Source organism: Actinomadura sp. NPDC049382, assembly GCF_040677125.1.
GTDB lineage: Bacteria > Actinomycetota > Actinomycetes > Streptosporangiales > Streptosporangiaceae > Spirillospora > Spirillospora geliboluensis.
This window is the reverse complement of the sequence record NZ_JBFARO010000049.1, coordinates 1-54,207: the sequence shown is the minus strand read 5'-3', so window position 1 is coordinate 54,207 and position 54,207 is coordinate 1. Positions and strand designations below refer to the sequence as shown.

Sequence of the window (54,207 nt, the reverse complement as noted above, 5' to 3'; positions counted from 1 at the left end):
GGGTTGAGCCGCCGCGCGTTCCCCAGGACGTCCTCGTCGGTCTGGTCGCCCTGGAGGATGTTCACGACCACCCGCTCGCGCTCGGCGCCCCGCCCGAACAGCCCCTCCTCGTCCAGCCGGCCGAGCGCGCGGAAGCACGCCTCGAACCGCCCGTCGACCTCCGCGTCGAAGGCGTCCCGGTCCTGGTCGTCAAGGCGCTGCCAGGGGTCGCCGCGCTCGTTCAGCAGGTCCAGGACGCCGGCGAAGTGCTCCTCGCCCAGCATGTGGTACGGCGAGTCGGCCGGGCTCCACCGCAGCCCGGCGGCCTGCTCCTCCACCGTCCCGCCGAACTCCGCGACATAGCGCTCCGCGACCCGCAGCAGCCCCTCCTCGGTGCCGCACGTCGGCAGGATGTAGGCCGCGAACACATCGGAGTACAGCGCGAAGCCGTAGAAGGTCTCCCCGCGGTTCCGCTCCCGCGCCTCCAGGAACGCGGCCCGCCCCGCCGTCACCAGCCGGTCCGCCAGCTCGTCGAAGGACATCCTGAGATCATCCGAGCCGGGCGCGCAGGAGGCAGAACTCGTTGCCCTCCGGGTCCTGGAGGACGACCCAGCTCTCCTCCCCGGTCTGCCCGACGTCCGCGTGCCGTGCCCCCGCGGCCAGGAGCCGCTCCAGCTCGGCGTCCTGGTCCCGGTCCGTCGCGTTCACGTCGATGTGCAACCGCAGCTTCCCAGGGGTCGGCGCCTCGCTGCGGCTGAGGACGAGCGTCGGCTGGAGGCCGCCGAACCCCTCCCGCGGACCGATCTCGACGTCGCCGTCCTCCCGGTGGAGCACCACGTACCCGAGGACCTCGCACCAGAACGCGGCGAGCGCCTCGGGGTCCCGGCAGTCGAGCACCAGCTCGCTGATTCGACAGGCCATGCCCACTCCCCTTCATCACGGACCCGTCCATGAAACAGGAGAATGATCAACACCGCACGCTGGGCCCGACGGCGGCTCCCGTCCGGCGGTCACCGCCCGGTCAGGCGGACGACCGGGTACTCGCGCTCGGACTTGCTCTGGTACTTGGCGATGCGCGGCTGCGCCTCGGCGATGCGCCGCCATGCGCGCTCCCGGTCGGCGCCGTCGAGGCGCTGCGGCGTCACCGGGACGGGCTCCCGGCCGGGCAGCTCGATCGTCGCCCGGTCGGGGTTCGCCATCAGGTTGTCGAACCAGTCCGGGTTCCGGCCGCCGCCGCCGGATGCGACGATCAGCCGGGCGTCGCCCTCGTCCGGGAACCACGCCACGGGCGTCTCGCGCGGCTGCCCGCTCCGGCAGCCGATCGTGTTCAGGATCAGTACGTCCATGCCCATGAACGTGCCGCGCCCCTTGCGGACCTTGCGGGCCATGCGCGCGTTCGCGCGGTGCTGCATCCACCGCGACAGCGCCCCCGGCGTCCCGGGCCGGCGCCCGCCGGCCGCCTGACTGCTCTCTGCCATTGGACTACCTCCAGCCCCTCCCTGCCCGGAGAGAGGTCGAGTAAGTGGTGATCTCTATGCCGGTTCACGCTAGGCGCGGCCCGACGGCCGGCGCTTCTCGATTCCTGACCACTCCTGGAGGTGCGGGGCTTGCCCGTGATCTCGGGGTGGGTCACTCTCCTGATATGAGCGTCGATCTCGCGTGAAGGCGGGCGATCCATGGCCAGAGGCGGCTCGCGGCGGTCCGATGAGCAGTCCGGGTACTCGCTGAACTACCAGTGCTCCCCGCCCGAAGGGATCTCCCTCCTCGTGCTGGTCCTGGTGGTGGGGGCGCTGTGCGCGCTCGTCACGCCGGCCATGGACGCGGGCGTGCCGACTTTCTGGCTGACCCTCGCCAGTGCCCTCGCCGGCGCCTTCATCTGGTCCGGACCGGCGCGCCGCGTCGTGCTGACGGACGGCGGCCACCTGCTCGTCACCGGGTTCGGGCAGCATGTCGACGTCGAGGCCCGCAGCATCACCTCGGTCAGCGTCTCCAGACGGGCGCGCCTCGGGTTCGGGTCCGCGGTCGTCCACTGGACCGGCGGGGAGTTCCGGATCTGGCGGAGCATGAGGTTCACACCTGAACCGCGGCACTCCCCATGGTCCTTGAAGCACGTCACCGGGCGCGGGGGCAAGGACTTCGGCGACCTGGTGTACCGCCTCCGCCTGTGCAATCCGGCGCTGGCCATCGAGGGCGTGCGGCCGCCGGCCTGGGCCCTGCCCCCACCGGTGCCCCTGCCCCCGCCGATGCCCATGCCCCCGCCGATGCCCCGGCCCCCGCAGGGGTGATCGTCGCGGCGGTGGGAACGCTCGGTGCCATGCGCATCGACCTCACCGGACGGACCGCCTTCGTGAGCGGCTCCACGCAGGGCATCGGCCGTGCCATCGCCGCCGGGCTGGCACGGTCCGGGGCCACCACAGTGATCAACGGCCGTTCCGAGCGAAGCGTCGAGGAGGCACTGCGGGCGCTCCGCGGCGACCTCCCGGACGCCCGGCTGCACGGCGTCGCCGCCGACGTCGCCACCGCCGAGGGCGCGCGGGCGGTCACCGAGGCGCACCCCGGCGTCGACATCCTGGTCAACAACCTCGGCATCTTCGAGGCGCGCCCCACACTGGAGATCGACGACGCGGAGTGGCGGCGGTACTTCGAGGTCAACGTGCTGTCCGGGATCCGCCTCGCCCGCCTCTACCTGCCCGGCATGGTCGACCGGGGCTGGGGCCGGGTGCAGTTCATCGCCAGCGACTCGGCCGTGGCGATCCCGGCGGAGATGGTGCACTACGGCATGTCGAAGACGGCGCTGCTCGCCGTGTCCCGCGGCTACGCGAAGGCCGTCGCCGGGACGGGCGTCACGGTGAACACAGTGCTGGCCGGCCCGACCCACACCGGCGGCGTCGAGGACTTCGTGGCCGACATGGTCGGCGACGAACTGCCGTGGGACGAGCGGCAGCGCCGCTTCATGGCCGAGCACCGCCCGAACTCGCTGCTGCGGCGGCTCATCGAGCCGGAGGAGATCGCGAACATGGTCGTCTACCTCGGCTCCGAGCACGCGTCCGCCACGACGGGCGGCGCGCTCCGGGTGGACGGCGGCTACGTCGACGCGATCCTGCCCTGACGCGCCGCCCGCCGACCTCCGCAAGGGGGCCGCCGTTGCCTGGTCACCGGTTGAGTAGCCAGAAGCGGGTGCTGGGCCCGCCGTCCGCCGTCCCGCAGGCTTGGGGCCGTATCCGAACCCCAGAGTATTGGAGGACGTGGTGGATCGGTTCCCGGAACTCTTCGAGCCGCTCACGCTCGGCAGCTGGAGGCGCCGAACCGGCTGGTGATGGCGCCGATGACGCGCAGCAGGGCGGCCGGCGGGCGGGTGGACGGCCTGACCGCGCGGTACTACGCCCAGCGGGCCTCCGCCGGGCTGATCGTGACCGAGGCGATCCAGGTCAGCGACATCGGGCAGGGCTACATCCAGACGCCCGGGCTGCACACCGCCGAGCAGGTCGCGGCGTGGCGGCGGGTCACCGAGGCCGTGCACGCCGAGGGCGGGACGATCGTCGCGCAGCTCGTGCACTGCGGCCGGATCGGGCATCCGGTCCTGTACCGCGACGGCGCCGTGCCCGTCGCGCCCTCGGCGGTCCCGTCCGGCGAGCAGCTGTTCACCCCGGACGGCATGCTGGACCATCCGACGCCGCGGGAGATGACCGCCGGCGACATCGCCGCCACCGTCGCCGACTTCGCCGCCGCGGCCCGCAACGCCATGGACGCGGGCTTCGACGAGGTGGAGGTGCACGGCGCGAACGGCTTCCTGCTGCACCAGTTCCTCTGCGACGGCACCAACCGGCGCACGGACGGCTACGGCGGCTCCATCCCGGGCCGGATCCGGTTCGCACGCCGCTGGCCTACCTGCACGTCTTCGAGCTGCTCACCCGCGACGTCACCCGGATCGTCCGGGAGGAGTGGCCGGGGCGGCTCGTCCTGTGCCCGCACCCGACCGCCGACTCCTTCCCCGCCACCCCGGAGACGGGGGCGGCGGCGCTGCGCGAGGGCGTGGCCGACGCCGTGGCGCTGGCGCGGCTCCGGGGTCAGTGGAACGAGATGTCCGGCGCGGCGCGGGCGGCGAGGCGGCGGAGCCGCTCCCAGGCCGGCGTGTCCGGCTCGGCCGAGTACAGCAGGATGCTCAGCCCCGGCTCGTCGGGCAGCAGGACGCGCTGGTAGTCGAGTTCCATGACGCCCACCTCCGGATGGTGCAGGACGAAGCTGCCGTCGCCGGCGGACCACTCCTCCACCCCGTGCTCCAGCCACATCTTCTCGAACTCCGGGCTGAGGTCAGAGGCGCAGCCGGAGGCGGCCGGAGGCGATGGCCTCCGCGACGCGGCGCTCGGTCCCGGCGGCGTCCTCGGCGGAGGTGTCGAGGACGTGGGGCTCCAGTTCGCCGAGGTCGGCGAACTGGTCCCACATCGTCAGGATCGGGTGCCGGTCCACCAGCGCGTCCGGCGCGGTCCGCGCCTGGGCGCGGGCGAGCGCGACGTCGCGCGCCGGGCGCAGGACCGCGTAGTGGACGGGCACCCGCGGGTGGAGCCGTGCCTGCTCGCGGAAGTGGCCGAGCATCCACGGGCCGACGACCCCGTCCACGACCGTGGTGAACCCTCCGGCCGCGTAGGTGAACGCGGCGCCGGCGATGACGTCCATGACGGTCTCGTTCTGCGCGCGGGACGCGGGCTCGTAGGGCGGGATCGCTCCGGCGGCGATGTAGTGCCAGAAGTCGTCGGTGTGCAGGTGGACGGCCTTGGGATGGCGGCGGGCGATCCGCGCCGCGACCGTCGACTTGCCGGCGCCCGGCGGGCCGGTCAGGAGGGTGACGCTGCTGGGCATGCGTCAACCCTAGGGCGGAGCGCGATGGGCTCAGGACCCCAGGACGGCGCACAGGGCGTCCAGGGCGGGCTTGTAGGCGGAGGCGAGGGGCGTGCTGTAGCCGATGATGAAGCCCTGCGGGCGGTCGGCCGGGTCGTGCCAGTGGGCGCGGAGGGGCATGAGGGCGAGGTCGCGGGACGCGGCGCGGTCCATGATCTCGTCTTCGTCGGGGCCGCCCGGCGGGAGCAGGACCAGGGCGTGCAGGCCGGCGGCGATGCCCTGGACGCGGACGTGCGGCACGCGGGCGAGCAGCGTCTCCACCAGCAGGTCGCGGCGGCGCCGGTAGCGGAGCCGGGACGCGCGGACGTGCCGGTCGTAGGCGTGGCCGCCGATGAGGTCGGCGAGGACGAGCTGGGCGAGCGACTGCGTGTGCGCGTCGGCGAGGAGCTTCGCCTCGGCGAAGGGCTCGACGAGGTGCGCGGGCAGCACGAGCCAGGCGAGGCGCAGTGCCGGGGCGAGGGTCTTGGACGCGGTGCCGCCGTAGACGACGTGGTCCGGGGCCATGCCCTGGAGGGCGCCGACGGGCTGCCGGTCGTAGCGGAACTCGCCGTCGTAGTCGTCCTCGACGATGAGCGCGCCGGTGTCGCGGGCCCAGGCGGCGAAGGCGCGGCGGCGGTCCGGGTGGAGGGTCGCGCCGGACGGGTACTGGTGCGCCGGGGTGAGGACGGCCGCGCCGGCCCGGTCGAGGCCCTCGGGGCGGGCGCCCTCGCCGTCCACGGGGAGCGGGACGACGCCGAGCCCGGCGCGGCCGACGATGGCGCGGTGGAAGAAGTGGCCCGGTTCCTCCATCGCGATCGCCGAGGTGCCCGCGTCCCGCAGGACGGCGGCGAGGAGGCCGAGGGCCTGGGCGTACCCGGAGGTGATCACGATCCGGGCGGGGTCGGCCCGGACGCCCCGCGTCCGGCCGAGGTAGCCGGCGAGGGCCGCGCGCAGTTCGGGGCGGCCGCGCGGGTCGCCGAGCGCGTGCGCGCCGGGCGGCGCGGACGCTAGGACCCGGCGCGTCGAGCGCAGCCACGCGGCGGTCGGGAACGCGCTCAGGTCGGGGCGGCCCGGCCGAAGGTCGTGCGCGGGTTCGCGGGGCGCGTCCGGGAGGGCGGGCGCGGAAGCGGGCGCGGCGGCGGTGGCGGCGACCCGGGTCCCCGAGCCGGGGACGGTGACGAGGTGGCCCTCGGCGGTCAGCTGGTCGTAGGCGGCGGTCACGGTGCCGCGCGAGTAGCCGAGCTCGGCGGCGAGGGCGCGGGTGGAGGGCAGCGCGCCGCCCGGCGCGAGGCGGCCCGCCGCGATCGCGGCGCGCAGGGCCCGCTCCAGGCCCGCGCGGCGGCCGCCCGCCGCGTCGACGGCGAGATGGAGATCGACCGAACTGGACCAGTCTTCCGGCATGGGACCGGATCTTAATCCTGGTCCGGTCGGCGCCTAGATTCGCGGGCATGATCCTTTTCGCCCAGCTCAGCGACGTCCATCTCGATCTCGGCGACCGCGCGGCCGCGCGCGCGGCGCGGGTCATGGAGCACCTGGACGGCCTCCCGCTGGACGCCGTCCTCGTCACCGGCGACATCGCCGACCACGGGGAGCCCGCCGAGTACGAGCAGGCCCGCAAGGTGCTGGCGTCCCGGCACCAGGTGCTGGCCTGCCCCGGCAACCACGACGCGCGCGGCCCCTTCCGGGAGGTGCTGCTAGACGAGCCGCCGGGCGACGGCCCCGTCAACCGCGCGCACGAGGTCGCGGGCGCCGTGTTCCTGATGTGCGACTCGACCGTGCCCGGTGAGGCCCACGGCTTCCTGGACGACGAGACGCTCGCCTGGCTCGATGAGAACCTCGCCGGGAACGGCGACGCGCCGGCGTTCGTCTGCTTCCACCACCCGCCCGTCCCGCTCGGCGCCCCGTACGTGGACGAGATCCGCCAGTTCGGCGCGGAGCGCCTGGCCCGGGTCGTCGAGCGCCACCCGCGGGTCGCGGCCGTGCTGTGCGGGCACGCCCACACGGCGGCGGCCACGACCTTCGCGGGGCGGCCCCTGCTCGTCGCGCCCGGGGCGGTGTCGACGCTCGTCGTCCCGCCGCGCGGCGGCGAGGTCGTGGACCTCGCCGCTCCCCCGGGCCTGGCGATCCACCTCCTGGACGACGAGGGGCGCCTGACCACGCACTACCGCACCGTCTAGCGGTGCGTCGTCCAGGTGCGGGTGATCTCCTCGGCGGCGTCGACGACGAGGGTCCGGTAGCGGTCGATGGCCTCGGGGGTGAAGCGGTGCCGGGGCCCGCACACGCTGATGGAGCCGTGCACCTCCCCGTCCGGGCCGAACAGCGGCGCGGCGACCGAGCCGGCGTCGGCCTGCCGCTCGCCGAGGGAGACGGCGACGCCCTCCCGGACCGTCTCGGCGAGTTCGGCGCGCAGCCGGTCCTCGTCGGTGACGGTCCGGTGGGTCATCGCCGCCAGCGGCCGGCCGAGGATCAGCTCCCGGCGCTCCGCGGGCAGGAACGCGAGGATCACCCGGCCCGAGGAGCCGGCGTGCAGCGGGAACCGGCGGCCGACCTCGACCGTCATCTTGACCTCGTGCGGGCTCTCGAACTGGTCGAGGTAGACCCGCTCGTCCCCGACGAGACCGGACAGCGTGGTGGTCTCGCCGGTCGCGTCCCGCAGCCGCCGCAGCACGGGCGCGGCGGCGTTGCGGACGTTGAACCGGCGCAGCGCGCTCACGCCGAGCGCGACGGCGGCGGGGCCGAGGCGGTAGCCCGCCGTGCCCGCCTCCAGCATCTCGCGGGACACCAGCGACTGCAGGATGCGGTACACGACGGCCTTGGAGATGCCCAGCTCGCGGCTGATGGCGGTGACGCCGAGGTACTCGGGGCCGCCGGCGAACAGCAGCAGCACGTCGGCGACCCGCCCGGCGACCTCGGTTCCCCCCGGCGGCGGCGCGGTGGCGGTCTGGTTGGTCACGCCAAGATCCTAGGCTTCAGCGGCCGCGGCGCAGGTAGCGTCCGACGGGGTCGCCGGTCACCGCGCCGTCCTTGTACACGTGGTTGCCGCGCACGAAGGTGTCGGTGACCCGCGCGGTCATCGCGAAGCCCTCGAACGGCGTGTACTCCTGCGTCGACTCGGAGTCGGCGGCGCGGACCGTCCAGTTCGCGTCGGGGTCGACCAGGGCGATGTCGGCGTCGTAGCCCTCGGCGATGGCGCCCTTGTTGACCAGCCCGTAGCGGCGGGCCGGGTTCCAGGACGTGAGCCGGGCGACCTGCTGGAGCGGCAGGCCGCGCTTGAGGCCCTCGCCGACCAGGCCGGGCAGCAGGTACTCGGCGCCGCCGAACCCGGACTTGGCGAGGAAGATGTCGTCGCGGTCGGCGCCGAACTTCATCTCGTCGCGGCAGCAGGCGTGGTCGCTGACGACCCAGTCGACCTCGCCGGCGAGGACGTGCCGCCACAGCGCCTCGACGTCGGCGCGGTCGCGCAGCGGCGGGTTGACCTTGCCGCCGAGGCCGTGCGCGGTGTCGACGTCGGCGAGCAGGTGCCCGATGGTGACCTCGCGGCGGAAGTCGATGTGCGGGAACGCGCCCGCCATGGTGAGGGCGGCCGACAGCGCCTTGTCCGACGACAGGTGCAGCAGGTTGATGTTGGGCAGGCCCGTCTCGTGCGCGAGGTAGGACGCGATGGTGACGGCGAGGCCCTCCGAGTGCGGCGGGCGGGACGCGCTGTAGGCGCGCAGGCCGGTCAGCTTCCCCTCCTGCTCGACCATCTTGGTGTAGGCCGTCATGATCTCGGCGGTCTCGCAGTGCAGCGACAGCGAGATGTGCGGGGCGTAGTCGGCGAGTTGCTCGCGGGCCCGCTGGACGCCGCGCATGACGAACTCGAAGTGCGCGATGTCGTAGCGCTCGTCCGGCGGGGTCATCAGGAAGTCGCTCTGGCTGGACGAGCGGCCGTGCAGCCCGTGGCTCCCGTAGAACATGAAGATCTTGAACGAGGTGACGCCGTGCTCCTCGACGAGGTACGGGATCTCGTCGATGTGCTCGGCCATCATCGGCGCCAGGTGGAAGGCGTAGTCGACGTAGGCGTTGCCCTCCGCGATGCTCAGCACCTCGGGGAAGAACTCCCGGTACGGCCCGCCCTTGTTCAGGTAGTACTGGCCGGTGCGCATGTAGGTCAGCGCCGTGGTGACGCCGCCCTGGGCGCTGGCGCGGCTCTCGGTGCGGGTGTCGGTGCCCAGCTCGTTGTAGATGCCCCAGTGCTGGTGGGCGTCCACGACGCCGGGGAACGCCAGGCGCCCGCCCCCGTCGACGACGGTGGCCGCGTCGTCGTCGGGCAGCCCCGGGGCGACCTGGACGATCGTGCCGTCGTTGACGGCGATGTCCGCGCGCTCCGGCTCGGTGCCGTCGGGGGCGTCGGGGCGGACCACCCGCACGTTCTTCAGCAGCAGTTCGGTCGTGGCCATCGTGTACTCCTCAATTCTCGCGGGTGGTCGTGCGGCGGGCGGTCCGGTCGCGGGCGACGGCGCCGGCCGCCAGGTAGGCGAGCCCGAAGGCGGGCAGCAGGCCGTTGCCGGGCAGGTAGCCGTCGGCGCCGTGGCCGGAGATCCCGGCGGCGGCGCCGCCCGCCGCGTACAGGCCGGGGATCGGCCGGTCGTCGGGGTCGACGACGGCGGCGTCCTCGTTGACGATCAGGCCGCCCTGGGTGTGGAACAGGGCGGGGACGACGCGGACGGCGGCGTAGGGCGCGGCGAGGGGCCGCTCCCAGTGGGTGCGGCCGTGCTCGTCGGGGCGCTCGCCGCGGGCCGCGGCGGCGCTGGCGGCCAGCTCGTCGGCGAGGGCGTCCGGCGGCAGGCCGGTCGCCTTGGCGAGGGCCTCGGCGTCGGCGGCCCGGACGAGGACGCCCGATTCGACGGTGTCGCGGTAGTCCTTGAACCCCTGGCACTGCTCGTGGACCGTCTCGTCCAGCACGATCCAGCCGGTGGCGCCGGGCCGGGCGGCGAGCTCGGCGGCGTACTCGGAGTAGCCGCGGGTCTCGTCGCCGAAGCGGCGCCCGCCGAGGTCCACCATGACCGCGCCGTGGATGATCGTGGCCCAGCCGACGAGGGTGCCGGCGCCGGCGGCGATGGCGCCGTGCCCCTGGTAGGCGTCCAGGAACCCGGTGGCGGCGCCGAGGCCGCCGCCGATGCGCAGCGCGTCGCCGAGCGACTGGTCGCTGCCCTGGTAGAGGGCGCCGGCGATCTCGGGGAGGTGCCGTTCGACGAGGCCGCGGTCGGCGCCGAAGCCGTTGGTGGCGAGCAGCACCGCGCCGGTGGGGATCTCCTCGGTCGTGCCGTCCGGGTACTGGACGACGGCGGCGCGGACCGCCCCGTCCGGGCCGGTCGCCACGCCGGCGAGCTTGGCCGGGACGAGCAGGTCGATGTCCGGGTGCTCGCGGACGCGGCGGGCGAGGTGGTCGATCACGCTCGACCCGTGCCGCCCCGGGACGGAGTGGCAGCGCGTCACGGAGTGCCCGGGGTAGTTGAAGTCGGTGACCAGGGACAGCGGCAGCTCCACCGAGTCGGCGAGCCACTCCACGAGCGGGCCGCTGACCTCGGCCAGGGTGCGGGCGAGCCGGGCGTCGGCGCCGCCCTTGGTCTTGGCCATGATGTCGGCGACGAACTGGTCCGGGGAGTCGTGGACGCCCTCGGCCGCCTGCCAGCGGGAGCCGGCGCCGGGGAACATCGCGGTCGACATCGAGGTGTTGTTGCCGCGCCGGAAGTGCTCGCTCGCCTCCACGACGACCACGCTGAGGCCGAGTTCGGCGGCGCGCAGCGCGCCGGCGAGGCCGCCGCCGGCGCCCGCGATGACGAGGTCGGGTCCGTCGGTCATGCGGCTCCCCCCGCGGTCATGAGCGTCAGGGCGAGGGCCGTCGGGTCGACGACGCGGGCCGCGAACCGGTCCTCGTCGACGTCGACGGCCGAGCAGCCGTTGAGCACCGCGGCGGCGCCGGCGGCGGCGAGCGCGTCCACGGCCTCGCCGAGGGCGGCGTTCCAGGCGGCGGCGTCGGCGACGGCGTCGAAGGGCAGCTCCAGCACCGCGATCCCGGCGACGTACTCGTCCAGGCCGTAGCCCTTGAGGCGGCGGCCCAGCTCCGCGCCGATCGCCTCGTTCCGCACCACCGCACCAAACCGAACATTCATCGCAGAAAGGTGCATACTACTCAGCTTCAGCAGGCCGATCGGCCGTACGCCCCGGTCAGGGCCGGCGCCCGGGCCGGACGGGCCGTCCGGGACGGCCGGGTCGAGCACGCAGTCGGGGAAGGCGAGGTCCCAGCCGTCCCCGGCCCGCGCCAGCGCGGCGGCGACCTCCCGCTCGGAGGCGCGGATCGCCGCCTCGTCGTCCAGCGCGCCGGGCGCCGCCGGGCCGACGTCGCGCAGCTCGACGGTCAGGCCCGGCGGGGCCAGCCGGTCGTAGCGGGCCTGCCGCCGCCGGATCTCCTCCGGCGGCAGATGGATCGGCGTCACGGCCAGGGCGCGCGTCACTTCGGCTCCTTCGTCTCGTCGCCGGCGAGGCCGCGCAGGCGCTCCCCGGCATGGTCCAGGCCCGGCAGCTCGCGGGAGAGCGCCGCCGCCCGGTCGATCAGTTCCTCGCGTCCCGGCAGCCACCGGCGCAGCATGGCCAGGACGTCCCCCTCGTCCAGGGGGCGGTGGTCGGCGTCGCCGACCGGGTTCGGGACCTCGCGGGTCCGGACGGTCCCGTCGTCCAGCTCGACGGTGACGCGGGCGGCGCGCTCGTCCGGCAGCCGCGCGGTCAGGTCGCCCGCCTCGGCCAGCCGGACCCGGCGCGCCAGCGCCCGCAGCTCCGGATCGTCGAGGTCGGCGCCGGGCGCGACCTCGCCGTGCAGCAGCGCGGCGGCGACGGCGAACGGCGTGGAGAACATCGCCGACAGCCGGTTGTCCCACTCCGGCGACGCCAGCCCGGCGCCGAGCGCGTGCGTCTCGACCAGCACGCCGCCGATCCGGGACGGGTCGAGCCCGCCGCGCAGTCCGAGGACCGCGTCGGCGGCCGGATGGGTGAACGAGCAGGACGCGTGCCGCTTGAAGTAGCCGCGCGTGATGTCCCAGCGCTCGCCGAGCCCGCCGGTCAGTTCCGCCGCGTCGAACTCCCCGAGCAGGGTGCCGAGCGACAGCGCGGCGGTGCCGGTGTTGCGGGCGAGCCCGGCCGCCGCCATCCGCGCCGCGGCCAGCCCCGACATGTTGGACGCGCCCATCCAGGCGTCCCGCACCGGGTTCCCGTCCGTCGCCGAGGCGAAGTGCCCGGCGACCGGCAGGCCCGCCCCGGTGTCGATCGCCGCCGCGACGGCGTCCGGGCCGAGGCCGAGCAGCCGCGCGCAGCCGGCGGCGGCGCCCGCGACGCCCCAGCTCCCGTGCGGGTGCGCGCCCGGCCGCAGCCGGGCCGCCCGCCCGAACCGGGACGCCGTCTCATAGGCGGCGAGCAGCGCCGCCGCCGTGTCGGGGCCGGAGGCGTCCCGCTCGGCCGCCAGCGCCAGCACGGCCGGGAAGCCGTGCGCCGCCGGGTGGCCCTTGGCGTACTTGTTGCCCTCGTCCAGCTCCAGGCAGACCAGCGCCACGGCGTTCAGCCAGGCGGCGGCGTCCACCGAGGCGCACCGCCCCGCGCCGATCAGCGGCGCGGGCCCGCCGGGGGCGCCCCACGCCGCCCGCAGCGCCCGCGTCTCCGCCAGCCCGGCGCCGAGCGCGGTCACGCCGATCGCGTCGAGCAGGACCAGGGAGAGCCGGTCGAGCACCTGCACCGGCACGTCCGCGACGTCCAGTCCGGCGACCCACTCCCCCAGCCGGGCCGTCGCGGCCTCCGTGTTCACGTCCATCAAAGCCCCAGGTACGCCTTCCTGACCTCGGCCGACCCGGCCAGCTCCTCGCCCGTCCCGTGCAGCACGGTCGAGCCGCTCTCCAGCACGTAGGCGCGGTCGGCGATGCCGAGGGCCTGCTTGGCGTTCTGCTCCACCAGCAGCACCGCGACGCCGGTGTCGCGGATCCGCTTGACCGCGTCGAGCATCGCCCACGTCAGCTTGGGCGACAGGCCGGTGGACGGCTCGTCCAGCATGAGCAGCTTCGGGCGGGCCATCAGCGCGCGGCCGATCGCGAGCATCTGCTGCTGCCCGCCGCTGAAGGTCTGCGCGACCTGCGTGCGCCGCTCGGCGAGGACGGGGAACAGCTCGAACACCTCGCGCATGGCCGCGTCGACCTCGCCGTGCGGGCGGGTCCAGGCGCCCATCCGCAGGTTCTCCTCGACGGTGAGCGTGCCGAACAGGGCGCGGTCCTCGGGGACGTGCACGAGCCCGTCGCGGACGAGCTGGTCGGGGCGGCGCCCGGCGGTGGGCTCGCCCGCGAACGTGATCGTCCCGGACGTCGGCCGCAGCTGCCCGCACACCGCGCGCAGCGTCGTGGTCTTCCCGGCGCCGTTCGCGCCGACGAGCGCGACGATCTCGCCCTCGCCGAGCGTCAGGTCGATGTCGTGCAGGATCTGCATGCGCCCGTAGCCGGCGCAGAGCCGGTCAAGCCTCAGCATCGCCGGGCTCCTCTCCGAGGTAGGCCTCGATCACGCGGGGGTCGGAGGTGACCTCCTCCGCCGAGCCGGTCGCGAGCACCCGGCCCTGGTCCATGACGAGGACCCGGTCCGACAGCCGCATCACGGCCGCCATGATGTGCTCGATGAACAGCAGCGTCGTGCCGTCCTCCGCGCGCAGCGCGGACAGCAGGTCCAGGACCGGCTCGCGCTCCGACGGGACGAGCCCGGCGAGGACCTCGTCCAGCAGCAGGACCTTCGGCCGCATCGCGAGCGCGCGGGCGAGTTCGAGCCGCTTCAGCCCGGCCGTCGGCAGCTCGGTGGCGTTGCGGTGCGCCCACTGGCCGAGGCCGACGCGCTCCACCACGTCCAGCGACCGCTTCCGCAGCCGGTGCGGCGACGCCCGCCGGTGCTGGGCGGCCAGGCTCACGTTCTCCAGCACGGTCATGCTCCCGAACGGGCGCATGAGCTGGAAGGTGCGGACCATGCCGGCGCGGGCGATGCGGTCCGGCGAGGAGCCGGTGACGTCCCGGTCGCCGAACACGACCTGCCCGGTGTCGGGGGCGAGCGCGCCGCAGATGACGTTGAACAGCGTCGTCTTCCCGGCGCCGTTCGGGCCGATGATGCCGAGGATCTCCCCCTGCTCGACCTGGAACTCCACGTCCGACAGGGCGCGCAGGCCGCGGAAGTCCTTGCCCACTCCGGTCACGTTCAGGATGCTCATCGGCGCCACCTCGCGGCGATCGTGCCGACGATGCCCTTGGGCAGCAGCCGGACGATGAGGATCAGCAGGACCGCGTAGACCGCGACGTCGAGGCCGCTGCGGCCCTGCAGGAAGCTCAGGAAGTCGGGCGGGGTGCGCAGCAGCGTCGCGGTGACGTCCGACAGCGCCCCGAGGATGACCGCGCCGACGATCGGGCCCCAGATGGTGCCGATGCCGCCGATGACCACGGTCGCGATCGCCTGGACCGACACCGACGACCCGAACGCCAGGTCGGGGTTCACGAACAGGTAGTACTGCGTGTAGAAGGCGCCGGCCACCGAGGTGATCGCCGCCGACAGCGCGACCGTGACCAGCTTGTACCGCAGCACGGGCGTGCCGAGGGACGCCGCCGCCAGCTCGTCGTCGCGGATCGCGGTGACGTAGCGGCCCGTCCGCGAATGCAGGAACACGATGCTGACCGCGGCGGCGATCCCGGCGAGGCCGAGCGCGATCCAGAAGTAGGCGGGCGAGTCCGCGGCGAACTGGATCTTCCAGAACGAGGAGCCCTGGATCAGCGGGACGGTGAACCCGACCGCCTTGTTGGTGAACTCGCTCGTCGTGACGATCAGCCGCAGCATCTCGGCGAACGCGAACGTCGCCAGCGCGAAGTAGGCGCCTTGCAGCTTGTAGCGGAACGCGAAGTACCCGATGACGACGGCGACCGCGGCGGCGACCGCCATCCCGGCGAGCATCCCGATCCACGGCGACACGCCGTGCTCGACGAGCAGGTAGGCGCTGGTGTAGGCGCCGAGGCCGAAGAACGCGGCGTGCCCGAAGCTGAACATCCCGCCGAACCCGCTCATCACGTTCCAGCCGATGGCCATCAGCGCGAAGATCAGGATGCGGACGGCGACGGCGCCCTGCGCGGGCGGCAGCACCAGCGGCAGCGGGATCGCGACCAGCAGCAGCACCCCGAGCACGGCGAGCTGCCGGTGGTGCGGGCGCAGCGGCGGCGCCTTCGCCGGCCGGGCGCCGTCCCCGTCCGGGCGGCGGGTGAGGGTGATGCCCGTGTCCGTCATGCCCGTGCCCGTCATGCCCGCCTCCCGAAGAGCCCCTGCGGGCGGAGGAACAGCACGATCACGAAGACGGCGAACACGCCGAGCAGCGAGCTCTGCCCGTCCATGTAGATCGTGGTGAGCTGCTCGACCAGCCCGATCAGCAGCCCGCCGACGAGCGCGCCGGCGACGTTGCCCATGCCGCCGAGCACCACGACGACGAAGGCGGTGATGTTGAACTGCTCGCCGAGCGTCGGCGTGACCGTGACCAGCGGCGCGGCGAGCACCGCCGCGGCGCCGGCGCAGGCCGTCCCGATCGCGAACGTCAGGGTGTGGACGCGCCGGACGTTCACGCCGACCAGCTCGGCGCCCTGCCCGTTGGCGGCGACCGCGCGGATCGCCGTGCCGAACCGGGTGTGGCGCAGCAGCCAGAACAGCACCGCGCCGATCAGGATCGCGCCGAGGAAGGCGTACAGCCGGGCGCCCGACACGACCGCGCCGAACAGGGAGAACTGGAAGTCGCCGGGCAGCGCCACGGTCTTCGGCTCGGCGCCGAAGAACATCAGCAGGCCGTTCTCCAGCAGCAGCGACAGCCCGAGCGTGATGAGGAGCTGGTTCTCCAGCGACGCGCCGCCCGTCCCGCCGAGCAGGCCGCGGTGCACGGCGGCGCCGAGCAGGAACAGCGCGGGCACCGCCACGAGCAGCGTCAGGTACGGGTGGACGCCGGTGCCCTGCACGACGCCGAACGCGATGAACATCGCGATGGCCAGCAGCGCGCCGTGCGCGAAGTTGACGATGTCCAGCACGCCGAAGATCAGCGTGAGGCCCATCGCGATGAGCCCGTAGAGCCCGCCCATCAGCAGGCCGGTCACCACCGACTGCCAGACGACCAGGCCGCTGCCGGACTTGATCAGGGCGACCGCGATCGCGACCGCCACCACGCCGCCGGTGACGGCGGCGCGCTTGAGGACGGCCCCCGTCCCGTCGCCGCCCAGCAGCGGGCGGCGCCGGGCGGCGGGGGCGGGAGGGGACTGCGCCTTGGTTCCGATGTTGCTCATGACCGCCACGTCACCGAGTAGTTGGGCTTGGATTCGGCCTTCTCCACGGGATAGACCTGCTTGACCTGGCCGCCCTGGACCTGCATGAGGACGGGCAGCGCGGTCTTGTTGTCGCCGTTGGGAGCGAAGGAGATCGGGCCGGTGCCGACCGTGAGGGGCTCGACGGCGGAGGACGCGATCGCGTCGCGCACCTTCTCCGCGTCGGTGGAGCCGGCGCGCTCCACCGCCTGCGCGATCACCTGGACCGCGTCGTAGGCGAGGACGGCGCCGGTGCGCATGGGGGCGCCGTAGCGGCGCTGGTACTCCTCCCGCAGCTTCGCGGTCTGCGGGTTCTTGGCGTCGAAGTGGTAGTTGGTGCTGAAGATCCGCTCGGCGACGGCTCCGGCGTCGGAGACGAACTTCGGCTGGTCGTAGGCGCCGTTGGAGACGCCCCAGACCGCGTTCAGGTCCGGTTTCACCGCGGCGATCGCCTTGGCGGCGAGCAGGCTGTCGCGGTAGTAGCCGGCGACGGCGAGGACGTCCGCGCCGGACGCCTTGACCTGCGTGACCTGCGCGGTGAGGTCGGAGACCGTGAGCGCGTCGTAGCTGATGTTCGGGCCGACCTGGATGCCGAGCTTCTTCGCCGCCGCGGTGAACGCCTCGGCGGCGCCGCTGCCGAAGTCGGTCTGCTCGTGCAGGAAGGCGACCTTCCTGACCGGCTTGCCCGCCTGGTCGGAGACCTCCTTGAGGTAGCGGGCGGCGGCGCCGGCGATGGCCGCGCTGCCGGGCTGCACCCGGAAGGAGTACCGGTAGCCGCTGGCGAAGATCGCGTCGGAGGCGGTGACGTCCATCACGAACGGCACCCGGTTGCGCTCGGCGACGACGGCCGCGTTCGTGCTGACGGCGCTCTGGTAGGTGCCGACGAAGCCGACCGCGCCCTCGGAGATCAGCCGCTGGGCCTCACTCTGCCCGACCTCCGCCTTGCCCTGGGTGTCGCCGGTGGCGAGTTCGACCTTGCGGCCGCCGAGGGACTTGATGCCGCCGGCGGCGTTGATCGCCTCGACCGCCAGCTGCGCGCCGCGGCGCATCTGCTGGCCGTCGACCGCGTTGGCGCCGCTGACCGGATGCAGCGCGCCGATCTTGACCGGGCCCCGGTCGCGCCCGGCGGCCACTCCGGCCGCGCCGGACGGCGCCGAGCCGCCGCAACCGGCCGCGGCGGCCAGAACCGCGCAGGCGCCGAGCCCGGCGGCGAGCTTACGAGCCCACATTCACCTCTCCCGCCCTCTCTGCCCGGTGATCGTTCCGCCAGGAGGAACACCAGGTCGCTGATGCGTCATCGTGGCACCCGTCACGCCATCCGGTCAATATCTGGGTGAAACTTGACGTAACTCACCATGCAGTGCCAACTTGTGAAGTCCGGGGCGCCCGCGCGAACCGGCCGAGCCATCCATCTTCGTTTCTCTAAGCGGAACGATCGTCCGTGAAGGCGGTACCGTTCATGACCGACGCGCTGTCCGGAGTCCGGGTCCTCGACACGGCCACGCTGTTCGCCGGCCCGCTCGCCGCGACACTGCTCGGCGACTTCGGGGCCGAGGTCATCAAGATCGAGCACCCGAAGGGCGACCCGGTGCGCAGCCACGGCGCGCAGCGCGAAGGCGTCGGGCTCTGGTGGAAGATGCTCGGCCGCAACAAGAAGGCGATGACGCTCTACCTCGGCGCGCCCGAGGGCCAGGAGCTGTTCCGCCGGCTGGTCGCCGACGCCGACGTGGTGATCGAGAACTTCCGGCCGGGGACACTGGAGCGCTGGGGTCTAGGGTACGACGAGCTGAAGCGCATCAATCCAGGTCTCGTGCTGGCCCGCGTCACCGGGTTCGGGCAGACGGGCCCCTACTCCAAGCGCCCCGGGTTCGGCACGCTCGCCGAGGCGATGAGCGGGTTCGCCGCGATCACCGGCGAGCCGGACGGCCCGCCGACCCTGCCGCCGTTCGGCCTCGCCGACGGGATCGCCGCGCTCACCACCGCGTTCGCGGTCATGACGGCGCTGCGGGCGCGGGAGGCGACCGGCGAGGGCCAGGTCGTCGACCTCGCCATCATCGAGCCGATCCTGACCCTGCTCGGCCCGCAGATCATCACCTACGACCAGCTCGGCGAGCTGCAGGCCCGCACCGGCAACCGGTCGCACAACAACGCGCCGCGCAACACCTACCGCACCCGCGACGGCAGCTGGGTCGCGATCTCCACCAGCGCCCAGTCGATCGCCGAGCGGGTGATGCGGCTGGTCGGCCGGCCCGAGCTGATCGACGAGCCGTGGTTCGCGACCGGCGCCGAGCGCGCCAAGCACGCCGACGTGCTGGACGAGGCCGTCGGCTCGTGGATCGCCGAGCGCGACCGCGACGAGGTCGTCAAGGCGTTCGAGGACGCCCAGGCCGCCGTCGCCCCCATCTACAACGCCGCCGACGTCATGGCCGACCCCCAGTTCCAGGCGCTCGGCACCATCGCGACCGTCCCCGACGACGAGCTCGGCCCGGTGAAGATGCAGAACGTCCTGTTCCGGCTGTCGCGGACGCCGGGCCGGATCGAGTCGGCCGGGCCGCCGCTCGGCGCGCACACCGCCGAGATCCTCGCCCGCTACGGGGTGGACGAGGCCGCGCTGGCCGAGCTGCGCGGCAAGGGCGTGGTCAAGTGACGCTGCGGTCCTGGCTGTACGTGCCCGGCGACCGGCCGGACCGGATCGGCAAGGCCCTCGCGGCCGGCGCCGACGCGGTGATCCTCGACCTGGAGGACGCGGTCGCGCCGGCCGCCAAGCAGGACGCGCGCCGCAACGTGCTCGACGCCCTCGCCGCCGGGAACACCGCCTACGTGCGGATCAACGCGCCCGGCACGCCCGACGGCGCCGACGACATCGCCCTGCTCGCGACCGCGCCCGCCGCGCTCGCCGGGGTCCGCGTGCCCAAGTGCGAGGACCCCGGCGAGCTGCGCCGCGTCGCCGACGCGCTCGGCGTGCCGGTGTTCCCGATCCTGGAGTCGGCGCTCGGCGTGGAGAACGCCCTGCTGCTCGCGACCGCGCACCCGCTGGTCGCCGGGATCTCGCTCGGCGAGGCCGACCTCGCCGCCGACCTGCGCGCGGGCGGCGAGGCCCTCGCCTGGCCGCGCTCGCGGGTCGTGGTCGCCGCCCGCGCGGCCGGGCTGCCGTCCCCGGCGCAGAGCGTGTGGACCGCCGTCCGCGACCTGGACGGGCTGCGCGCCGACACCCTCGCGGGCCGCCGGGCCGGGTTCTTCGGCCGGTCGGTGATCCACCCCGCGCAGCTCCCCGTCGTCCACGAGGCGTGCGTCCCCGACCCGGACGACGTCGCGTGGGCGCGCGACCTCATGAGCCAGCTCACCGAACGCGCCGCGACAGGCGGCGGCGCCGCATGGATCGACTCCGCCGGCCGGTTCGTGGACAAGGCCGTCGTCGAGCGCGCCGCCTGGCTGCTCGACGCCGCCGCGTCCGCCGAGTCCGCCGCCCGGCCCGTCAAGGAAGGCCAGAAATGACCACGCAGGACCCGCTGCTCGCGGCCGTCGCCGGGGGCGTCCGGCTGATCGAGCTTGGCCAGCCGTTCTTCACCGGCATGCCCTGCTCCCCCAACCACCCCGGGTTCCGGATGACGCTGATCCGGCGGCACGGCGACATGGAGCGCCCGGACGGCGGCTCCGCCGCCAACGAGATCATCGTGACCGGCGGCCACGTCGGCACGCACATCGACGCGCTCTCCCACGTCAGCCACAACGGCGAGCTGCACGGCGGGATCTCCGCCGCCGACGCCCAGCGCGGCGGCGCCTTCACCAGCCACGGGGCGGAGAACCTGCCCGGCCTGCTGCGCCGCGGCGTCCTGCTGGACGTCGCCGCCGTGCACGACGTGCCGACGCTGCCGCCCGGCTACGGCATCACCGTCGAGGACCTGGAGCTGGCCGCCGAGCGCGCCGGCGCCGAGCCCGGCGAGGGCGACGTGGCGCTGATCCGCACCGGCTGGGCCCGCAACTTCGGCGACACGACCGCCTACCTCGGCAAGGAGACCGGCGTCCCCGGCGCGACCCCGGCGGCCGCGCAGTGGCTGGCGGAGCGGCGGATCGCCGCGACCGGCGCCGACACGACCGCCTACGAGCAGATCCCGGAGGGCGCGGGGCACGCGGTGCTGCCGGTCCACCGGATCCTGCTGGTCGAGTCGGGGATCTTCATCCTGGAGCACCTGAACCTGGAGGCGCTCGCCGAGGCCGGGCTGCACGAGTTCGTGTTCGTGCTCGCCCCGCTGCGGATCAAGGGCGGCACCGGCTCCCCCGTCCGCCCGCTCGCGGCGGTGTCGGCATGACCGCCGAGACCCCCGTCCAGCGGCTCGCCGGGCTCGCCGCCGCCACCGCCGCGGGCGGCCTGCCGCCGGAGCTGCGCGACGACGCCGCCCGCCGCGTCCTGGACGTCCTCGGCAACAGCCTCGCCGCCACCGCGGAGCAGCCCGCGCGGGCCGTCGGGGAACTCGTCGGCGAATGGGGCGGCGCGGGCCGCGCCACCGCGATCGGCACCGGGACGCGGCTGCCCGAGCCGAGCGCCGCGCTGCTGAACGGCACGCTCGCCCACTCCCTGGACTTCGACGACACGCACCTGCCGTCCGTCCTGCACCCGTCGGCGTCGGTGGTGCCCGCCGCGCTCGCGGTGGCCGAGGCCCGGGGGGCGTCCGGCGCCGCGCTGCTGGACGCGGTCGGCGTCGGCGTGGAGATCACCGTGCGGCTCGGCATGGCCGGGTACGACCGCGACCTCGGCAACTCGGTGTTCTTCGAGCGCGGGCAGCACGCCACCGCGATCTGCGGGGCGGTCGGCGCCGCCGCGTCCGCGGCGATGCTGTCCGGGCTGGACGCCGCGGGCGTCGCGCACGCGATGGGCATCGCCGCGAGCATGGGCTCGGGGATCCTGGAGGCCAACCGCACCGGCGGCACCGTCAAGCGGATCCACTGCGGCTGGGCGGCGCACGCCGCCGTCACCGCCGCCGGACTGGCCCGCACCGGAATCACCGGCCCGCCGACCGTCCTCGAAGGGCGGTTCGGGTTCCTCCAGGCGTTCTGCGGCGACCAGGTCGACCTGGACGCCCTGACCTCCGGCCTGGGCGAGCACTGGGAGCTGCCCGGGATCTTCTTCAAGCCCTACCCCTGCAACCACTTCACCCACGCGGGCATCGACGCCGCGCTGCGGCTGCGCGAGCGGGGCCTGGACCCGGCCGCCGTCGAGTCGATCGAGCTGGGCGCGCCGACGCCGGTGCTCCGCACGATCGGCGAGCCGCACGAGGACAAGATCCGCCCGAAGTCGGGGTACCACGCCGCGTTCTCCGGCCCCTACACCGTCGCGGCGGCGCTGCTCGGCGGCGGCGGGCTCGGCGTCTTCCACGAGGACTTCACCGACGCGGCCGCCGCCGACCCGGACCGGCTCGCGCTGGCGGCGAAGGTCCGCTGCGTCCCCGACGCCCGCTGCGACGAGATCTTCCCGCACCAGTTCCCGGCCGTGCTGCGGGTCCGCACCCGCGCCGGGGACCTGCTGGAGGAGCGGGTGGACGTCAACCGGGGCGGTCCCGGCAACCCGCTGTCGGCGGAGGAGCTGGCGACGAAGTTCCGGCTGAACGCCTCCCGGCGCGTCACCGGAGAGCGGGCCGAGCAGATCACGTCCCTCACCTACGGCCTCGCCGGGGTCGAGGACCTGAGCGGCCTCACGTCACTGCTGGGGTAGCCCGCGCCATAGGGTCGGGGCCATGAGACATCTCGGCATCCTGGCCCACAGCGCGGAGGGTGCGGCGCTGTGCTTCCGGACCTTCTGCCACGAGGGGTTCCGCGAGCTCGGCCCCGACGACCACCCCGACGTGACGCTCGACCTGATCGCGCTGGCCCGCAGCATGCCCGGCTGGGACGCCGGCGACCACGACGCGGTCAGGAAGGTGCTGGCCGAGAGCGCCCGCCGCCTCGCGGCGGCGGGCGCCGACTTCTTCGTCTGCCCCGACAACACCGCGCACATGGCGCTGGAGCGCCCCGGCGACGACCTGGCCCTGCCCGGCCTGCACATCGCCGGGGTCGTCGCGGACCGGGCCGCCGCCGACGGCCGCGCCCGCGTCGGCGTGCTCGGCACCCGCTACACGATGGACGGCCCCGTCTACCCGCGCGAGCTGGCCGCGCGCGGCATCGCCGCCGAGGTCCCCGAGCCCGCCGACCGGGAGACCGTCCACCGGATCATCTTCGACGAGCTGGTCAACGGGGTGATCACCGAGGAGTCGCGCGACGCGTACGTGCGGATCATCGGCCGGTTGGCCGAGCGCGGCTGCGACGCGGTCGCGCTGGTGTGCACCGAGATCCCGCTGCTGGTCACCCCGGACGTCTCGCCGCTGCCCACGCTCGACTCCACCCGCCTGCTCGCCCGCGCCGCCTTCGAGACGGCCGTCGGCCGCCGCCCCCTGCCCACCTGGCGCGGCGGACGCTTCGACGAGCGCTGAAACGTGGCGGACCTAGGCTGAGCGTGGAGAGGGGGCCACATGGACTTCAGGGAGCTGCACCACGGCGACCGCCCGCTGGTGCTGCCGAACGCCTGGGACTTCGCGAGCGGTGCCGCGCTGGTCGAGGCGGGCTTCCCGGCGGTCGGGACGACGAGCCTCGGCGTCGCCGCGGCGGCCGGCAAGCCCGACGCCGCCGGGGACACGCGCGCCGAGACGCTGGCGCTCGCCCGCGTCCTGTCCCGGCTGCCGGTGCCGGTCACCGTCGACATCGAGGGCGGGTTCTCGGGCCGTGCCGCGGACGTGGCCGAGCTGGTCACCGAGCTGGCCTCGTTCGGGATCGCCGGGATCAACCTGGAGGACGGCCGCCCCGACGGGACGCTCGTGCCGCTCGACCACCAGACGACGGTGATCTCCGCCGTGAAGCGGGCCGCGCCGCAGGTGTTCCTCAACGCCCGCACCGACACGTTCTGGCTCGGCGACCCCGACCGCGACGAGACCCTGCGGCGGGCGCGCGCGTACGCGGAGGCGGGCGCGGACGGGATCTTCGTCCCGGGGATCGTGGACGACGCCGACATCTCCGCCGTGCTGGAGACGGTGGAGCTGCCCCTCAACGTCCTGTACCTGCCGGGCAAGACCGAGTACGAGCGGCTCGCCCGGCTGGGCGTGCACCGCGTCAGCACCGGGTCGCTGCCGTTCCGGAAGGCGCTCCAGGCCGCGGTGACCGCGGCCCTCGGCGTCACCGGGGCGGACGCGGCGGGCCGCCCGCCCTCGTACGGGGACGTCCAGCGCCTGGTCGGCGGGTGACGACCGGGGTCAGTGGCCGGTGATCCGGTCGGCGAGGCGCGCGAGCGCGGACGTCCCCGCCGCGCTCGACGCCGACTCGCGGGCGTCCGCCGCCCGGTAGAGGGCGTACATCGCGTGGACGCCCAGCCAGCGCAGGGGCTCGGGCTCCCAGCGGCGGACGCGCCGGTCCACCCATGGCAGCGCGGTCAGCGCCGTGTCCTCGCGCAGCAGCAGGTCGCGGAGGGTGCGGCCGGCGAGGTTGGCGGTGGCGACGCCGTGCCCGGTGTAGCCGCCCGCGTGGCCGAGGCCCGTCGCGTGGTCGAGGACGGCCGTCGCGCACCAGTCGCGGGGGACGCCGAGGACGCCCGACCACGCGTGGTCGACCCGCGCCTCGCCGGCGACGGCGGGGAACATCGCGGTCAGCATCCGCCAGAGGGCGTCGACCGTGGCGGGCGCGGTACGCCCGCCGTCGTCCACGCGGGAGCCGTAGCGGTAGGGGCGGCCCCGGCCGCCGAAGGCGATCCGGTCGTCGGCGGTGCGCTGCGCGTACATGTAGTAGTGCGCCATGTCGCCGAGCAGTTCCCGGCGCTGCCAGCCGATCGCCTCCCACACCGCGGCCGGCAGCGGCGTCGTGACGATCATGGAGCTGTTCATCGGGAGCCAGTCGCGGCGGTGGCCGGGCAGCCCGGCGGTGAAGCCCTCGGTGGCGCGCAGCACGTACTCGGCGGCGACCGTGCCGTACGGGGTGACGGCCGAGGCGGCGCCGCCGCGCCGCGCCGCGATCCGGACGACCGGCGTCCCCTCGTAGACCTCCACGCCGAGGCGGCGGACCGCCGCCGCGAGGCCGCGCGCGAGGGCGGCGGGCTGGACGCGGGCGCCGTGCGGGCTCCACGCCGCCCCGGTCGCGCCCGCGACGCGGAGCCGGTCGTCGCGCTCGGCGGCGGGCAGCGGGACGAGGTCGCCGTCCGCCCAGCCCCAGGCGCGGGCCTCGTCGACCATGGCGGCGAGCCGGGCGCGCTGGGCGGCGCCGCGGGCGACGTGCAGCACCCCGCCCTTCACCAGCCCGGCGTCGACGCCCTCCGCCGCGGCGACCCGGACGACCTCGTCCACCGCCTCGAACATGGCGCGCTGGAGCGCGATCGCGGCGGGGCGGCCGTGCCGGGCGGCGTAGCGCTCCCGGGACCCGGCGATCTCGCCCAGCACCCAGCCGCCGTTGCGGCCGGACGCGCCGAAACCGGCGAACTCGCGCTCCAGCACGACGATCCGCAGCCCCGGACGGGCGCGCTTGAGGTAGTAGGCGGTCCAGAGGCCGGTGTAGCCGGCGCCGACGACGCAGACGTCGGCGGTGCGCGGGCCGGGGAGGCGGGGGCCGGGGGCGGGCCGCCCGGCGGCCCGGTACCAGAAGGAGACGCCGCCGTTGGCGAAGCCGGGGGCGAGGGGCGCCCGGCCCGTGCTTGAGCTCATGCGCTCATAGTGCTGAATTCCGCAGCGAAATCAAGAGCGCGCAACGGAATCTATGTGATGGCGTCCACGATTCGACTGGATCCGATCCAGCGGGAGCGGTCCGCGGCGAAGTAGGCGGCGCCGTCGGGGCCGGCCGGGCCGTCCCGCCACCGCCGCATCCCGAGCTGGAACGCGATCTCCGCGGACGCCGGGTTGGCCGGGTCGATCTCGGCGGTGACCCGGTGCACGCCGACCACCTCGAACGCGTAGTCGAGCACCGCGCGGGACGCCTCGGCCGCCAGGCCCCGGCCCCAGTGGTCCGGTTCCAGGCTGTAGAGGATCTCGACGTCCACGCCGTGGCCGAGCGGGCCCTCGTGGTGGCTGAGCCCCGCCACGCCGATCAGCGGATCGCCGGGAGCGGCGCCGGGCAGCGTCTCCGGCAGGGCGTCCGGCCCGGACGCGGCGGCCGGGCGCAGCGCCCACAGCCCGTACCCCTCGGTCGCGAAGTCCCGCTCGCTCGCCTCGATGATCTCGCTGACCTGGACGGGGGTGACCGTCCGGTCGTCGAAGAGGTGGCGCCGGACGCGCGGCCCCGTCCAGTGCGTCAGCAGCGCGCGGTGGTCGCGCATCGACACCGGATGCAGCACCAGCCGCACCGTGCGCAGCACCTCGCTCATGCCCCGGCACCGCCCGGGCCCGGCCCCGCCGGGTCGCCGGCCGGCCACGCGGGCGGCTCCTCGCCGTCCGGGACGCCCACCCGGAACGCGCGGAGCTGCAGGGCGAGCGCCTGGTAGTAGCCGACGAGGGCGACCAGCTCGACGACGGCGGCGCGGCCGAGCGTCGCGACCGCCTCGGTGTAGACGGCGTCGGCGAGGTCGCCCTCGGCGGCGAGCTGCCGGGCCGCCTCGTGCACGACGCGCTCGCGGACGTCGCCGAGCATCGGCGCGCGGCCCTCGCGCAGCGCGTCCAGCTCCGCGTCGGTGAGCCCGTGCCGGCGGCCGATCCGCTCGTGCGCGTACCACTCGTAGTCGGACCGGGCGTGCGCGGCGACGACCAGCGTGGCGATCTCCCGCTCGCGCTTGGTGAACGCCGTCCGGAACCGCAGCGCGGCGCCGAGGTCCTGCAGGGGCAGCCCCACGGACGGGCTGTAGAGCATCGCGTTGAAGGGGCCGTGCAGCCGCCCGATGTCGTCGGCCAGGCCGAACGGCGGGGTCCGTCCGGCGGCGCGGGGACCGCCCGTCACCGCCTCGTACACGGCCCGCTGCTCGTCGCTGAGGGAACCGGGGAGCAGCAGCGGCAGCCTGGTCGCGGAGGGGCCGCGCCGCGGTCGATCGTTGACGTCCTCACCGCTCACGGGGTCGATCACTTACCGCACGCTAGGCGGTCGGGGCGGGCGGCTCAACCCCTGGTCCGCAATGTGGAACCCCGGGCACACGGTGACGTGGCGGTCGCGTGACACGCGCCCGCACACCCCGGGCGCCGGCACGCCCCGGCGCTGGGAGGATGGCCGGGTGAGCGGCATCTACGACGACCCCTGGGCCTACGAGCTGGCGTGCTCGTTCCGCGACGTGGCGGCCGAGGCGGACGTCCTGCTCGGCTGGTGCGCCGGGCTCGGCGCGCGCCCCGCGACCGTGCTGGAGCTGGCCGCCGGGCCCGCCGAGCACGCCCGCGAGTTCGCGCGCCGCGGGCTGGCCGCGACGGCGCTCGACCTGAACCCGGCGATGTGCGCCTACGCCGCCCGGGAGGCCGAGCGAGCCGGGGTGGAGCTGGAGGTCGTCCAGGACGACATGACCCGCTTCGACCTCGGCCGCGGCTTCGACCTCGTGGTCACCATGCTGGACTCCACGTCCCACCTGATGACGCTGGACGCGTTCGTCGCGCACCTGCGCCGCGCCGCCGCGCACCTGTCCCCCGGCGGCCTGTACGTGGTGGAGATGTCGCACCCCCGCGACCGGCTGGGCGACGAGCCGAGCGTCAGCACCGGCTGGACGGTCGAGCGCGGCGGCGTGCGCGCGAGCGTCCGCTGGGGCGAGCCCGGCGACCGGCTCGACCCGGTCACCCAGATCGCCGACGACCACGTCACGATGACGATCACGGACGGGGACGGCACGCGGGTGATCCGCGACGTCGTCCCGTACCGGTTCTGGACGGCGACCGAGCTGGACGCCGCGATCCGCCTCGCGGGCGGGCTCGACACCGTCGCGCGGTACGGCGACTTCGGGGCCGGCGAGGACGCGGTGGCCATCACCGACCCCGAGGCGTGGCGCATGATCACGATCCTGCGCCGCGCGCCCGGCGCCTAGGGCGCGGGGGCCCAGCCCGGCATCGGGTAGGACGCGAGGAGCTCCCGGACCTGCCCGGCGACCCGCTCGGCGACGGTCTCGTCCTGCTTGGCGACGCCCTGCACGACCTCGTCGATCCACGCGGCGACCAGCGGCATCTGCTCGGCGCCGAGCCCCCGCGTGGTGATCGCGGCCGTGCCGATCCGCAGCCCGGACGGGTCGAACGGCTTGCGCGGGTCGAACGGCACGGCGTTGTAGTTCAGCTCGATCCCGGCGCGGTCGAGGGCCTGCGCGGCGGGCTTGCCCGCGACGCCCTTGTTCGTGAGGTCGATCAGGATCAGATGGTTGTCGGTGCCGCCCGAGACCAGGTCGTAGCCGCGGTCGGCCAGCGCCGCCGCCAGCACCTGCGCGTTCGCGACGATCTGCCGCGCGTACGCGGGGAAGTCCGGCTGCGCCGCCTCCTTCAGCGCGACGGCGATCGCCGCGGTCGTGTGGTCGTGCGGGCCGCCCTGCAGCCCCGGGAACACCGCCTTGTCGACCGCCTTCGCGTGCTCGGCGGTCGACAGGATCATGGCGCCGCGCGGGCCGCGCAGCGTCTTGTGCGTGGTCGTGGTGACGACGTCCGCGTGCCCGATCGGGGACGGGTGGGCGCCGCCCGCGATCAGCCCGGCGATGTGCGCCACGTCCGCGGCGAGCACCGCGCCGGCCTCGCGGGCGATCTCCGCGAACGCCGGGAAGTCGATCGTCCGCGGGATCGCGGTGCCGCCGCACCAGATCAGCTTCGGCCGCTCCTTGAGCGCGAGGTCGCGGACCTGGTCCATGTCGACCCGCCCGGTGTCGGCGCGCACCTCGTACCGGACGGGGCGGAACCACTTGCCGGTGGCCGACACCGACCAGCCGTGCGTGAGGTGCCCGCCCATCGGCAGCGACAGCCCCATCACCGGGTCGCCGGGCTCCAGGAACGCCATGTAGACGGCGAGGTTGGCGGGCGAGCCCGAGTACGGCTGGACGTTGGCGTGCTCGGCGCCGAACAGCTCCTTCGCCCGCCGGATCGCCAGCAGCTCGATCGGGTCGACGTTCTGCTGGCCCTCGTAGTACCGCTTGCCGGCGTAGCCCTCGGAGTACTTGTTCGTCAGGACGGACCCGGTGGCCTCCAGCACCGCCGGCGACACGTAGTTCTCGGACGCGATCAGCCGGAGCTTCTCGTACTGGCGGCGGGCCTCGGCCTCCACCAGCCCGGCGATCTCCGGGTCCTCGGCGGACAGGTGGGATACGGACGGTACGTGCATCGTGAGCCTCCGCGCTGCTCGCGCCGGGACCTCGGGCGCCCGGCGAACGGGACCCGTACACCCAGGCGCGCGGTGTGCGGACTAGTTTCGCTCCCCGGTGGTCGTCTCCACCTTCACTGCGCCAGTCACGTGCACGCCATCATAACGGGCCGCCCGCGGCCGGGCCGGGACGGAGACGACGAACAGCCCGCCGAGCAGGAGCAGCGACCCGGCGGCGACCGGCGCCGACAGCCGCTCCCCCAGCACGGCGACGGCGAGGGCGGCGGCCACGAGCGGTTCGGCGAGGCTCAGCGTCCCGGCGGTCGCGGCGGCCACCCGGCCGAGGCCGGTGACGAAGAACATGTACGCGGCCGCCGTCGCGGCGATCCCGAGCCAGCCGACCAGCACCGCCGACCGGGGCGCGGCGAGGGCCGGCAGCTCCGCCAGGGTCCAGGGCAGCAGCGCCGCTCCCCCGGCGAGCAGGGTCACCGACACGGCGGCGGCCATCCCCGCGTCCCGTCCGGTGAGGACCTTGGCCGACACCGTGTAGACGCCGAAGCACGTCCCGGCGGCGAGGCTCAGCAGCACCCCGACCGGGTCGACGTGGACGGCCGGCCCGGGGACCATCAGCAGCGCGACGCCGCCGACCGCGCACCCCGTCCCCGCCCACCACCGGCGGCTCAGCCGCGTCCGCAGCACGAGCCGCTCGCACAGCCCGGTGGAGACCGGCGCCAGCCCGAACACCACGGCGGTCGCGACGGCGGCGCCGGTGCGGTCGACCGCGCTGAAGAACGCCGCCTGGAACGTCCCGGTGGCGGCGGAGGCCGCCGCGAGCGGCGCCCACGTCCGCCGGGTCAGCGTGCGGAACGCGCGCCGGTCCAGCGCGAGCACCAGCAGGGCCAGGACCAGCCCGCCGGACATGATCCGCGCCCCGCCGACGGCGACCGGGGCCGCGTCCGGCGCGGCCAGCACCTGCGCGGGCCCGACCGTCCCCCAGAGCACCCCGGCGGCCAGTACCAGCAGCGGCCCCGACACATCGTTTCGTCGGTCCATGAGACCGAACCTAGAAGGACATGCGGGAATGAAGTCTGCATAGCAGTCACACGTTCGGACTAGCTGCCCTCACCCGGTGATAATTCGCCTCGCGGCAGGCAAAGCATCGCTCAGCTGTAGGACGTTCGGCTCTCGCGCGTGCCCGCCGCCGGAAGTTCGGACTGCTCCACCGGCTGCACGTAGTCGTAGACCACCGTGGTGCGGACGTCCACGAACTCCTTGCGGCGCGCCAGCCGGTCCAGCACGAAGTCGCGCAGGTAGGCGGTGCTCGGCACCGCCACATGGACCAGCAGGTCCTCGTTGCCGGTCACGACGAAGACCCCGACGGCCTCGGGCATCGCGGCCATGCCGTCGCGCGCCGACTCGATCGCCTCCCGCGACTGCGGCCGGATCCGGATCGAGATCAGCGCCTGCACCCCGCGGCCGAGCCGCTCGAAGTCGACGGCGGCGTGGAACCCGGTGAGGACGCCCCGCGCCCGCAGCGCCCGCGTCCGCTCCAGCGCCGTGGACGGCGCGATCCCCACCGCCTCGGCCAGTTCCCGGTTGGTCTGCCGCCCGTCCCGCTGCAACCGCCGCAGGATCGCCTGATCGACCGCGTCCACCGGTGCCCCTCCCGATTCCTCCGCCGATGCCGAACTCCCGTTGCGCGAACCACGCCCGGAGGCCCCGTCCTCCGAAGATTATTCGACGGAGAGCCGCGCCTCCAGACCGTCCAGCAGGCAGTCGAGCGCGAAGCCGAACCGGCGCTCGGACTCGCGTCCGGCGTCGACCTCCCCCGCGGCGGACATCCGGGCGCCCAGCAGCGGATGCTCGTCCGCGACCCGGCTCAGGTACTCCGCGGCCCGCTCGCGCCACCGCGCGGCGCCGCCGGCCGGCTCCAGCGCGGCCCGCCAGGACGTCTCCGCCACCACGGCGCCGAGGACGTGGTCGGTGACGGCGGACAGCGCGGCGTCCAGGTCGGGCCCGGTGAACCCGGCGCCGGCCAGGATCGTGAGCCCGGCCTCGCTGAGCGCCAGCGCGTTCGGGCCGAGGGAGGGCCGGCCGGACAGTCCGGACAGCACCCAGGGGTGGCGCAGCAGCATCGCGCGCTGCGTCCGGGCCAGGGTGCCCAGCGCGTTGCGCCAGTCCCCAGAGGGCTCGGCGCCGCCGCCCGCACGGACCTCCGCGAGCGTCTCCCCGAGGACCTCGTCCAGGGCCAATTCCAGCAGTTCGTCCTTGGTGTCGACGTACCAGTACAGCGAGCCCGCCGTCACGCCCAGCTCGGACGCCACCCGCCGCATGGAGAGCCCGCGCACGCCGTCCGCGTCGAGGATGCCGACCGCCTGGGCGACGATCCGCGCGCGGCTGAGCCGCCGGTCGCGCGACGGACGCTCGGGGCGCAGCCAGACGGAGGGCGAGTCGGTGGGCATGCCCCCACCCTAGCCCCGGGCTGCACGTCGTTCAGCTTCCCTTATACAGTGTTCAGTAACTCTGAACACCGTTCAATGGAGCGCTGATGGTGGCGGACGTGCACGCGACAGTGTGGGACGAGACGGGCGGGACGGGGCCGCGCGCGCTGCTCGTCCACGGCTCCACGGCCTGGGGCGACGACCCCCTTCTCGGCTTCGCGGCGCAGCGGCCCCTGGCCGGGCACGGCTTCCGCGTCCTCGCGGTGGACCGCCGCGGCCACGGCCGCAGCGCCGGCACGGGCTCGGCGGAGTACGCGAGCGACTACCGGGCCGACGCCGCCGACATCGCCGGGCTGATGGGCGACGGCGCCCATCTCGTCGGGCACTCCTACGGCGCCGTCGGCGTCATGCTGGCCGCCGCACGCCGCCCGGAGGCGGTGCTGTCGCTGGCGCTGATCGAGCCCGGCTCGTACCAGGCGGCGGCGGACGACCCGGTCGTGGCCGCCGCGCTGCGCGCCAACCGGGAGGCCATCGCGAACGTCCCCGCGGACGTGACCGCCGGCGACTACCTGAGGGCCGCCGCCGACTCGGCCGGGATGCCGCCGCTGGAGCCGACCCCGGAACGGCTGCGGGCGGCCGGCGCGGCGCTCCGCGAACGGCTGTGCTGGGAGGCGCCGATCCCGGTCGCCGAACTCGCCGCGGCGCCGTGGCCGAAGCTCGTACTGTCGGGGACCTGGGAGAGCGCGCCCGCCCTCTACCGGGAGCGGGGCGGCGCACCGCTGATGGCGTGCGCCCGCGTCACGGCCGAGCGGATCGGGGCGCGGCTCGTGCGCATCCCGGGCGCGGCGCACTACCCGCACGTGGAGCGGCCTGACGCGGTGAACGCGGCGCTCCGCGCCCTGTGGACGTCCTAGGGCGGCGCGGGGACGCGAACGGCCCGGCCCCTTCCGGGGAGCCGGGCCGGATGACGCCGGTGCGGTGCGCGTGCGGCTAGCGGGCCGCGGCCTCCATGGCCTGCTTCACGGCGGCGCGCTTCTCGCGGAGCTTGGCGAGCGCCTCCTCCAGGATGGCCTCGCCGTCCTCGTCGCTCCGGCGCTCCTTCACGTACGCCAGGTGCGTCTTGTAGGGCTCGGTCTTCGGCGGCGCCGGGGGGTTCTCCGCGTCCTGGCCGGCGGGGAACCCGCAGCGCGGGCAGTCCCACGTCTCGGGGACCGCGACGTCCGTCGCGAAGCTGGGGCGGGTCTCGTGCCGGTTGGCGCAGTAGAAGGTCACCCAGACACGGGGGGCGGCGTCGCCGCGCTCCGCCTCTCCCATCGGACCGGCCCCGACGCGGCTGCCCCGAATCGCGTTGCCACTACCCACGGAATACTCCTCGCTCGGTGTTCCGCCGCCGTCCGTGACCTCCTGGGACGGCGGCGGCGATCGCAAATGTCAGACGGGTGGCTCAGCCGACGCCCTTGTGCTTGAACAGCAGCCCCAGCACGACGATCGAGGCGAACCACAGCACCCCGACGCCGACCGTCAGCCGGTCGAGGTTGCGCTCGACCACGGACGACCCGCCCAGGGACGACGACACCCCGCCGCCGAACATGTCCGACAGCCCGCCGCCCTTGCCCTTGTGCATCAGGACGAGGACCACCATCAGCAGGCTCGTGACGATGAGCACGATGGACGTTGCGATGATCACGATTCTTCAGCGCCTTTGTCTGTAGGTCGGGGACGGAGGGTCGAGCCGGGCGGTTTACCCGTCAGCTACGAAGGGTACGACGAACTACCCGCTGGTTCGGCAAGAACCCCCAGTTCACGCAGAATTGATCAGTTTTGATCAGACGGGGAGATCCCGGTACCGGCAGATCTTGACGAATTCTCCCGGGTCCAGGCTGGCACCACCGACCAAGGCGCCGTCCACGTCGTCCTGCGCCATGAGCTTGGCCACGTTGCCGCTCTTGACCGAACCGCCGTACAGGATACGCACCTCGTCGGCCAATCCGCCGTCGTACAGCTCGGCGAGCCGCGTTCTGATCGCGGCGCAGACCTCCTGCGCGTCCTGCGGGGTGGCGACCTCGCCGGTGCCGATCGCCCAGACCGGCTCGTAGGCGATCACGGTGCGCCGCACCTGGTCGGCGGGGATCTTCTCCAGCCCGCCGTCCAGCTGGGTCAGGCAGTGGCGGACGTGCTCGCCGGCCTTGCGGACCTCCAGGCCCTCCCCGATGCACAGGATCGGGGTGATGTCGGCGGCGAGCGCGGCCTTGGCCTTGGCGTTGACGACCGCGTCGTCCTCGGCGTGGAACTGGCGGCGCTCGGAGTGCCCGACGACGGCGTAGTCGCAGCCGAGCTTGGCGAGCATCGACGCGGCGATCTCGCCGGTGTAGGCGCCGGAGGCGTGCTGGGAGACGTCCTGGGCGCCGTACTGGATGGCGAGCCGGTCGGCGTCCACGAGCGTCTGCACCGACCGGATCGCCGTGAACGGCGGGATCACGGCGATGTCGACGGCGTCGTAGTCGGCGTCCTTGAGCGCGAACGCCATCTTCTGGACGAGCGCGATCGCCTCGAGGTGGTTGTTGTTCATCTTCCAGTTGCCCGCCATGAGCGGCTTGCGGCCGCTCTGCTTGCCGGAAGAAGAGGTCGCGGGGGCCATCGGTCAGTCCTCCAGGGCCTGCAGGCCGGGCAGCGTCTTGCCCTCGAGGTATTCGAGGCTGGCGCCGCCGCCGGTCGAGATGTGGGAGAAGGCGGCCTCGTCGAAGCCGAGTTGCCGGACGGCCGCGGCCGAGTCGCCGCCGCCGACCACGGTGAACGCGCCGGAGTCGATGAGGCCCTGCGCGACGGCGCGGGTGCCGTGCGAGTACGGCTCCATCTCGAACACGCCCATGGGGCCGTTCCAGAACACCGTCCGGGCGTCGGCGAGGCGCGCGGCGAACAGCTTGCCGGACTCGGGGCCGATGTCGAGGCCGAGCCGGTCGGCGGGGATCGCGTCGGCGGCGACCACGGCGTGGTCGGCGTCGGCGGCGAACGCGGTGGCCGCGACGATGTCGACGGGCAGCACGAACTCGACGCCCGCCTCCTCGGCCCGCCGCAGGTACGCGCGCACGGTGTCGAGCTGGTCCTCTTCGAGGAGGCTCTTGCCGACCTCGTGGCCCTGGGCCTTGAGGAAGGTGAAGACCATGCCGCCGCCGATCAGGATGCGGTCGGCCTTGCCGAGCAGGTTGTCGATCACGCCGAGCTTGTCGGACACCTTGGAGCCGCCGAGCGCGACCGCGTAGGGGCGGGCGACGTCCTCGGTGAGCTTCCTGAGCACCTCGACCTCGGCGGCGATCAGCCCGCCGGCGGCGTGCGGGAGCCGCCGCGGCACGTCGTACACCGACGCGTGCCTGCGGTGCACCGCGCCGAACCCGTCGCCGACGTAGATCTCGGCGAGGGCGGCCAGCCGGTCGGCGAAGGCGCCGCGCTCGGCGTCGTCCTTGCTGGTCTCGCCCGGCTCGAAGCGCAGGTTCTCCAGCAGCGCGACGCCGCCGTCCGCGAGGCCCTCGGCCGCGGCGCGGGCGGAGTCGCCGACGACGTCGGACGCGAACGCCACGTCCGCGCCGAGCAGCTCGCCCAGCCGCGCCGCGACGGGGGCGAGCGAGAACTCGGGCTTGACCTCGCCCTTGGGCCGGCCGAGGTGGGCGCAGACGATGACCTTGGCGCCCCGGGCCCGCAGCGCCTCGATCGTCGGCAGGCTGGCCCGGATCCGCCCGTCGTCGGTGATGGCGCCGTCCTTCAGCGGGACGTTGAGGTCCGCGCGGACGAGCACCTTCCTCCCGGCGACGTCGAGATCGTCAATGGTGCGCATCGGGATGCGATGTCCTTCCGTACACGGCCGCGCCGTGGCCGCGCGCCCCCTCCCGGGCGCGCCGCGGCCACGGCGGCGACGGCTTCGGTTACAGCTGCGAGCCGACGAGCTTGACGAGGTCGACGAGGCGGTTGGAGTAGCCCCACTCGTTGTCGTACCAGCCGACGACCTTCACCTGGTCGCCGATGACCTTGGTCAGCCCGGAGTCGAAGATGCAGGACGCCGGGTCGGTGACGATGTCGCTGGAGACGATCGGGTCCTCGGTGTAGGTGAGGTAGCCCTTCAGCGCGCCCTCGGTGGCGGCCTTCTTGAACGCCTCGTTGACCTCCTCGACCGTGACGTCGCGGGACACGGTGACGGTCAGGTCGGTGGCGGAGCCGGTCGGCACCGGGACGCGCAGGGCGTAGCCGTCCAGCTTGCCCTTCAGCTCGGGCAGCACGAGGCCGATGGCCTTGGCGGCGCCGGTGGAGGTCGGCACGACGTTCAGCGCGGCGGCGCGGGCGCGGCGCAGGTCCTTGTGCGGCGCGTCCTGCAGGTTCTGGTCCTGCGTGTAGGCGTGCACCGTCGTCATCAGGCCCTTCTCGATGACGAAGTTGTCGTGCAGCACCTTGGCCAGCGGGGCCAGGCAGTTGGTGGTGCAGGACGCGTTGGAGATCACGGTGTGCTGCGCCGGGTCGTACTTGTCATCGTTCACGCCCAGCACGACCGTGACGTCCTCGTTCTTGGCCGGGGCGGAGATGATCACCTTCTTCGCGCCGTTGTCGGCGTGCACCTTGGCCTTGGTGGCGTCGGTGAAGAAACCGGTCGACTCCACGACGATGTCGGCGCCGACATCGCTCCACTTCAGGTTGGCGGGGTCGCGCTCGGCGAACGCCTTGATCGCCTTGCCGCCCACGACGATCTCGTCGGCGGTGGCGCGCACGTCCTCGGGGAAACGGCCGAGAATGCTGTCGTACTTGAGCAACTGGGCGAGCGTGGCGTTGTCGGTCAGGTCGTTGACCGCCACGATCTCGATGTCGGCCCCGCTCGCCTTGACAGCGCGGTAGAAGTTGCGGCCGATCCGGCCGAACCCGTTGATGCCTACTCGGATGGTCACGGAACGGCTCTCCCTCACGTCGTATCGCCCGGCATGAACCCGGACTGTCAACTACGGTGATTCCGGGGTTCTCCCCCGCCCTCGACCCTATCCAATGACTCGCGGGTAGCCCGACACCGGTGGTGTGGGTTTTCACGGGTGAGTCCGCCGTCCCCCGGCCGGGGGATTTCTCCGCCCGCACCCCAGCTCACGGCATTCGTCGATCATCACTACACTCGCCCACCATGTGGCGCGCGTGCTCTGCTCTGGTGATCGGCCTGCTGCTCGCGTGCGCGGCGCCGCCCGCGGCGGCGGCCCCGCTGGAGCGCGCCAAGCCGGTGAGCCGCGTCGACCACCTCGCCGCCGAGCTGCGCCGCGACCCGGTGTACGTGACCGACCACGCGCCGCGGGCGCTGCCGCCGGACGCCGCCCAGCGGATCAAGAAGGCGGTCGCCCGCCTCGGCGTGCCCGTCTACACCGCGGTGACCCCGGCCTACCTCGTCGACCGCTACTCGACCGACGACCTGGTCCCGCTCCTGCACGACAGCCTCGGCAAACCGGGCGTCTACATCGTCGCCGACCCGGCCCAGACGTCGCTCTCGGCCGTCCAGTACGGCGGGGCGACGCTCCCGGTGAAGGACGCGATGCGCGCCGCGATGTACGAGCTGCCCAACGACGCGGGCGCGGTCGCGGCGATCGAGCGGTTCGTGGAGATCGCCCTGTCCGGGCAGGCCAAGGAGCGGTACGAGAACGCGGGCCCGCGCCCGAAGTCCAAGGTCCGCATCGCCCTGGACGCCCGCGAGCGCTCCGAGCGCGAGGCGGCCCGCGCGGAGCGCAACGCCTTCGCCACCGGGACGGCCCTCAGCGGCGTCCCCCTCCTGCTCCTCCTGCTGTGGCTGCGATGGCGGCGCCACAGCAGGCGCCCGGCAGTGAACGCGAAGAAGGCCGGAAAGCAAGGGAAGCGCCGGTGAACACCGTCATCCGGATCCTCGCCCTCGCGGCCGCGCTGCTGGCCGTCCCGCTCCTCACCGCGCCCGCCGCCGCGAGCGAACCCATCCCCGCGTACGCGCAGCACCGGCTGGACCGGGTGGCCGCGGCCCTCGCCAAGGACCCCCTCTTCATCGACCCCGACATGGTCTCGGCGCTCGACGAGGCCGGACGCGCCCGCGTCCGCGCGGCCATGAAGTCGGCGGCGGACGCGCTCGGCGCGCCCGTCTACGTGGTGGTGATCCCGAACAAGTCCGAGTCGGAGAGCCAGGGCAGGGACGACGTCTTCCTGCACGGGATCCACGACCGGCTCCGCCGCGACGGCCTCTACGTCCTGGTCAACTCGTCCGCGTGGTTCGAGGAGAAGGCGTTCGGCGTGCCGCGCCGGCTGTACGCCATCGACGACGACCGCGCGCAGCGCCCCGCCGACTCCGAGCGCCGCTTCGCCGACCTGGCCGACCGCCTCGCCACCCGGCTGCGGATCATCCAGGACGCCCCGTCCCGCACCCCGGAGACCCCGCGCCTCTACACCACGCCGGACCCGTTCGGGCAGGAGCACACGCTGCGGACGGTCGAGCCCGAGACCAAGCCCCCCTTCCTCACCGGCCTGCTACTCGCCGGCCCGTTCGCCGCGCTCGTGCTCTACGGCGCCGGCGCGGGCGCCGCCGCCTACCGCCGCCACCGCCGCAGGCCCCGCGCCCCCGCGGCCGTCGGGGCCGTCGAGAGCCATGCCAACGCGCCCGCCGACCCCTCCGTGAAATGGCTGCGCCGCACGGGCGCCAAGGAACTGGAGCGCCTGCGGGGCCTGCTCCCCGCCGCCGCGGAGGGCAACCACGGCCGCGAGTACGCGGTGTCGGCCTACGACGTCGCGCAGATCCTCTACGACGACGCCGCCGAGGACCCCGAACGCGCGCTCGACCTCGCCGGAGCGATCGTGCTGGCCCGCCAGGGCCGGGCGGCACTGGCGGGCAAGACCGCGACACCCACGCCACCGTGCTTCATCAACCCGCTGCACGGCCCGTCCTCGCAGCGCCGCAAGGTGCAACTGGGCGACGCCCGCGCCAGGCGCCGCCCCGTCTGCTCGACGTGCGCCAGCAAGAGCACAGCGGCCCTGGCCGAACGGACGCTGAAGGTCCCCGGCCCCAGCGGTCGACGCCCGCACTACGCCGTCCCCGGGGTCTGGAAGGACACCGGTTTCGGGGCCGACGGCGACCTGATCCCCCGCATCCAGGAGTATCTCGGTGTCGAGTGAACCGTCCCCGGGCGAGCGGCTCGCCGCGGCGCTGCGGCGCTCCCCCGTCTACGTCGACCCCTCGCTGGCGTCCGCGCTGCCGCAGGCCGACCGCGACCGGCTCATCGCCAAGTTCCGCAAGCTGCCCGTACCGGTGTTCGTCGTCCTCGTCCCGCTGGTCAAGGGCGGCACCTGGAGCGACGACGACCAGCTCGCGACGGTCGTGCACGCGAAACTCGGCCGGGACGGCGTCTACATCACCTTCAGCGACATCGGCGACGACCTGCGCGCCAAGGAGTTCGGCGGCGACCACCAGGCCCGCTACGCCGCCTGGGCGGTGTCCTTCGACCGCGCCTACGACGACGCGTCCGTCGCGGACCGCCTCAACCGGATCGCCGACCTCATGCTGTCGGGCGACGCGAAGAAGGAGTACGACCGCCAGTCCGCGCTGATCCAGAAACGCGCCAACCAGCGACGCTCCGAACAGGGCCTCCGCACGGACGACGACGGCTCCTCCGCGCTCCCCCTCGCACTGGGCGGCGCCGGGATCGCGGCGGCCGGGGTGGCGGGCCTGCTCCTGTGGCGCCGCCGCCGCATGGCCTCGGTCCGCCGTGACGACAGCGCGCTGCTCCTACCCCGCACGGTCTTCTCCACGGCGAAGCGCGCCAGCGAGGACCAGCTCCGCGAGCAGGCGTCCCATGAGGTCATCGCGTTCGGCGAGCTCCTCGACACCACCGACGTGCGGGTGTCCGGGGAGCGGACCGGCGAGCTGATGACCCGGGCGCTGGACGCCTACCAGGCGGCCGGCAAGACCCTGGACCGGGCGCGCGGCGTCCCCGACCTGGCGGGCGTGCTCGTCCTGGTCGACCAGGGCCGCGACGCGCTCGCGTCCGCCCGGGCCGTCGCCGCCGGGAAGCCGGAGATCCCCCCGAGCCCGCTCTGCTTCTTCAACCCGCTGCACGGCGACGCGGGCTCCCGCATCGACTGGCGCCCCATCGGCTCCCGCCGCCGCCTCCGCGTCCACGCCTGCCGCGACTGCGCCCGCGCCGCCCGCGCGAAGGAGACCCCGGACATCCTCATGGACCGCCGGGACGGCCGCGACGTCCCCTACTTCGAGGCCGACCCGTCCAAGAGCGTCTGGGCCGAAACCGGCTACGGCCACCTGAGAGAAGACCTGGTCCCCCGAATCCTCAGAGGCGACCACACCCCCCGCTGACGCCCCAGGCCCCACACTGCGCGAGGATCGCCTGCGCCGTTGAAGGAGCCTTGTGCCACAACCTCAGCCCCGGCACGGGTCGGGCGGCCGGAGGGCGCCCCAGCGCCCGGAGGCCGCCCGACCCGCCGAGCCGGGCGACCGCAGCGACACGACGCAGACCCGCACGGTCACAAGAACCGAAACCGTGGCGTGAGGATCGACCGGCTCGCAACGGGGGTTCCAGGGGGTCGCCCCCCAGGGAAAACACAGCCCCCCTGGGTAAACAGCGCTACCCCAGCATGTCCGCCGTGAGGTTGGCCTCGGTGCCGGGGATGCCCTGGTCGGTGGCGCGTTTGTCGGCCATGGCGAGGAGGCGGCGGATGCGGCCGGCGATGGCGTCCTTGGTGAGGGGCGGGTCGGCGAGCTGGCCGAGTTCCTCCAGGGACGCCTGCTTGTGCTCCAGGCGGAGGCGGCCGGCCTTGACGAGGTGGTCGGGGGCGTCGTCGCCGAGGATCTCCAGGGCGCGGGCGACGCGGGCGCCGGCGGCGACGGCGGCGCGGGCGGAGCGGCGCAGGTTCGCGTCGTCGAAGTTCGCGAGGCGGTTGGCGGTGGCGCGGACCTCGCGGCGCATGCGGCGCTCCTCCCAGGCGAGGACGCTGTCGTGCGCGCCGAGCCGGGTGAGCAGGGCGCTGATCGCGTCGCCGTCGCGGACGACGACGCGGTCGACGCCGCGGACCTCGCGGGCCTTGGCGTGGATCTTGAGCCGGCGGGCGGCGCCGACGAGGGCGAGCGCGGCCTCGGGGCCGGGGCAGGTCACCTCCAGCGACATGGAGCGGCCGGGCTCGGTGAGGGAGCCGTGGGCGAGGAAGGCGCCGCGCCAGGCCGACTCGGCGTCGCAGGCCGCCCCCGCGACCACGTGCCGGGGCAGGCCGCGGACGGGCCGGCCGTTGTTGTCGATGAGCCCGGTCTGCCGGGCGAGCGACTCGCCGTCCCGGAACACGCGGACGACGTAGCGGTTGCCCTTGCGCAGCCCGCTGGGCGCGAGCACGACGACCTCGGAGGTGTGCCCGAACACCTCCGCGATGTCCTTGATCAGGCGCCGTGCCGCGACGCCGGTGTCGATCTCGGCCTCGATCACGATCCGCCCGCTGACCAGGTGCAGGCCGCCCGCGAACCGCAGCAGCGTCGAGACCTCGGCCTTGCGGCAGCACGGCTTCATGACCGTGAGCCTGCTCAGCTCGTCCTTGACCACACCGGTCATCGCCATCTGATGAACCCTCCCCCTATCGGACTCCCAGCAGTGTGGCCGATGCCGACCACGCGGGATGTCACTCGCTGAAAATCTGTACCAAGGCTTGGGCCAGCCGGGCGGGTTCATGACGCGGCGAGCCGTCGTCGGCGGCGACGTCGGCGAGGACCAGCCGCCCCCCGAGCGCCTGGACGGCCTTGTCGAGCGCGGCCGGGTCGTCAACCACGCCGCCGTCGGCGAGGACGACGTCGACCCGCAGGTCCGGCGCGTGCGCCTGCAGGACCTCCAGGTGGGTTTGCGGCGAGAAGTCGTCGGTCTCGCCGGGCTGCGGCGCGAGGTTCAGCGCGACGACGCGGCGGGCGCGGGCGGTGGTGAGGGCCCGGGCCAGCGCGGGCACCTTGAGGTGCGGCAGGACGCTGGTGAACCAGGAGCCGGGGCCGAACACGATCCAGTCGGCGTCCTCGACGGCGGCGAGCGCCTCGGGGCACGCGGGCGGGTCGGCGGGCACGAGCGAGATGCCGAGCACGCTGCCGGGCGTCTTCGCGCACGCCACCTGCCCTTTGACGCGGGTGACCTCGCCGGGGCGGGCCGGGTCGGCGCCGCGGACCTCGGCGACGATGTCCATCGGGACGGCCGCCATCGGCAGCACGCGGCCGTGCGCGCCGAGCAGCCGGCCGACCCAGTCGAGGCCCGCGACGGTGGAGCCGGCGGTCCCGGCGCCGCCGAGCAGCTCCCACAGCGCGACGATCAGCAGGTTGCCGACGGCGTGGTCCTTCAGGTCGCCCTCACTGCCGAACCGGTGCTGGACGACGTCCCGCCAGGTCTGGCCCCATTCGTCATCGCCGCAGAGGGCGGCGAGCGCCATCCGCAGGTCGCCGGGCGGCAGCACGCCCAGTTCGCGGCGGAGCCGCCCGCTGGAGCCGCCGTCGTCGGCGACGGTGACGACGGCCGTCAGCCGGTCGGTGACGCGGCGCAGCGCCGACAGGGAGGCGTACAGGCCGTGGCCGCCGCCGAGCGCGACGACCTTCGGGCCCTCCGTCGAGCCAGAAGGCTTCACCGTGCCGTTTCTCTCCTCGTCCGGGACCCGCGGGTGCTCATTCGCGGCCGAGGTCACGGTGGGCGACCTGCACCTCGATGCCCTCGTCCCGCAGCCGGGCGGCGATCTGTTCCGCCATGGCCACACTACGGTGTTTTCCACCGGTGCATCCCACGGCGAGCGTCACGTAGTGCTTGCCCTCGCGCTCGTAGCCGTCGGCGAGGAGCCGCAGGACCTCGGAATAGGCGTCCAGGAACTCCTTGGCGCCGCGCTGCCCGAGCACGTAGTCGCGGACGGCGGTGTCGCGGCCGGTCTTCGGGCGCAGCTCCGGCACCCAGTGCGGGTTCGGCAGGAACCGGCAGTCGACGACGAGGTCGGCGTCGACCGGCAGGCCGTACTTGTAGCCGAACGACACCACGGTGGCGCGCAGGCTGGACTCGCCGGTGTCGTTGCCGAAGAACCCGATGATCTTGTTGCGCAGCTCGTGCACGTTGAGCCCGCTGGTGTCGATCACCAGGTCGGCCTCGGCGCGCACCTCGCGGACCAGCTCCCGCTCGCGGGCGATGCCGTCGACCAGCCGGCCGTCGCCCTGCAGCGGGTGCGGGCGGCGGACGCTCTCGAACCGGCGCACCAGGTCGGCGTCGCCGGCCTCCAGGAACACCACCCGGGGGTGGACGCCGCGCGCCTCCAGCTCGGCGATCGAGGAGTGCAGGTCCGCGGTGAAGGCGCGGCTGCGCACGTCCACCACGACCGCGATGCGGGGCACCGCGTCCTTCACCCGGCCGCCGAGGTCGGCCATCGTGGCGAGCAGCCCCGGCGGCAGGTTGTCGACCACGTACCAGTCGAGGTCCTCCAGGGACTTGGCCGCGGTGCTGCGGCCCGCCCCCGACATGCCGGTCACGATCACGATGTCCGGGATCTTCGTCTCGCTGGTCATCCCCGTCTCCCCCTGTGCTCCCCGTCGCCCGTGCCGCCCGCCGCCTCGCGCGCCGGGACGGTACCGCCGTGCAGCGCCGCGACGATGCTCTCGGCGCTGCGCATGCCGATCCCCGGGACCTCGGCGACCTGCTCGGGCGTCGCGTCCTTCAGCCGCTTGAGCGAGCCGAAGTGCTTCAGCAGCGCCGCGCGCCGCGCCGGGCCCAGACCCGGAACGTTATCGAGTTCGCTGGCCGTCATGGACTTGGACCGCCGCTGCCGGTGGAAGGTGATGGCGAAACGGTGCGCCTCGTCGCGTACCCGCTGGACGAGGAACATGCCCTCGCTGTTGCGCGGCAGGATCACCGGATCGGCCTCGCCGGGCAGCCACAGCTCCTCCAGCCGCTTGGCGATGCCGCACACCGCGATGTCGTCCACGCCCAGCTCGTCGAGGGCGCGCTGCGCGGCGGCGACCTGCGGCGGGCCGCCGTCGACGATCACCAGGTTGGGCGGGTAGGCGAACTTGCGCGGCCGGCCGGTCTCGGGATCGATCGGCTGGTGCGCGCCCTCCTCCTCGGGATCGCCCAGGTGGTCCAGCTCGCCCATCTTCTCGCTCTCGGCGAGGTAGCGGCGGAACCGGCGGCTGATCACCTCGTGGATGGAGCGGACGTCGTCCTGCCCCTCGACGGCCTTGATCGTGAACCGGCGGTACTCGCTCTTGCGGGCCAGGCCGTCCTCGAACACGACCATGGACGCGACCACGTTCGTGCCCTGCAGGTTCGACACGTCGTAGCACTCGATGCGCAGCGGCGCCTCGTCCAGCTCCAGGGCGTCCTGGATCTCCTGGAGGGCGCGGCTGCGGGTGGTGAGGTCGGACGCGCGGCGCGTCTTGTGCTGCTTCAGCGCCTCGTGGGCGTTGCGGGCCACCGTCTCCAGCAGGGCCTTCTTGTCGCCGCGCTGCGGGACGCGCAGCCGCACCGGGCCGTCGCGCTGCTCCGACAGCAGCTCGGCCATGGCGTCCGCGTCGGGCGGCAGCGCCGGGACGAGCACCTCCCGGGGCACCGACTCGATCTCGCCGTAGATCTGGATGAGGAAGTTCTCCACCAGGTCGGCGGTGGTGACCTCCTCGACCTTGTCGACCACCCAGCCGCGCTGCCCCCGGATGCGGCCGCCGCGCACGTAGAACACCTGGACGGCCGCCTCCAGCTCGTCCTCGGCGAAGGCGATCATGTCGCAGTCGGTGCTGTCGGGCAGCACGACGGCCTGCTTCTCCAGCGCCCGCTCCAGCGCGCGGATGTCGTCGCGGAGCCGGGCGGCGCGCTCGTACTCCTGGGACGCGGCGGCCTCGCGCATGTCGCGTTCGAGGCGGCGGGTGAACCGGGAGGTGTTGCCCGCCATGAAGTCGCAGAAGTCCTCGGCGAGCAGGCGGTGCTCGGCCGGCGAGACGCGGCCGACGCACGGCGCGGAGCACTTGCCGATGTAGCCGAGCAGGCAGGGCCGGTCGAGCTGGTGCTGCCGCTTGAACACGCCGGCGCTGCACGTCCGGACGGGGAACACGCGCAGCAGCTGGTCGACCGTCTCCCGGATCGCCCACGCGTGCGAGTACGGCCCGAAGTAGCGCACGCCCTTGCGTTTCGCGCCGCGCATCACCATCACCCTCGGGAAGTCCTCGTTCAGGGTGACGGCGAGGTACGGATAGGACTTGTCGTCCCGGTAGCGGACGTTGAACCGGGGGTCGAACTCCTTGATCCAGGAGTACTCCAGCTGGAGGGCCTCGACCTCGGTGCCGACGACCGTCCAGTCGACCCGGGCGGCGGTCCGCACCATGGTCTGCGTGCGCGGGTGCAGCGCCGAGAAGTCGGCGAAGTAGGAGTTCAGCCGCGAGCGCAGGCTCTTCGCCTTGCCCACGTAGATGACCCGGCCGTGCTCGTCGCGGAAGCGGTACACCCCCGGGGACTCCGGGATGGAGCCGGGTGCGGGTCGGTAGGTCGCCGGATCTGCCACGCTCAAAAGCCTAGTGGGCGGTACCGACACGCCGTGCTCCCGTGCGCGTCCGGCCCGATCGGGGACGGTGCCGGGGTGACATAGATCTCCCTTCCGGGTCGGATGACCGCAAAGGCAGCGGAAAGAGAAGGTCGAACGAAGGTCGTCGATCGTCGGAGGAGGTCGCCGCGCACATGTCCGCACTCTGGGCGTGGGTCGTCCTGGCGGGCGTCGTCGCCACGTCCGTGGTCGTCGTGGAGGCGGGGCGCCGCCTGCTCGCCGGGCGGCTGTCGCACCGCTGGCCGGGCGCGGGCCGGGTCGCCCGCCGCGTCGCGGCGCCCGCGTTCGCGTTCGCGGCGGTCGTCAGCGCCAACGCCGCGATGCCCTACCACCTGCTGCACGGGCAGCCCGACGGAGCCGTCCGGCACGTGCTGCGGATCGCGGCCATCGGCGCCACCACCTGGCTGGTCCTGCGGATCGGGTACGCGCTGAGCGACCCGCCGCTGGAGCGGCTGATGCGGATCGAGGGCGAGCGCAACCGGCGGGCCCGGCGCGCCCGCACCCAGATGCTGCTGCTGCGCCGGATCGCGGCCGTGCTGATCGTGGTCCTCGCGGTGGGCGCGGCGCTGTTCACCTTCCCGGGCGTGCGCGCGGTCGGCGCCGGGGTGCTGGCCTCGGCGGGCGTCGCCGGGCTGGTCGTCGGCATCGCCGCCCGGCCCACCCTCGGCAACCTGCTCGCCGGGCTGCAGCTGGCGTTCAGCGACGCGCTGCGGCTGGACGACATCGTCGTCACCCAGGGCACCTGGGGGCGGGTCGAGGAGCTGACGCTGTCGTACGTGGTGCTCCGGCTCTGGGACGACCGGCGGATGATCTTCCCGGTGTCGCACTTCACCGAGCAGCCGTTCGAGAACTGGACCCGGCACTCCAGCCGCCTGCTCGGGTCGGTGGAGCTGCACGTGGACTGGACGGTGCCGGTCGAGGAGCTGCGGGCCGAACTGTACTCGGCGCTCCAGGACAACCCGCTGTGGGACCGGCGCGAATGGGTACTGCAGGTCGTGGAGACCCAGCCGAACGGGCTGATCACGCTGCGCGCGCTGATGAGCGCCGCCGACTCGGCGAGCACCTGGGACCTGCGCTGCGACATCCGCGAGCATCTCATCGCCTACATCCGCGACCACCACCCGGAGGCGGTCCCCCGGTTCCGGGTCGGGTCGGTCCCGGTCGCCGACGGCGCCGCACCCTCCCCCGACGGGGCGGCGCCGGACGTCCCGCCGGGCACGGAGGGCGGCGCCTCGGCCGGCGTGAACGCGCCGGACGACCCCGACGGCGGGCGGGCCGGCCCGGCCGGGGACGGCCCGCCGCCGAAGCGGCTCAGGCGAGCATGATCTTGTCGCCCTGAACGGTGACCTTCCTGGCCTCCAGCGGCTCGTCGGCGGGCGGGTTCGCCACCGAGCCGTCGGTGATCTTGAACTTGCTGCCGTGGCAGGGGCAGTTGATCGTCCCGCCGGACACCGAGCCGACGCTGCAGCCGCGGTGCGTGCAGGCGGCGGAGAAGGCCGTGAACCGGCCCTGCTCCGGCTGGCAGACGACGACCTTGGCGTCCTCGAACACCTTGCCGCCGCCGACCGGGATCTCGCCGGCGGACGCGAGCGCGGTTCCGGCCGCCCCGCCCTTGCCCGGCTCCGCCCCGGAACCGGCGTCCGAGCCGCCGGACCCGCCGCCGTCACCCGACCCGCCGCACGCGGCCGCCAGCCCGGCCACACCCGCGAGCCCCGCGCCGACGAGCAGCGTCCTGCGGCTGCGCGGCTCCCCCGGCTCCTGCTCCGTCCCGTCCGCCTGCGTCTCGGACGCCTCTGCCATGCTCGCCCCTCCGGTGGGTTCCCTCGATCGATCCGTCACCGGGAAGCACGGACGAGCGCACCGGATGGTTCAAACCGGAACCAACATCAGGTGACGACGATGCCGCCGTTCCGCACCTGGACGGGGTACTCCCGCAGCGGCTTGTCCGCCGGGCCCTTCACCACCGAGCCGTCCGTGATCTTGAAATCGCTGCCGTGGCACGGGCAGTTGATCAGCCCCTGCCTCACGCTGCCCACCGTGCAGCCCTGGTGGGTGCAGACCGCCGTGAACGCCTTGAAGGTGCCCTGCGTGGGCTGCGTCACGACGACCTTCTCGTCCCCGTAGATCTTCCCCCCGCCGACCGGGACGTCCGCGGCCTTCGCGATCTCCTTGCCCTTGAGGTCCTGCGCGGACTTCACCTCGTTGCCGGAGGCGCACCCGGCGAGCGCGGCCGCGCCGACCACCCCGGCGCCGCCGTACAGCACCGCACGGCGCCCGATGTCCCCGTCCCCGGCAGCCCGGGGCGTCGCGTTCTCTGCCATGGGTCCATCTTGGTGGACGGACGCGGGCGCCTCGAACCGGCCCCGGTCTAGCCGAGGATCTTCTTGAGGAACTGCCCGGTGTGGCTGGCCTCGACCGCGGCGATGTCCTCGGGGGTGCCCGCGGCGACGACCGTGCCGCCCCGGGAGCCGCCCTCGGGGCCCATGTCGATGATCCAGTCGGCGGTCTTGATGACGTCCAGGTTGTGCTCGATCACGATCACCGTGTTGCCCTTGTCGACCAGGCCGTTCAGCACGCCGAGGAGCTTGCGGATGTCCTCGAAGTGCAGGCCGGTGGTCGGCTCGTCCAGCACGTAGATCGTGCGCCCCGTGGAGCGCTTCTGCAGCTCGGACGCCAGCTTGACGCGCTGCGCCTCGCCGCCCGACAGGGTCGGCGCTGGCTGGCCCAGCCGGACGTACCCGAGGCCGACGTCGTTGAGCGTCTTCAGGTGCCGGTGGATCGCCTTGATCGGCTCGAAGAACTCGGTGGCCTGCTCGATCGGCATGTCGAGCACCTCGGAGATCGTCTTGCCCTTGTAGTGGACCTCCAGGGTCTCCCGGTTGTAGCGGGCGCCGTGGCAGACCTCGCACGGGACGTAGACGTCCGGCAGGAAGTTCATCTCGATCTTGATGGTGCCGTCGCCGGAGCAGTTCTCGCAGCGGCCGCCCTTGACGTTGAAGGAGAACCGGCCCGGCTGGTAGCCGCGCACCTTCGCCTCGGTGGTCTGCGCGAACAGCTTGCGGATGTGGTCGAACACGCCGGTGTAGGTCGCCGGGTTCGAGCGCGGCGTGCGCCCGATCGGCGACTGGTCGACGTGCACGACCTTGTCGAGCTGGTCGACGCCGTTGACCCGCTTGTGCTTGCCGGGGACGGTCTTCGCCCCGTTCAGCTTCTTGGCGAGCGAGTTGTAGAGGATGTCGTTGACCAGCGTCGACTTGCCCGACCCCGACACGCCGGTGACGGCGGTGAGGACGCCGAGCGGGAACGCCACGTCCACGTCGCGCAGGTTGTTCTGCTGCGCGCCCTTGACGGTGACCTCGCGGCCCTTGGCGCGCGGCCGGCGGATCTGCGGGACGGCGATCTCGCGCCGCCCGTCGAGGTAGGCGCCGGTCAGCGAGCGGTCGGACTTCTTCAGGTCCTCGACGGTGCCGGACACGACGATCTCGCCGCCGTGCTCGCCCGCGCGGGGGCCGATGTCGACGATCCAGTCGGCGGCGGCGATGGTGTCCTCGTCGTGCTCCACGACGATCAGCGTGTTGCCCATGTCGCGGAGCCGGATCAGCGTCTCCAGCAGCCGGTGGTTGTCGCGCTGGTGCAGGCCGATGGACGGCTCGTCCAGCACGTAGAGGACGCCGACCAGGCCCGACCCGATCTGCGTCGCGAGCCGGATGCGCTGCGCCTCCCCGCCGGCGAGCGTCGCCGACGCCCGGTCGAGGGTGAGGTAGTCGAGGCCGACGTCCAGCAGGAAGCCGAGCCGGGCGTTGATCTCCTTGAGCACCCGCTCGGCGATCTTCTTCTCGCGCTCGTTCAGCTCCAGCGCCAGCAGGAACTTCGCGGCCTCGCCGATCGGCAGCGCGGCGACCTCGGCGATCGACATCCCGCCCATGGTGACGGCCAGCACGACCGGCTTGAGCCGGGCGCCCTCGCACGTCGGGCACGGGATCTCGCGCATGTAGCCCTCGAACCGCTCCCGGCTGGAGTCGCTCTCGGACTCGGCATGCCGCCGCTGGATGTAGGGGATCACGCCCTCGTAGGCGGTGTAGTACGACCTCGTCCGGCCGTAGCGGTTCTTGTACCGCACGTGGACCTGGGTCTCGTGCCCGTTCAGGACGGCCTTGCGGGCCTTGGCGGGCAGCTTGTGCCACGGGGTGTTCAGGTCGAACCCCATGGCGTCGCCGAGGGCCGACAGCAGCCGCAGGAAGTAGTCGCTCACGTGCCCGTTCGACCACGGCTGGATGGCGCCCTCGCCGAGGGTCAGCTCCTCGTCCGGCACGACCAGCTCGGGGTCGACCTCCATGCGCGTCCCCAGCCCGGTGCAGTCGGGGCAGGCGCCGTAGGGCGAGTTGAACGAGAACGAGCGGGGCTCCAGCTCCTCGAACGACAGGTCGTCGTAGGGGCAGTAGAGGTGCTCGGAGTACATCCGCGTGCGCTGCTCGTCGTCCTCGGGGAGGTCGACGAAGTCGAGGACGATCGTGCCGCCCGCGAGCCCGAGCGCGGTCTCCACCGAGTCGGCGAGCCGCTGGCGCGCGGAGTCCTTCACCGAGAGCCGGTCGACCACGACGGAGATGTCGTGCTTCTCCTGCTTCTTGAGCTTGGGCGGCTCGTCCAGGCGGATCATCTGCCCGTCCACCAGCGCCCGGGAGTAGCCCTTGGACTGCAGCTCGCGGAACAGCTCCAGGTACTCGCCCTTGCGCCCGCGGATCACCGGCGCCAGCACCTGGAAGCGGGTGCCGGGCTCCAGCTCCAGCACCCGGTCGACGATCTGCTGCGGCGCCTGCCGGCTGATCGGCCGGCCGCACTCGGGGCAGTGCGGGTGCCCGATCCGCGCGTAGAGCAGCCGCAGGTAGTCGTACACCTCGGTGATCGTCCCGACCGTCGACCGCGGGTTCTTGCTGGTCGACTTCTGGTCGATCGACACCGCCGGGGACAGCCCCTCGATGAAGTCGACGTCGGGCTTGTCCATCTGGCCGAGGAACTGCCGGGCGTACGCCGACAGCGACTCCACGTACCGGCGCTGCCCCTCGGCGAAGATGGTGTCGAACGCCAGGCTGGACTTGCCGGACCCCGACAGACCGGTGAACACGATCATGGAGTCCCGCGGGAGGTCGAGCGAGACGTCCTTCAGGTTGTGCTCGCGTGCTCCACGCACGATGAGTCGGTCATGCACGGTGTGAATCCGGTTCCTCTTCTGGGGCGCGGCGATGGGAGAGAGACGGGCCGTCTCAAGGCTAGCCACGGGGTAGGACAGAATCCCCCGACTCTGTAACGACGGCGCCCGCCGCCGCATTTCACGAAGCTACCCGCCCGTCCCCACCGGTCCGGACGGCACACCAAACCGTACACGTGTTCGAACATCGCCCGCCACCACAACACCCGAACCCCACGCGCCCCATGAGGCACCCCACCCACAGGGGCTACTCGTCGTCCAGGGCGTAGCTGAGGTAGCGGTCGGCGGAGCGGCGGACGGCGTCCTTGCCGTCGGTGTAGACGATCTTCTTCCACCAGGCGCCGTAGACGCGGTCGAAGTCGTAGGGCTCCAGCAGGCGCAGCGCGCGCCGGACGGTGCGGGGCCGCTCCGGGATGTAGTTCGGGTAGCTGTACATGAAGCTCACCCAGTCGCGGTCGTTGACGACCTGCAGGATGTCGCCGGAGAACAGGGCGCGGGCGTCCCGCCAGTGCAGCACCTGGCCGCCGTCGAAGTGGACGCCGGCGTTGATGAGCGTGAGGCCGTCCGCCAGTTCGTGCGTGTCGCCCTCCCAGAAGACGACCGCGTCGTCGGGGCGGGCCACCCACCGGCGGTCGGCCTCGTGGATGTAGACGGGGGCGTCGAACGCGTGCGCCCACTCGATCATGGTGCCGTAGTAGTGCGGGTGGCTGATCGCGATCGCGGAGACGCCGCCGAGGTCGTTCACCCGGCGGACCAGGTCGTCGTCCAGGTAGGTGATCATGTCCCAGAGGACGTTGCCGGACGGGGCGCGCAGCAGCAGGGCGCGCTGGCCGATGGCGAAGGACGGCTCGGTGCCGATCCCGACGATGTCCGGCCCCTCCTCGGCGATCCGCGCCCGGTGGTTCTCGCGGAGCTCGGTGAGGGTCGTCCACCGCTGGCCGTCCCAGCCGACGTACTGGCGCTCGTCCTCGCAGATGGGGCAGTCGGGCCGGGGTCCGCCGTACTGGGCGCCGCAGGTCGCGCAGATCGGAAGGTCCATGATCACCACTCTGGCACGGGACGGGCGGGTGCGACAGGATGGAGCGTCGTTTCCGGCCGAGGAGGGGGCATGGACTGGCGGGGCGTGATCGGGGAGCTGGACGCGGGCACGGAGCGCATCATCGGGACGCTGGAGGGGCTCGGCGAGGCCGGGCTGCGCGGCCCGTCGGCGCTGCCGGGGTGGAGCCGGGGCCATGTCGCCACGCACATCGCCCGCAACGCCGACTCCCTGTGGAACCTGCTCGAATGGGCGCGGACGGGCGTGGAGATCCCGCAGTACCCGAGCCTGGACAAGCGCAACGCCGACCTCGACGCGGGCGCGGGGCGCGGTGGCGCCGAGCTGGTCGCGGACGTCCGCGCGACCGCCGAGCGGTTCGCCGAGCAGGCCCGGAGCCTGCCCGAGGAGGTCTGGAACGCTCCGGTGAAGGCGATGCAGGGCTGGGCGCATCCGGCCTGGTACACGGTGTACCGCCGGTGGAACGAGGTGGAGGCCCACCACGTCGACCTCGCCGCCGGGTACGGGGCCGCCGACTGGCCCGAGCCCTACGTCCGGTGGGCGGCGGCCGCGACGCTGGCGGACATGGCGGCCCTGCCGGGCAAGTCGCGCGGTGAGCTCGCCGGGTACCGGATCACCGCGACCGACTCCGGGGAGTCCGCCGACCTCGGCTGGACGGCGGGCGGGCCGGAGGCGTCGGGGTCGGGGCGGGCGCTGCTCGGCTGGCTGTCCGGCCGCACCGGCGGGGAGGGCGTGCACGTCCGCCCGGACGGCCCGCTGCCGGTGCCGCCGCCCTGGCCGCACCCGCCGTCGGGGTTCTAGCGTCAGTCGCGGCCGGCGAGGCGGCGCAGGGCGCCGGCGGAGCGGACGACGATCGCGTTGCGGGCGACGGTGAGGCCGTCGCGCAGCGGTTCGGCGGCGAGGATCTGCGCGACCTTCCGGCGGCCCATCCCGGCCCAGCGGCCGAGGTCCTGCTGGGAGATCGGGACCTGGACGTGCACGCTCTCCTCCGGCGCGCCGTCCGGCCCCTCCTCCTTGACGGGGGTGCCGAACCGGCCGGCCAGCCGCAGCAGCCGACTGGCGAGGCGGCGCTCGGGGTCGTCGGGGAAATGGGCGATGCGCAGGTCGTTGGAGTCGCGCAGCCGCTCGGCGAGGACGGCGGCGACGGCCCAGACCGCGCCGGGGTGGGCGTCCAGGACGGCGCGGAACCGGGCGGCGGGCAGCACGAGCGCCTCCACCCGGGTCATCGCCTCGCAGTTGGCGTGCCGGATGCCGTCGTCCGCCGCCTCCACCTCGCCGACCAGGTCGCCGGGGCCGAGGACGTCGAGGATGGCGGTCTCGCCGTCCCGGTCCACCCAGACCTTCACGGCGCCGGCGCGCAGCACGAAGACCTGGGACGCGCGGGTGTGCTCGCGCATCAGGAACGCGCCCGGCCTGATCACCACCGGGGTCGCGGCGGCGCGCAGCGCCTCCCTGGCACGCGGGCTCAGCGCGTCCCAGAACGGGGTCTCCACCCTCTCACCTCCTTCCCGCCGGGGCCGCGACGCGCCTGCGTGTCCTCGTCAAGTGAACGCTGCGTCCGCGGGAAGAACCACCCCGTCCTCCAGGCCCCCGCCCGCCGCCGATCAATGGACGAGCTCCGCGCGAACCTCACTTTTCACATGTCGAGTGATCTTTCCGATTCAAGCAGGTTGTCGAGGGCGCGGACGCGCCGGGCGCAGTCCGCCGCGGCGGCCCGGTCGCCGAGCGCGCGGTGGGAGTCGCCGAGCAGCTCCAGCGCCGCCCGGAGGCCGCGCCGGTCGTCCATGTCGCGGCGCACGACGATCTCCGCGCCGACGTGCTCGACGGCACGGGCGTGCTTGCCGAGCAGCTGGGACGCGCGGGCCATCGTGTGCAGCGCGTGCGCCTGCTCGCGGGCGGCGCCGAGCTCGGCGGCGAGGTCGAGGGCGCGCCGCCCGGTCTCCAGGGCGTCGTCGGCGCGGCCGAGGTCGAGGTGGATGGCGGCGAGGTGGACCAGGCCGGTGGCCTCGCTGTGCCGGTCGCCGACCTCGCCGAGGAAGCGCAGCGCCTCCGACTCCTCGGCGAGCGCCTCCTCCGGGCGCCCGGCGCGGCGCAGCACGGCGGCAAGGGTGTCCAGGCCGACGCCGAGGCCGTACCAGTCGCCGCCCGAGCGGCGCAGGTGCAGCGCCTGCCGGGCGGCGTGCTCGGCCTCCACGGGCAGGCCGAGCCAGGAGTAGGTGCGGGCGAGGCTGCCGAGGGTCCCGGCCATGCCGCTGCGCGCGCCGAGCTGGTGCCACAGGTCGAGGGCCTCCAGGCCGAGGACGAGGGCCTCCTGGGGGCGGCCGAGGCGGCGCATCACGACCGACAGGTGCTCCAGGTCGTGGGCCTCGCCGTGCTGGTCGCCGATCTCGCGGCGGATCTCCAGCGCGCGCAGCAGGTGCTCGCGCGCCTCCCGGTACCGCCCGAGCCGCCAGTGGACGATCCCGATCTGCGCGAGCGCCTCGGACTCGCCGTGCCGGTCGCTGGTGTCGCGGTGCAGGCGCAGCGCCTCGCCGCAGTAGGTGAACGCCTCGGCGAACTTGCTGGCCTCGCACATCAGCATCCCGAGCGTGGTCAGCGCGCGCGCCTCCCCGTGGCGTCCGCCCAACGCGCGGTAGGTGCGCAGGGCCTGCTCGGCGTCCTGCTGCGCCATGTCGCGCAGCCCGAGCGCGGCGTTCATGCGGGCGAGCTCGGTCAGCGCCTGCGCGGCGCCGTGCATGTCAGCGAGCTCCTGCCGGATGGACAGCGCTTCCAGCGCGTGCGTCACGGCCTCGTGGACGTTGCCCTGGCGGCGGTGGACGCCGGCCACGGTGATCAGGGTCTCGGCCACGCCCGCCTGGTCGTCGATCCGGCGCCGGACGGCGAGCGCCCGGTCGGCGTGCTCCAGCGCCGTCTCGTAGTCGCCGATGCCCAGGTGCGCGCGGGCGAGCGTGCTGCGGCTCTTGGCCACTCCCCCGTCGTCGCCGAGCCGCTCGTGGATCTCCAGGGACCGCCGCGCGTGGTCGATCGCCGTCAGGTAGCGGCCGAGGACGACGTGGACGTCCGCGAGCGTGGCCAGCGTGACGGCGTCCCCGAACGGGTCGGGCGGGTCGGCGGCCCGGAACCCGCGGCGCGCGTCCTCCCCGTAGCCGATGGCCTCGACGGAGGCGCCCAGCTCGAAGTGCGCGACCGCGAGGTTGTGCAGCATCACGGCCGCCGCCGGCCAGTCCTCCTCGGTGCGGGCGGCGTGCAGGCCCGCCTGCTGGACGGCGATGTTGTCCTCGCTGTAGCGGCGGAACTCCTGGAAGTCGAACAGCGCGTCGGCGAGTTCCCAGCAGGTGCGGTGCAGGCCGAGCCGGGCGGCCTGGTGGACGGCGGCGACCAGGTTGCGCCGCTCGGCCTCGAACCAGGCGAGCGCCTCCGCGCGCTCGTCCGCCGACGGGCGGCCCCGCGCCCCGCCCCGGTGCACGGTGGGGCGGGGCC

General features: G+C 73.9%; 54 protein-coding genes and 1 pseudogene (1 of these 55 only partly in view). 17 read left to right on the top strand and 38 right to left on the bottom strand.

The genetic code is table 11. The features are described 5' to 3' along the window. From AB0K34_RS26085 to AB0K34_RS26075, 3 genes are all read right to left on the bottom strand, one after another. Positions 1-521 carry the 5' portion of a DUF4303 domain-containing protein gene (locus tag AB0K34_RS26085; protein WP_364551377.1) on the bottom strand. It extends 43 nt beyond the left edge of the window, so 521 of the gene's 564 nt are visible here — the first part of the coding sequence; its start codon is at positions 519-521; its stop codon lies beyond the left edge, outside the window. A gap of 7 nt (positions 522-528) precedes the next feature. Then, entirely contained in the window at positions 529-900 is a 372-nt protein-coding gene (locus AB0K34_RS26080) for a VOC family protein (RefSeq protein WP_138638883.1), read from the bottom strand. An 89-nt stretch (positions 901-989) separates the two neighbouring features. Further along, positions 990-1,457 (bottom strand): nitroreductase family deazaflavin-dependent oxidoreductase, encoded by a 468-nt coding sequence (locus AB0K34_RS26075; protein WP_364551373.1) that lies wholly within the window; start codon positions 1,455-1,457, stop codon positions 990-992. Between the two features lie 198 nt (positions 1,458-1,655). On the opposite strand from AB0K34_RS26075, the gene AB0K34_RS26070 reads away from it, so the two are divergent. The 3 genes and pseudogenes from AB0K34_RS26070 to AB0K34_RS26060 form a co-directional block, all read left to right on the top strand. After that, positions 1,656-2,264 (top strand): hypothetical protein, encoded by a 609-nt coding sequence (locus AB0K34_RS26070; protein WP_364551370.1) that lies wholly within the window; start codon positions 1,656-1,658, stop codon positions 2,262-2,264. A 29-nt stretch (positions 2,265-2,293) separates the two neighbouring features. Beyond that, positions 2,294-3,088, top strand: a complete 795-nt coding sequence (locus tag AB0K34_RS26065) for an SDR family oxidoreductase (protein ID WP_138638880.1) — start codon at positions 2,294-2,296, stop codon at positions 3,086-3,088. 207 nt (positions 3,089-3,295) lie between these two features. Further along, positions 3,296-3,796 (top strand): annotated as a pseudogene (locus AB0K34_RS26060) (alkene reductase); the annotation flags it as partial. 250 nt (positions 3,797-4,046) lie between these two features. Here the strand turns inward: AB0K34_RS26060 and AB0K34_RS26055 are convergent. The 3 genes from AB0K34_RS26055 to AB0K34_RS26045 are packed head-to-tail and all read right to left on the bottom strand — an operon-like array spanning position 4,047 to position 6,255. Beyond that, on the bottom strand, positions 4,047-4,268 hold the full coding sequence (locus AB0K34_RS26055) for a hypothetical protein (RefSeq protein ID WP_240808143.1): 222 nt from the start codon (positions 4,266-4,268) through the stop codon (positions 4,047-4,049). A 22-nt stretch (positions 4,269-4,290) separates the two neighbouring features. After that, positions 4,291-4,836 (bottom strand): AAA family ATPase, encoded by a 546-nt coding sequence (locus AB0K34_RS26050; protein ID WP_138638878.1) that lies wholly within the window; start codon positions 4,834-4,836, stop codon positions 4,291-4,293. Positions 4,837-4,866: 30 nt separating this feature from the next. After that, positions 4,867-6,255: a PLP-dependent aminotransferase family protein gene (locus AB0K34_RS26045; RefSeq protein WP_364551366.1), complete on the bottom strand. Its 1,389-nt coding sequence runs from the start codon at positions 6,253-6,255 to the stop codon at positions 4,867-4,869. 47 nt (positions 6,256-6,302) lie between these two features. On the opposite strand from AB0K34_RS26045, the gene AB0K34_RS26040 reads away from it, so the two are divergent. After that, positions 6,303-7,031 (top strand): metallophosphoesterase, encoded by a 729-nt coding sequence (locus AB0K34_RS26040; protein ID WP_138640426.1) that lies wholly within the window; start codon positions 6,303-6,305, stop codon positions 7,029-7,031. On the opposite strand, the gene AB0K34_RS26035 is transcribed toward AB0K34_RS26040, so the two are convergent. The 10 genes from AB0K34_RS26035 to AB0K34_RS25990 are packed head-to-tail and all read right to left on the bottom strand — an operon-like array spanning position 7,028 to position 17,455. Beyond that, positions 7,028-7,807 carry an IclR family transcriptional regulator gene (locus AB0K34_RS26035; protein WP_138640425.1) on the bottom strand — a complete coding sequence of 260 codons (780 nt, stop codon included), beginning with the start codon at positions 7,805-7,807 and terminating at the stop codon, positions 7,028-7,030. The two genes, AB0K34_RS26040 and AB0K34_RS26035, sit on opposite strands and share 4 nt — an antisense overlap. A 16-nt stretch (positions 7,808-7,823) precedes the next feature. Further along, positions 7,824-9,293 carry a dihydroorotase family protein gene (locus tag AB0K34_RS26030; protein ID WP_138640424.1) on the bottom strand — a complete coding sequence of 490 codons (1,470 nt, stop codon included), beginning with the start codon at positions 9,291-9,293 and terminating at the stop codon, positions 7,824-7,826. A gap of 10 nt (positions 9,294-9,303) precedes the next feature. Further along, entirely contained in the window at positions 9,304-10,698 is a 1,395-nt protein-coding gene (locus AB0K34_RS26025) for an FAD-binding protein (protein ID WP_364551363.1), read from the bottom strand. After that, positions 10,695-11,351: a hypothetical protein gene (locus tag AB0K34_RS26020; protein ID WP_364551360.1), complete on the bottom strand. Its 657-nt coding sequence runs from the start codon at positions 11,349-11,351 to the stop codon at positions 10,695-10,697. The genes AB0K34_RS26025 and AB0K34_RS26020 overlap by 4 nt, the downstream gene beginning before the upstream one ends. Then, positions 11,348-12,694 carry an MmgE/PrpD family protein gene (locus tag AB0K34_RS26015; protein WP_138640421.1) on the bottom strand — a complete coding sequence of 449 codons (1,347 nt, stop codon included), beginning with the start codon at positions 12,692-12,694 and terminating at the stop codon, positions 11,348-11,350. The genes AB0K34_RS26020 and AB0K34_RS26015 overlap by 4 nt, the downstream gene beginning before the upstream one ends. Next, positions 12,694-13,395 (bottom strand): ABC transporter ATP-binding protein, encoded by a 702-nt coding sequence (locus tag AB0K34_RS26010; protein ID WP_138640420.1) that lies wholly within the window; start codon positions 13,393-13,395, stop codon positions 12,694-12,696. The genes AB0K34_RS26015 and AB0K34_RS26010 overlap by 1 nt, the downstream gene beginning before the upstream one ends. Next, a complete protein-coding gene (locus tag AB0K34_RS26005) occupies positions 13,382-14,116 on the bottom strand; it encodes an ABC transporter ATP-binding protein (protein ID WP_205719570.1) in 735 nt (244 codons plus the stop codon). Before AB0K34_RS26005 ends, AB0K34_RS26010 begins: the two co-directional genes overlap by 14 nt. Further along, positions 14,113-15,189: a branched-chain amino acid ABC transporter permease gene (locus AB0K34_RS26000; protein WP_205719568.1), complete on the bottom strand. Its 1,077-nt coding sequence runs from the start codon at positions 15,187-15,189 to the stop codon at positions 14,113-14,115. The genes AB0K34_RS26005 and AB0K34_RS26000 overlap by 4 nt, the downstream gene beginning before the upstream one ends. Continuing rightward, positions 15,186-16,208 (bottom strand): branched-chain amino acid ABC transporter permease, encoded by a 1,023-nt coding sequence (locus tag AB0K34_RS25995; protein ID WP_301175187.1) that lies wholly within the window; start codon positions 16,206-16,208, stop codon positions 15,186-15,188. Before AB0K34_RS25995 ends, AB0K34_RS26000 begins: the two co-directional genes overlap by 4 nt. Beyond that, positions 16,205-17,455 (bottom strand): ABC transporter substrate-binding protein, encoded by a 1,251-nt coding sequence (locus AB0K34_RS25990; protein WP_138640883.1) that lies wholly within the window; start codon positions 17,453-17,455, stop codon positions 16,205-16,207. The genes AB0K34_RS25995 and AB0K34_RS25990 overlap by 4 nt, the downstream gene beginning before the upstream one ends. Before the next feature lie 230 nt (positions 17,456-17,685). Here AB0K34_RS25990 and AB0K34_RS25985 point away from each other — a divergent pair, with 230 nt between their 5' ends. The 6 genes from AB0K34_RS25985 to AB0K34_RS25960 are packed head-to-tail and all read left to right on the top strand — an operon-like array spanning position 17,686 to position 23,494. Beyond that, on the top strand, positions 17,686-18,873 hold the full coding sequence (locus tag AB0K34_RS25985; protein WP_138640882.1) for a CoA transferase: 1,188 nt from the start codon (positions 17,686-17,688) through the stop codon (positions 18,871-18,873). Continuing rightward, entirely contained in the window at positions 18,870-19,721 is an 852-nt protein-coding gene (locus AB0K34_RS25980) for a CoA ester lyase (protein ID WP_138640881.1), read from the top strand. The genes AB0K34_RS25985 and AB0K34_RS25980 overlap by 4 nt, the downstream gene beginning before the upstream one ends. Continuing rightward, on the top strand, positions 19,718-20,536 hold the full coding sequence (locus AB0K34_RS25975) for a cyclase family protein (protein WP_138640880.1): 819 nt from the start codon (positions 19,718-19,720) through the stop codon (positions 20,534-20,536). Before AB0K34_RS25980 ends, AB0K34_RS25975 begins: the two co-directional genes overlap by 4 nt. Next, complete coding sequence (locus AB0K34_RS25970; RefSeq protein WP_138640879.1) at positions 20,533-21,936, top strand: MmgE/PrpD family protein; 1,404 nt, start codon at positions 20,533-20,535, stop codon at positions 21,934-21,936. Before AB0K34_RS25975 ends, AB0K34_RS25970 begins: the two co-directional genes overlap by 4 nt. A gap of 22 nt (positions 21,937-21,958) precedes the next feature. Beyond that, positions 21,959-22,690 carry an amino acid racemase gene (locus tag AB0K34_RS25965; protein WP_138640878.1) on the top strand — a complete coding sequence of 244 codons (732 nt, stop codon included), beginning with the start codon at positions 21,959-21,961 and terminating at the stop codon, positions 22,688-22,690. 39 nt (positions 22,691-22,729) lie between these two features. Beyond that, the gene (locus AB0K34_RS25960; RefSeq protein WP_301175188.1) at positions 22,730-23,494 is read left to right on the top strand and encodes an isocitrate lyase/phosphoenolpyruvate mutase family protein; all 765 of its coding nucleotides are present in this window, start codon (positions 22,730-22,732) and stop codon (positions 23,492-23,494) included. A 9-nt stretch (positions 23,495-23,503) separates the two neighbouring features. Here AB0K34_RS25960 and AB0K34_RS25955 read toward each other — a convergent pair whose 3' ends face one another. The 3 genes from AB0K34_RS25955 to AB0K34_RS25945 are packed head-to-tail and all read right to left on the bottom strand — an operon-like array spanning position 23,504 to position 26,282. After that, positions 23,504-24,937 carry an FAD-binding oxidoreductase gene (locus tag AB0K34_RS25955; protein ID WP_301175189.1) on the bottom strand — a complete coding sequence of 478 codons (1,434 nt, stop codon included), beginning with the start codon at positions 24,935-24,937 and terminating at the stop codon, positions 23,504-23,506. Between the two features lie 50 nt (positions 24,938-24,987). Further along, positions 24,988-25,593 carry a GNAT family protein gene (locus tag AB0K34_RS25950; protein WP_364551350.1) on the bottom strand — a complete coding sequence of 202 codons (606 nt, stop codon included), beginning with the start codon at positions 25,591-25,593 and terminating at the stop codon, positions 24,988-24,990. Continuing rightward, positions 25,590-26,282, bottom strand: coding sequence for a carboxymuconolactone decarboxylase family protein (locus tag AB0K34_RS25945; protein ID WP_138639943.1), 693 nt, complete (start codon positions 26,280-26,282; stop codon positions 25,590-25,592). The genes AB0K34_RS25950 and AB0K34_RS25945 overlap by 4 nt, the downstream gene beginning before the upstream one ends. A gap of 145 nt (positions 26,283-26,427) precedes the next feature. On the opposite strand from AB0K34_RS25945, the gene AB0K34_RS25940 reads away from it, so the two are divergent. Further along, positions 26,428-27,219 carry a class I SAM-dependent methyltransferase gene (locus AB0K34_RS25940; RefSeq protein WP_364551347.1) on the top strand — a complete coding sequence of 264 codons (792 nt, stop codon included), beginning with the start codon at positions 26,428-26,430 and terminating at the stop codon, positions 27,217-27,219. Here the strand turns inward: AB0K34_RS25940 and glyA are convergent. From glyA to AB0K34_RS25920, 4 genes are all read right to left on the bottom strand, one after another. After that, positions 27,216-28,487: a serine hydroxymethyltransferase gene (gene glyA, locus AB0K34_RS25935; protein ID WP_301175191.1), complete on the bottom strand. Its 1,272-nt coding sequence runs from the start codon at positions 28,485-28,487 to the stop codon at positions 27,216-27,218. The genes AB0K34_RS25940 and glyA overlap by 4 nt on opposite strands. A gap of 81 nt (positions 28,488-28,568) precedes the next feature. Continuing rightward, entirely contained in the window at positions 28,569-29,519 is a 951-nt protein-coding gene (locus AB0K34_RS25930; RefSeq protein WP_364551343.1) for an EamA family transporter, read from the bottom strand. A 110-nt stretch (positions 29,520-29,629) separates the two neighbouring features. Then, complete coding sequence (locus AB0K34_RS25925; RefSeq protein ID WP_138639947.1) at positions 29,630-30,121, bottom strand: Lrp/AsnC family transcriptional regulator; 492 nt, start codon at positions 30,119-30,121, stop codon at positions 29,630-29,632. Between the two features lie 78 nt (positions 30,122-30,199). Beyond that, positions 30,200-30,928, bottom strand: a complete 729-nt coding sequence (locus AB0K34_RS25920) for a TetR/AcrR family transcriptional regulator (protein ID WP_138639948.1) — start codon at positions 30,926-30,928, stop codon at positions 30,200-30,202. Positions 30,929-31,014: 86 nt separating this feature from the next. Between AB0K34_RS25920 and AB0K34_RS25915 the strand changes: the two genes are divergently transcribed. Then, positions 31,015-31,821, top strand: coding sequence for an alpha/beta hydrolase (locus AB0K34_RS25915; RefSeq protein ID WP_364551339.1), 807 nt, complete (start codon positions 31,015-31,017; stop codon positions 31,819-31,821). Between the two features lie 76 nt (positions 31,822-31,897). On the opposite strand, the gene AB0K34_RS25910 is transcribed toward AB0K34_RS25915, so the two are convergent. The 5 genes from AB0K34_RS25910 to gap form a co-directional block, all read right to left on the bottom strand. Then, complete coding sequence (locus tag AB0K34_RS25910; protein WP_138639950.1) at positions 31,898-32,269, bottom strand: RNA polymerase-binding protein RbpA; 372 nt, start codon at positions 32,267-32,269, stop codon at positions 31,898-31,900. An 82-nt stretch (positions 32,270-32,351) separates the two neighbouring features. Further along, positions 32,352-32,594 (bottom strand): preprotein translocase subunit SecG, encoded by a 243-nt coding sequence (gene secG, locus AB0K34_RS25905; RefSeq protein ID WP_089325828.1) that lies wholly within the window; start codon positions 32,592-32,594, stop codon positions 32,352-32,354. A 138-nt stretch (positions 32,595-32,732) separates the two neighbouring features. Then, entirely contained in the window at positions 32,733-33,545 is an 813-nt protein-coding gene (tpiA, locus tag AB0K34_RS25900; RefSeq protein ID WP_138639951.1) for a triose-phosphate isomerase, read from the bottom strand. Positions 33,546-33,548: 3 nt separating this feature from the next. Beyond that, complete coding sequence (locus AB0K34_RS25895; RefSeq protein WP_364551334.1) at positions 33,549-34,736, bottom strand: phosphoglycerate kinase; 1,188 nt, start codon at positions 34,734-34,736, stop codon at positions 33,549-33,551. Between the two features lie 88 nt (positions 34,737-34,824). Continuing rightward, complete coding sequence (gene gap, locus AB0K34_RS25890) at positions 34,825-35,832, bottom strand: type I glyceraldehyde-3-phosphate dehydrogenase (protein WP_138639953.1); 1,008 nt, start codon at positions 35,830-35,832, stop codon at positions 34,825-34,827. Between the two features lie 224 nt (positions 35,833-36,056). Between gap and AB0K34_RS25885 the strand changes: the two genes are divergently transcribed. The 3 genes from AB0K34_RS25885 to AB0K34_RS25875 are packed head-to-tail and all read left to right on the top strand — an operon-like array spanning position 36,057 to position 39,245. Next, on the top strand, positions 36,057-36,782 hold the full coding sequence (locus AB0K34_RS25885; protein WP_138639954.1) for a hypothetical protein: 726 nt from the start codon (positions 36,057-36,059) through the stop codon (positions 36,780-36,782). Then, entirely contained in the window at positions 36,779-38,050 is a 1,272-nt protein-coding gene (locus AB0K34_RS25880) for a hypothetical protein (RefSeq protein ID WP_364551330.1), read from the top strand. The genes AB0K34_RS25885 and AB0K34_RS25880 overlap by 4 nt, the downstream gene beginning before the upstream one ends. After that, a complete protein-coding gene (locus tag AB0K34_RS25875; RefSeq protein WP_138639613.1) occupies positions 38,040-39,245 on the top strand; it encodes a hypothetical protein in 1,206 nt (401 codons plus the stop codon). Before AB0K34_RS25880 ends, AB0K34_RS25875 begins: the two co-directional genes overlap by 11 nt. Before the next feature lie 268 nt (positions 39,246-39,513). Here the strand turns inward: AB0K34_RS25875 and whiA are convergent, their stop codons facing one another. The 4 genes from whiA to uvrC form a co-directional block, all read right to left on the bottom strand. Beyond that, positions 39,514-40,491 (bottom strand): DNA-binding protein WhiA, encoded by a 978-nt coding sequence (whiA, locus tag AB0K34_RS25870; RefSeq protein ID WP_138639614.1) that lies wholly within the window; start codon positions 40,489-40,491, stop codon positions 39,514-39,516. 61 nt (positions 40,492-40,552) lie between these two features. After that, a complete protein-coding gene (yvcK, locus tag AB0K34_RS25865) occupies positions 40,553-41,530 on the bottom strand; it encodes a uridine diphosphate-N-acetylglucosamine-binding protein YvcK (protein WP_171069278.1) in 978 nt (325 codons plus the stop codon). A 37-nt stretch (positions 41,531-41,567) separates the two neighbouring features. Next, positions 41,568-42,446: an RNase adapter RapZ gene (gene rapZ, locus AB0K34_RS25860; protein ID WP_138639616.1), complete on the bottom strand. Its 879-nt coding sequence runs from the start codon at positions 42,444-42,446 to the stop codon at positions 41,568-41,570. Next, positions 42,443-44,428 (bottom strand): excinuclease ABC subunit UvrC, encoded by a 1,986-nt coding sequence (gene uvrC, locus AB0K34_RS25855; protein WP_138639617.1) that lies wholly within the window; start codon positions 44,426-44,428, stop codon positions 42,443-42,445. Before uvrC ends, rapZ begins: the two co-directional genes overlap by 4 nt. Positions 44,429-44,601: 173 nt before the next feature. On the opposite strand from uvrC, the gene AB0K34_RS25850 reads away from it, so the two are divergent. Next, positions 44,602-45,792 carry a mechanosensitive ion channel domain-containing protein gene (locus tag AB0K34_RS25850; protein ID WP_240808299.1) on the top strand — a complete coding sequence of 397 codons (1,191 nt, stop codon included), beginning with the start codon at positions 44,602-44,604 and terminating at the stop codon, positions 45,790-45,792. Here AB0K34_RS25850 and AB0K34_RS25845 read toward each other — a convergent pair. The 4 genes from AB0K34_RS25845 to AB0K34_RS25830 all read right to left on the bottom strand — a co-directional run bounded on the left by AB0K34_RS25845 (position 45,779) and on the right by AB0K34_RS25830 (position 50,712). Continuing rightward, positions 45,779-46,267: a Rieske (2Fe-2S) protein gene (locus tag AB0K34_RS25845; RefSeq protein ID WP_364551323.1), complete on the bottom strand. Its 489-nt coding sequence runs from the start codon at positions 46,265-46,267 to the stop codon at positions 45,779-45,781. The two genes, AB0K34_RS25850 and AB0K34_RS25845, sit on opposite strands and share 14 nt — an antisense overlap. Positions 46,268-46,353: 86 nt before the next feature. Next, positions 46,354-46,788: a Rieske (2Fe-2S) protein gene (locus tag AB0K34_RS25840; RefSeq protein WP_364551321.1), complete on the bottom strand. Its 435-nt coding sequence runs from the start codon at positions 46,786-46,788 to the stop codon at positions 46,354-46,356. Positions 46,789-46,835: 47 nt separating this feature from the next. Then, the gene (uvrA, locus tag AB0K34_RS25835) at positions 46,836-49,673 is read right to left on the bottom strand and encodes an excinuclease ABC subunit UvrA (protein ID WP_138639620.1); all 2,838 of its coding nucleotides are present in this window, start codon (positions 49,671-49,673) and stop codon (positions 46,836-46,838) included. Between the two features lie 247 nt (positions 49,674-49,920). Next, a complete protein-coding gene (locus AB0K34_RS25830) occupies positions 49,921-50,712 on the bottom strand; it encodes an MBL fold metallo-hydrolase (RefSeq protein WP_138639621.1) in 792 nt (263 codons plus the stop codon). Positions 50,713-50,781: 69 nt separating this feature from the next. Between AB0K34_RS25830 and AB0K34_RS25825 the strand changes: the two genes are divergently transcribed. Further along, positions 50,782-51,528: a maleylpyruvate isomerase family mycothiol-dependent enzyme gene (locus AB0K34_RS25825; RefSeq protein ID WP_301175204.1), complete on the top strand. Its 747-nt coding sequence runs from the start codon at positions 50,782-50,784 to the stop codon at positions 51,526-51,528. Positions 51,529-51,530: 2 nt separating this feature from the next. Here the strand turns inward: AB0K34_RS25825 and AB0K34_RS25820 are convergent, their stop codons facing one another. Both AB0K34_RS25820 and AB0K34_RS25815 read right to left on the bottom strand, forming a co-directional pair. After that, positions 51,531-52,220, bottom strand: a complete 690-nt coding sequence (locus AB0K34_RS25820; protein WP_138640637.1) for a cyclic nucleotide-binding domain-containing protein — start codon at positions 52,218-52,220, stop codon at positions 51,531-51,533. 143 nt (positions 52,221-52,363) lie between these two features. Further along, positions 52,364-54,207, bottom strand: a 1,844-nt coding sequence (locus tag AB0K34_RS25815; RefSeq protein ID WP_364551318.1) for a tetratricopeptide repeat protein, incomplete at its 5' end; no start/stop codon positions are given.

What these genes read in the sequence shown, in the direction of transcription:
- AB0K34_RS26080 (WP_138638883.1), bottom strand. Translation starts at nt 900, where the DNA reads ATGGCCTGTCGAATCAGCGAGCTGGTGCTCGACTGCCGGGACCCCGAG.
- AB0K34_RS26075 (WP_364551373.1), bottom strand. Translation starts at nt 1,457, where the DNA reads ATGGCAGAGAGCAGTCAGGCGGCCGGCGGGCGCCGGCCCGGGACGCCG.
- AB0K34_RS26070 (WP_364551370.1), top strand. Translation starts at nt 1,656, where the DNA reads ATGGCCAGAGGCGGCTCGCGGCGGTCCGATGAGCAGTCCGGGTACTCG.
- AB0K34_RS26065 (WP_138638880.1), top strand. Translation starts at nt 2,294, where the DNA reads ATGCGCATCGACCTCACCGGACGGACCGCCTTCGTGAGCGGCTCCACG.
- AB0K34_RS26055 (WP_240808143.1), bottom strand. Translation starts at nt 4,268, where the DNA reads ATGTGGCTGGAGCACGGGGTGGAGGAGTGGTCCGCCGGCGACGGCAGC.
- AB0K34_RS26050 (WP_138638878.1), bottom strand. Translation starts at nt 4,836, where the DNA reads ATGCCCAGCAGCGTCACCCTCCTGACCGGCCCGCCGGGCGCCGGCAAG.
- AB0K34_RS26045 (WP_364551366.1), bottom strand. Translation starts at nt 6,255, where the DNA reads ATGCCGGAAGACTGGTCCAGTTCGGTCGATCTCCATCTCGCCGTCGAC.
- AB0K34_RS26040 (WP_138640426.1), top strand. Translation starts at nt 6,303, where the DNA reads ATGATCCTTTTCGCCCAGCTCAGCGACGTCCATCTCGATCTCGGCGAC.
- AB0K34_RS26030 (WP_138640424.1), bottom strand. Translation starts at nt 9,293, where the DNA reads ATGGCCACGACCGAACTGCTGCTGAAGAACGTGCGGGTGGTCCGCCCC.
- AB0K34_RS26025 (WP_364551363.1), bottom strand. Translation starts at nt 10,698, where the DNA reads ATGACCGACGGACCCGACCTCGTCATCGCGGGCGCCGGCGGCGGCCTC.
- AB0K34_RS26015 (WP_138640421.1), bottom strand. Translation starts at nt 12,694, where the DNA reads ATGGACGTGAACACGGAGGCCGCGACGGCCCGGCTGGGGGAGTGGGTC.
- AB0K34_RS26010 (WP_138640420.1), bottom strand. Translation starts at nt 13,395, where the DNA reads ATGCTGAGGCTTGACCGGCTCTGCGCCGGCTACGGGCGCATGCAGATC.
- AB0K34_RS26005 (WP_205719570.1), bottom strand. Translation starts at nt 14,116, where the DNA reads ATGAGCATCCTGAACGTGACCGGAGTGGGCAAGGACTTCCGCGGCCTG.
- AB0K34_RS26000 (WP_205719568.1), bottom strand. Translation starts at nt 15,189, where the DNA reads ATGACGGGCACGGGCATGACGGACACGGGCATCACCCTCACCCGCCGC.
- AB0K34_RS25995 (WP_301175187.1), bottom strand. Translation starts at nt 16,208, where the DNA reads ATGAGCAACATCGGAACCAAGGCGCAGTCCCCTCCCGCCCCCGCCGCC.
- AB0K34_RS25990 (WP_138640883.1), bottom strand. Translation starts at nt 17,455, where the DNA reads ATGTGGGCTCGTAAGCTCGCCGCCGGGCTCGGCGCCTGCGCGGTTCTG.
- AB0K34_RS25985 (WP_138640882.1), top strand. Translation starts at nt 17,686, where the DNA reads ATGACCGACGCGCTGTCCGGAGTCCGGGTCCTCGACACGGCCACGCTG.
- AB0K34_RS25975 (WP_138640880.1), top strand. Translation starts at nt 19,718, where the DNA reads ATGACCACGCAGGACCCGCTGCTCGCGGCCGTCGCCGGGGGCGTCCGG.
- AB0K34_RS25970 (WP_138640879.1), top strand. Translation starts at nt 20,533, where the DNA reads ATGACCGCCGAGACCCCCGTCCAGCGGCTCGCCGGGCTCGCCGCCGCC.
- AB0K34_RS25965 (WP_138640878.1), top strand. Translation starts at nt 21,959, where the DNA reads ATGAGACATCTCGGCATCCTGGCCCACAGCGCGGAGGGTGCGGCGCTG.
- AB0K34_RS25960 (WP_301175188.1), top strand. Translation starts at nt 22,730, where the DNA reads ATGGACTTCAGGGAGCTGCACCACGGCGACCGCCCGCTGGTGCTGCCG.
- AB0K34_RS25955 (WP_301175189.1), bottom strand. Translation starts at nt 24,937, where the DNA reads ATGAGCTCAAGCACGGGCCGGGCGCCCCTCGCCCCCGGCTTCGCCAAC.
- AB0K34_RS25950 (WP_364551350.1), bottom strand. Translation starts at nt 25,593, where the DNA reads ATGAGCGAGGTGCTGCGCACGGTGCGGCTGGTGCTGCATCCGGTGTCG.
- glyA (WP_301175191.1), bottom strand. Translation starts at nt 28,487, where the DNA reads ATGCACGTACCGTCCGTATCCCACCTGTCCGCCGAGGACCCGGAGATC.
- AB0K34_RS25930 (WP_364551343.1), bottom strand. Translation starts at nt 29,519, where the DNA reads ATGGACCGACGAAACGATGTGTCGGGGCCGCTGCTGGTACTGGCCGCC.
- AB0K34_RS25920 (WP_138639948.1), bottom strand. Translation starts at nt 30,928, where the DNA reads ATGCCCACCGACTCGCCCTCCGTCTGGCTGCGCCCCGAGCGTCCGTCG.
- AB0K34_RS25915 (WP_364551339.1), top strand. Translation starts at nt 31,015, where the DNA reads ATGGTGGCGGACGTGCACGCGACAGTGTGGGACGAGACGGGCGGGACG.
- tpiA (WP_138639951.1), bottom strand. Translation starts at nt 33,545, where the DNA reads ATGGCCCCCGCGACCTCTTCTTCCGGCAAGCAGAGCGGCCGCAAGCCG.
- AB0K34_RS25895 (WP_364551334.1), bottom strand. Translation starts at nt 34,736, where the DNA reads ATGCGCACCATTGACGATCTCGACGTCGCCGGGAGGAAGGTGCTCGTC.
- AB0K34_RS25885 (WP_138639954.1), top strand. Translation starts at nt 36,057, where the DNA reads ATGTGGCGCGCGTGCTCTGCTCTGGTGATCGGCCTGCTGCTCGCGTGC.
- whiA (WP_138639614.1), bottom strand. Translation starts at nt 40,491, where the DNA reads ATGGCGATGACCGGTGTGGTCAAGGACGAGCTGAGCAGGCTCACGGTC.
- rapZ (WP_138639616.1), bottom strand. Translation starts at nt 42,446, where the DNA reads ATGACCAGCGAGACGAAGATCCCGGACATCGTGATCGTGACCGGCATG.
- AB0K34_RS25850 (WP_240808299.1), top strand. Translation starts at nt 44,602, where the DNA reads ATGTCCGCACTCTGGGCGTGGGTCGTCCTGGCGGGCGTCGTCGCCACG.
- AB0K34_RS25845 (WP_364551323.1), bottom strand. Translation starts at nt 46,267, where the DNA reads ATGGCAGAGGCGTCCGAGACGCAGGCGGACGGGACGGAGCAGGAGCCG.
- AB0K34_RS25840 (WP_364551321.1), bottom strand. Translation starts at nt 46,788, where the DNA reads ATGGCAGAGAACGCGACGCCCCGGGCTGCCGGGGACGGGGACATCGGG.
- AB0K34_RS25830 (WP_138639621.1), bottom strand. Translation starts at nt 50,712, where the DNA reads ATGGACCTTCCGATCTGCGCGACCTGCGGCGCCCAGTACGGCGGACCC.
- AB0K34_RS25825 (WP_301175204.1), top strand. Translation starts at nt 50,782, where the DNA reads ATGGACTGGCGGGGCGTGATCGGGGAGCTGGACGCGGGCACGGAGCGC.